General features: G+C 61.6%; 61 protein-coding genes (2 of these 61 cut by a window edge). 44 read left to right on the top strand and 17 right to left on the bottom strand.

The genetic code is table 11. The annotated features are described in order from the left end of the window. The 4 genes in view from NKJ64_RS15640 to NKJ64_RS15625 are tightly spaced (at most 52 nt apart) and all read left to right on the top strand, a layout consistent with a single transcriptional unit that may run on beyond the window. Positions 1–651, top strand: partial view of a GNAT family N-acetyltransferase gene (locus NKJ64_RS15640; protein ID WP_352462889.1) — the 3' portion only. 483 nt of this gene lie to the left of the window's left edge; only the last 651 of its 1134 coding nucleotides appear in the window; the start codon falls outside the window, past its left edge; the stop codon is at positions 649–651. 44 nt (positions 652–695) lie between these two features. Continuing rightward, positions 696–1652, top strand: coding sequence for a Rieske 2Fe-2S domain-containing protein (locus tag NKJ64_RS15635; protein WP_352462888.1), 957 nt, complete (start codon positions 696–698; stop codon positions 1650–1652). Between the two features lie 52 nt (positions 1653–1704). Next, the gene (locus NKJ64_RS15630; protein ID WP_023672746.1) at positions 1705–1992 is read left to right on the top strand and encodes a type II toxin-antitoxin system RelE/ParE family toxin; all 288 of its coding nucleotides are present in this window, start codon (positions 1705–1707) and stop codon (positions 1990–1992) included. A gap of 1 nt (position 1993) precedes the next feature. Continuing rightward, positions 1994–2287: an addiction module antidote protein gene (locus NKJ64_RS15625; protein WP_023672747.1), complete on the top strand. Its 294-nt coding sequence runs from the start codon at positions 1994–1996 to the stop codon at positions 2285–2287. Between the two features lie 58 nt (positions 2288–2345). Here the strand turns inward: NKJ64_RS15625 and NKJ64_RS15620 are convergent, their stop codons facing one another. Beyond that, positions 2346–3503 (bottom strand): ATP-grasp domain-containing protein, encoded by a 1158-nt coding sequence (locus tag NKJ64_RS15620; protein ID WP_031204521.1) that lies wholly within the window; start codon positions 3501–3503, stop codon positions 2346–2348. 182 nt (positions 3504–3685) lie between these two features. Here NKJ64_RS15620 and NKJ64_RS15615 point away from each other — a divergent pair, with 182 nt between their 5' ends. From NKJ64_RS15615 to NKJ64_RS15590, 6 genes are all read left to right on the top strand, one after another. Next, positions 3686–4300, top strand: a complete 615-nt coding sequence (locus NKJ64_RS15615; RefSeq protein ID WP_023834764.1) for a hypothetical protein — start codon at positions 3686–3688, stop codon at positions 4298–4300. A 7-nt stretch (positions 4301–4307) separates the two neighbouring features. Further along, positions 4308–5156, top strand: coding sequence for a 23S rRNA (adenine(2030)-N(6))-methyltransferase RlmJ (locus tag NKJ64_RS15610; RefSeq protein WP_023701908.1), 849 nt, complete (start codon positions 4308–4310; stop codon positions 5154–5156). Positions 5157–5348: 192 nt separating this feature from the next. Beyond that, positions 5349–5525 carry a hypothetical protein gene (locus NKJ64_RS15605; protein WP_023829025.1) on the top strand — a complete coding sequence of 59 codons (177 nt, stop codon included), beginning with the start codon at positions 5349–5351 and terminating at the stop codon, positions 5523–5525. After that, on the top strand, positions 5477–5824 hold the full coding sequence (locus tag NKJ64_RS15600; protein WP_196815014.1) for a MarR family transcriptional regulator: 348 nt from the start codon (positions 5477–5479) through the stop codon (positions 5822–5824). Before NKJ64_RS15605 ends, NKJ64_RS15600 begins: the two co-directional genes overlap by 49 nt. Before the next feature lie 70 nt (positions 5825–5894). Then, positions 5895–6317, top strand: coding sequence for a VOC family protein (locus tag NKJ64_RS15595; protein WP_023834762.1), 423 nt, complete (start codon positions 5895–5897; stop codon positions 6315–6317). A 203-nt stretch (positions 6318–6520) separates the two neighbouring features. Next, positions 6521–6967 (top strand): hypothetical protein, encoded by a 447-nt coding sequence (locus NKJ64_RS15590; RefSeq protein WP_023834761.1) that lies wholly within the window; start codon positions 6521–6523, stop codon positions 6965–6967. Positions 6968–7063: 96 nt separating this feature from the next. Here the strand turns inward: NKJ64_RS15590 and NKJ64_RS15585 are convergent, their stop codons facing one another. Beyond that, on the bottom strand, positions 7064–7687 hold the full coding sequence (locus NKJ64_RS15585; protein WP_031193538.1) for a TetR family transcriptional regulator: 624 nt from the start codon (positions 7685–7687) through the stop codon (positions 7064–7066). 62 nt (positions 7688–7749) lie between these two features. Here NKJ64_RS15585 and NKJ64_RS15580 point away from each other — a divergent pair, with 62 nt between their 5' ends. From NKJ64_RS15580 to NKJ64_RS15570, 3 genes are all read left to right on the top strand, one after another. Next, complete coding sequence (locus tag NKJ64_RS15580; RefSeq protein ID WP_023711920.1) at positions 7750–8277, top strand: DinB family protein; 528 nt, start codon at positions 7750–7752, stop codon at positions 8275–8277. Positions 8278–8858: 581 nt separating this feature from the next. Continuing rightward, positions 8859–9248, top strand: coding sequence for a hypothetical protein (locus NKJ64_RS15575; protein WP_023834760.1), 390 nt, complete (start codon positions 8859–8861; stop codon positions 9246–9248). Positions 9249–9588: 340 nt separating this feature from the next. Then, positions 9589–10185, top strand: coding sequence for a glutathione S-transferase family protein (locus NKJ64_RS15570; protein WP_023834759.1), 597 nt, complete (start codon positions 9589–9591; stop codon positions 10183–10185). A 63-nt stretch (positions 10186–10248) separates the two neighbouring features. On the opposite strand, the gene NKJ64_RS15565 is transcribed toward NKJ64_RS15570, so the two are convergent. Continuing rightward, positions 10249–10899, bottom strand: coding sequence for an outer membrane protein (locus NKJ64_RS15565; RefSeq protein ID WP_023834758.1), 651 nt, complete (start codon positions 10897–10899; stop codon positions 10249–10251). A gap of 411 nt (positions 10900–11310) precedes the next feature. Between NKJ64_RS15565 and NKJ64_RS15560 the strand changes: the two genes are divergently transcribed. The 6 genes from NKJ64_RS15560 to NKJ64_RS15535 all read left to right on the top strand — a co-directional run bounded on the left by NKJ64_RS15560 (position 11311) and on the right by NKJ64_RS15535 (position 16486). Beyond that, complete coding sequence (locus NKJ64_RS15560) at positions 11311–12075, top strand: SDR family oxidoreductase (protein WP_352462887.1); 765 nt, start codon at positions 11311–11313, stop codon at positions 12073–12075. Then, positions 12072–14147, top strand: a complete 2076-nt coding sequence (gene uvrC / locus NKJ64_RS15555; protein ID WP_352462886.1) for an excinuclease ABC subunit UvrC — start codon at positions 12072–12074, stop codon at positions 14145–14147. Before NKJ64_RS15560 ends, uvrC begins: the two co-directional genes overlap by 4 nt. Positions 14148–14317: 170 nt before the next feature. Beyond that, entirely contained in the window at positions 14318–14914 is a 597-nt protein-coding gene (pgsA, locus tag NKJ64_RS15550) for a CDP-diacylglycerol--glycerol-3-phosphate 3-phosphatidyltransferase (RefSeq protein WP_023673449.1), read from the top strand. 1 nt (position 14915) lies between these two features. Then, a complete protein-coding gene (gene moaD / locus NKJ64_RS15545; RefSeq protein ID WP_023673448.1) occupies positions 14916–15173 on the top strand; it encodes a molybdopterin converting factor subunit 1 in 258 nt (85 codons plus the stop codon). 4 nt (positions 15174–15177) lie between these two features. Then, complete coding sequence (locus NKJ64_RS15540; protein WP_023733882.1) at positions 15178–15651, top strand: molybdenum cofactor biosynthesis protein MoaE; 474 nt, start codon at positions 15178–15180, stop codon at positions 15649–15651. Positions 15652–15718: 67 nt separating this feature from the next. Beyond that, entirely contained in the window at positions 15719–16486 is a 768-nt protein-coding gene (locus NKJ64_RS15535; protein ID WP_352462885.1) for a YbaY family lipoprotein, read from the top strand. A 3-nt stretch (positions 16487–16489) separates the two neighbouring features. Here NKJ64_RS15535 and NKJ64_RS15530 read toward each other — a convergent pair whose 3' ends face one another. After that, complete coding sequence (locus NKJ64_RS15530) at positions 16490–16966, bottom strand: cupin domain-containing protein (protein WP_352462884.1); 477 nt, start codon at positions 16964–16966, stop codon at positions 16490–16492. 64 nt (positions 16967–17030) lie between these two features. Here NKJ64_RS15530 and NKJ64_RS15525 point away from each other — a divergent pair, with 64 nt between their 5' ends. Then, the gene (locus tag NKJ64_RS15525; protein WP_023701901.1) at positions 17031–17486 is read left to right on the top strand and encodes a MarR family winged helix-turn-helix transcriptional regulator; all 456 of its coding nucleotides are present in this window, start codon (positions 17031–17033) and stop codon (positions 17484–17486) included. Between the two features lie 86 nt (positions 17487–17572). Here the strand turns inward: NKJ64_RS15525 and ndk are convergent, their stop codons facing one another. Both ndk and bluB read right to left on the bottom strand, forming a co-directional pair. Then, on the bottom strand, positions 17573–17995 hold the full coding sequence (gene ndk / locus NKJ64_RS15520; protein WP_023684731.1) for a nucleoside-diphosphate kinase: 423 nt from the start codon (positions 17993–17995) through the stop codon (positions 17573–17575). Positions 17996–18466: 471 nt separating this feature from the next. Beyond that, positions 18467–19102: a 5,6-dimethylbenzimidazole synthase gene (gene bluB / locus NKJ64_RS15515; RefSeq protein ID WP_352462883.1), complete on the bottom strand. Its 636-nt coding sequence runs from the start codon at positions 19100–19102 to the stop codon at positions 18467–18469. Positions 19103–19406: 304 nt separating this feature from the next. Between bluB and NKJ64_RS15510 the strand changes: the two genes are divergently transcribed. From NKJ64_RS15510 to NKJ64_RS15480, 7 genes are all read left to right on the top strand, one after another. Further along, on the top strand, positions 19407–19919 hold the full coding sequence (locus NKJ64_RS15510) for a DinB family protein (protein WP_352462882.1): 513 nt from the start codon (positions 19407–19409) through the stop codon (positions 19917–19919). Between the two features lie 447 nt (positions 19920–20366). Further along, positions 20367–21026 carry a hypothetical protein gene (locus NKJ64_RS15505; RefSeq protein WP_352462881.1) on the top strand — a complete coding sequence of 220 codons (660 nt, stop codon included), beginning with the start codon at positions 20367–20369 and terminating at the stop codon, positions 21024–21026. A gap of 393 nt (positions 21027–21419) precedes the next feature. Next, complete coding sequence (locus NKJ64_RS15500) at positions 21420–22205, top strand: GGDEF domain-containing protein (protein ID WP_352462880.1); 786 nt, start codon at positions 21420–21422, stop codon at positions 22203–22205. 423 nt (positions 22206–22628) lie between these two features. Next, entirely contained in the window at positions 22629–24050 is a 1422-nt protein-coding gene (locus tag NKJ64_RS15495) for an MBOAT family O-acyltransferase (RefSeq protein ID WP_023829022.1), read from the top strand. Further along, complete coding sequence (locus NKJ64_RS15490) at positions 24050–25561, top strand: alginate O-acetyltransferase AlgX-related protein (protein WP_023829021.1); 1512 nt, start codon at positions 24050–24052, stop codon at positions 25559–25561. The genes NKJ64_RS15495 and NKJ64_RS15490 overlap by 1 nt, the downstream gene beginning before the upstream one ends. Before the next feature lie 42 nt (positions 25562–25603). Then, entirely contained in the window at positions 25604–26353 is a 750-nt protein-coding gene (locus tag NKJ64_RS15485) for a class I SAM-dependent methyltransferase (RefSeq protein ID WP_031203073.1), read from the top strand. A gap of 59 nt (positions 26354–26412) precedes the next feature. Further along, a complete protein-coding gene (locus tag NKJ64_RS15480) occupies positions 26413–27084 on the top strand; it encodes a class I SAM-dependent methyltransferase (RefSeq protein WP_023754709.1) in 672 nt (223 codons plus the stop codon). Positions 27085–27128: 44 nt separating this feature from the next. Here the strand turns inward: NKJ64_RS15480 and NKJ64_RS15475 are convergent, their stop codons facing one another. After that, the gene (locus NKJ64_RS15475; RefSeq protein WP_352462879.1) at positions 27129–30218 is read right to left on the bottom strand and encodes a rhamnosyltransferase WsaF family glycosyltransferase; all 3090 of its coding nucleotides are present in this window, start codon (positions 30216–30218) and stop codon (positions 27129–27131) included. A gap of 483 nt (positions 30219–30701) precedes the next feature. Here NKJ64_RS15475 and NKJ64_RS15470 point away from each other — a divergent pair, with 483 nt between their 5' ends. Next, entirely contained in the window at positions 30702–31823 is a 1122-nt protein-coding gene (locus tag NKJ64_RS15470) for an acyltransferase family protein (protein WP_352462878.1), read from the top strand. Positions 31824–32076: 253 nt separating this feature from the next. Then, the gene (locus tag NKJ64_RS15465; protein WP_023715090.1) at positions 32077–32241 is read left to right on the top strand and encodes a hypothetical protein; all 165 of its coding nucleotides are present in this window, start codon (positions 32077–32079) and stop codon (positions 32239–32241) included. A gap of 33 nt (positions 32242–32274) precedes the next feature. On the opposite strand, the gene NKJ64_RS15460 is transcribed toward NKJ64_RS15465, so the two are convergent. The 3 genes from NKJ64_RS15460 to NKJ64_RS15450 form a co-directional block, all read right to left on the bottom strand. After that, positions 32275–32577: a DUF982 domain-containing protein gene (locus tag NKJ64_RS15460; RefSeq protein WP_023684743.1), complete on the bottom strand. Its 303-nt coding sequence runs from the start codon at positions 32575–32577 to the stop codon at positions 32275–32277. A gap of 165 nt (positions 32578–32742) precedes the next feature. Further along, positions 32743–34824, bottom strand: coding sequence for an ATP-dependent helicase (locus NKJ64_RS15455; protein WP_023727326.1), 2082 nt, complete (start codon positions 34822–34824; stop codon positions 32743–32745). Positions 34825–34874: 50 nt separating this feature from the next. After that, a complete protein-coding gene (locus NKJ64_RS15450; RefSeq protein WP_023684745.1) occupies positions 34875–35042 on the bottom strand; it encodes a hypothetical protein in 168 nt (55 codons plus the stop codon). A gap of 136 nt (positions 35043–35178) precedes the next feature. Between NKJ64_RS15450 and NKJ64_RS15445 the strand changes: the two genes are divergently transcribed. Continuing rightward, positions 35179–35331 (top strand): hypothetical protein, encoded by a 153-nt coding sequence (locus NKJ64_RS15445; protein WP_023693936.1) that lies wholly within the window; start codon positions 35179–35181, stop codon positions 35329–35331. Positions 35332–35568: 237 nt separating this feature from the next. On the opposite strand, the gene NKJ64_RS15440 is transcribed toward NKJ64_RS15445, so the two are convergent. Next, positions 35569–36537 (bottom strand): LysR substrate-binding domain-containing protein, encoded by a 969-nt coding sequence (locus tag NKJ64_RS15440; protein ID WP_023733891.1) that lies wholly within the window; start codon positions 36535–36537, stop codon positions 35569–35571. Positions 36538–36648: 111 nt separating this feature from the next. Between NKJ64_RS15440 and NKJ64_RS15435 the strand changes: the two genes are divergently transcribed. The 5 genes from NKJ64_RS15435 (at position 36649) to NKJ64_RS15415 (ending at position 41316) form a co-directional block, all read left to right on the top strand. Then, complete coding sequence (locus NKJ64_RS15435) at positions 36649–37482, top strand: hypothetical protein (RefSeq protein ID WP_023684748.1); 834 nt, start codon at positions 36649–36651, stop codon at positions 37480–37482. Between the two features lie 43 nt (positions 37483–37525). Then, complete coding sequence (locus tag NKJ64_RS15430; protein WP_023733892.1) at positions 37526–38464, top strand: DMT family transporter; 939 nt, start codon at positions 37526–37528, stop codon at positions 38462–38464. Next, positions 38457–38690: a hypothetical protein gene (locus NKJ64_RS15425; RefSeq protein ID WP_023733893.1), complete on the top strand. Its 234-nt coding sequence runs from the start codon at positions 38457–38459 to the stop codon at positions 38688–38690. Before NKJ64_RS15430 ends, NKJ64_RS15425 begins: the two co-directional genes overlap by 8 nt. Before the next feature lie 166 nt (positions 38691–38856). Then, positions 38857–39303 carry a Ros/MucR family transcriptional regulator gene (locus NKJ64_RS15420; RefSeq protein WP_023670270.1) on the top strand — a complete coding sequence of 149 codons (447 nt, stop codon included), beginning with the start codon at positions 38857–38859 and terminating at the stop codon, positions 39301–39303. Positions 39304–39438: 135 nt separating this feature from the next. After that, on the top strand, positions 39439–41316 hold the full coding sequence (locus NKJ64_RS15415; RefSeq protein ID WP_023705325.1) for an ABC-F family ATP-binding cassette domain-containing protein: 1878 nt from the start codon (positions 39439–39441) through the stop codon (positions 41314–41316). Between the two features lie 224 nt (positions 41317–41540). Here the strand turns inward: NKJ64_RS15415 and NKJ64_RS15410 are convergent, their stop codons facing one another. Continuing rightward, positions 41541–41879, bottom strand: a complete 339-nt coding sequence (locus tag NKJ64_RS15410; protein WP_023689072.1) for a winged helix-turn-helix transcriptional regulator — start codon at positions 41877–41879, stop codon at positions 41541–41543. Between the two features lie 125 nt (positions 41880–42004). Here NKJ64_RS15410 and NKJ64_RS15405 point away from each other — a divergent pair, with 125 nt between their 5' ends. The 3 genes from NKJ64_RS15405 to NKJ64_RS15395 all read left to right on the top strand — a co-directional run bounded on the left by NKJ64_RS15405 (position 42005) and on the right by NKJ64_RS15395 (position 45593). Beyond that, complete coding sequence (locus tag NKJ64_RS15405) at positions 42005–42919, top strand: NAD(P)-dependent oxidoreductase (protein WP_081730967.1); 915 nt, start codon at positions 42005–42007, stop codon at positions 42917–42919. Beyond that, positions 42912–43325, top strand: a complete 414-nt coding sequence (locus NKJ64_RS15400) for a GFA family protein (RefSeq protein ID WP_023689070.1) — start codon at positions 42912–42914, stop codon at positions 43323–43325. Before NKJ64_RS15405 ends, NKJ64_RS15400 begins: the two co-directional genes overlap by 8 nt. A gap of 159 nt (positions 43326–43484) precedes the next feature. Further along, positions 43485–45593 (top strand): molybdopterin-containing oxidoreductase family protein, encoded by a 2109-nt coding sequence (locus tag NKJ64_RS15395; protein ID WP_352462877.1) that lies wholly within the window; start codon positions 43485–43487, stop codon positions 45591–45593. Positions 45594–45650: 57 nt separating this feature from the next. Here NKJ64_RS15395 and NKJ64_RS15390 read toward each other — a convergent pair whose 3' ends face one another. Next, positions 45651–46127: an Lrp/AsnC family transcriptional regulator gene (locus NKJ64_RS15390; protein WP_023689068.1), complete on the bottom strand. Its 477-nt coding sequence runs from the start codon at positions 46125–46127 to the stop codon at positions 45651–45653. Between the two features lie 103 nt (positions 46128–46230). Between NKJ64_RS15390 and NKJ64_RS15385 the strand changes: the two genes are divergently transcribed. The 6 genes from NKJ64_RS15385 to NKJ64_RS15360 all read left to right on the top strand — a co-directional run bounded on the left by NKJ64_RS15385 (position 46231) and on the right by NKJ64_RS15360 (position 52055). Further along, a complete protein-coding gene (locus NKJ64_RS15385; RefSeq protein WP_023752542.1) occupies positions 46231–47433 on the top strand; it encodes a diaminopropionate ammonia-lyase in 1203 nt (400 codons plus the stop codon). Positions 47434–47435: 2 nt separating this feature from the next. Next, positions 47436–48683, top strand: a complete 1248-nt coding sequence (locus tag NKJ64_RS15380; RefSeq protein WP_031196559.1) for a Zn-dependent hydrolase — start codon at positions 47436–47438, stop codon at positions 48681–48683. After that, positions 48676–49848: an amidohydrolase gene (locus NKJ64_RS15375; protein WP_023743827.1), complete on the top strand. Its 1173-nt coding sequence runs from the start codon at positions 48676–48678 to the stop codon at positions 49846–49848. Before NKJ64_RS15380 ends, NKJ64_RS15375 begins: the two co-directional genes overlap by 8 nt. Positions 49849–49944: 96 nt before the next feature. Next, positions 49945–50748: an agmatinase gene (gene speB, locus NKJ64_RS15370; RefSeq protein ID WP_352462876.1), complete on the top strand. Its 804-nt coding sequence runs from the start codon at positions 49945–49947 to the stop codon at positions 50746–50748. A 63-nt stretch (positions 50749–50811) separates the two neighbouring features. After that, complete coding sequence (gene dapB / locus NKJ64_RS15365) at positions 50812–51585, top strand: 4-hydroxy-tetrahydrodipicolinate reductase (protein WP_352462875.1); 774 nt, start codon at positions 50812–50814, stop codon at positions 51583–51585. Between the two features lie 236 nt (positions 51586–51821). Beyond that, positions 51822–52055 (top strand): DUF680 domain-containing protein, encoded by a 234-nt coding sequence (locus tag NKJ64_RS15360; protein ID WP_352462874.1) that lies wholly within the window; start codon positions 51822–51824, stop codon positions 52053–52055. A 192-nt stretch (positions 52056–52247) separates the two neighbouring features. On the opposite strand, the gene NKJ64_RS15355 is transcribed toward NKJ64_RS15360, so the two are convergent. The 4 genes in view from NKJ64_RS15355 to purM are tightly spaced (at most 22 nt apart) and all read right to left on the bottom strand, a layout consistent with a single transcriptional unit that may run on beyond the window. Beyond that, complete coding sequence (locus NKJ64_RS15355; protein WP_352462873.1) at positions 52248–52763, bottom strand: SixA phosphatase family protein; 516 nt, start codon at positions 52761–52763, stop codon at positions 52248–52250. A 10-nt stretch (positions 52764–52773) separates the two neighbouring features. Continuing rightward, positions 52774–53106, bottom strand: coding sequence for a hypothetical protein (locus NKJ64_RS15350; RefSeq protein WP_023731097.1), 333 nt, complete (start codon positions 53104–53106; stop codon positions 52774–52776). A 22-nt stretch (positions 53107–53128) separates the two neighbouring features. Continuing rightward, positions 53129–53836 (bottom strand): phosphoribosylglycinamide formyltransferase, encoded by a 708-nt coding sequence (gene purN, locus NKJ64_RS15345; protein WP_023670282.1) that lies wholly within the window; start codon positions 53834–53836, stop codon positions 53129–53131. Next, positions 53833–54216: the 3' end of a phosphoribosylformylglycinamidine cyclo-ligase gene (gene purM, locus NKJ64_RS15340; protein WP_023670283.1), read on the bottom strand. The gene runs 696 nt beyond the window's last position; the window shows 384 of its 1080 coding nt (coding positions 697–1080); its start codon lies beyond the right edge, outside the window; its stop codon occupies positions 53833–53835. Before purM ends, purN begins: the two co-directional genes overlap by 4 nt.

The following is a 54216-nucleotide window of genomic DNA, read 5'->3' as shown; positions in this document are numbered from 1 at the left end:
ATCGCCGATCCGTCGACAATCGCAGCGCTGAAGGCGGAGGGTTTTCGAATGCTGGCGGCGCGGCAGATCTACATCTTCGCAGGCGACGGTTCGGCCATGACCAACGACATGAAGCGCGACCGCAAGCGGCTGCGCACGACGCCGTTCGAGCGGGTCGGCAATGGCGACTTCACCGAGGCCGACTATGCGCGCGCCGAAGCGCTCTACCGGATGCTCTATCTCGACAAATACACGCCGCTCAACCCGCACTACACCGCCCGCTATATCGGCGAGACGCACCGTCGCGGCATCCTGCAACTGGCAGGCCTGCGTCGTCCCGGCGGTGAACTGGTCGCCGTCGCCGCTTTGTCTCAGAACGGCAGGACACTGACGCAGCCCATCGTCGGCTACGACACCGGCCTCCCGGTGAGCGAAGGCCTTTACCGCATGATGATGGCGCTGGCTCAGGATCATGCGATGGTGCACGGCCTGTTCTTCAACATGAGCGCCGGTGCCGCCGCCTTCAAACGCTTGCGCGGCGCCGTGGCAACGGAGGAGTACAACGCCGTCTATGCCGGCCATCTTCGGCGCCGCCAGCGCGCTGCAGTGCGTATCATGGAATCTGTGCTCGCGAAGATCGGCATCCCTCTGCTCAGGAGATTTGAACTTTGAGCGAAGCCCGGCAGCAAAAAGACAAAGACTATTGGCAGGCGGTAGTGCGGTCAGTCGATATCAAAGGCAAGCCGAAGCGCATCCTGTTCGATGGCACGCCGCTGGTGCTGTTCCGCTCGGCGCAGGGGATTGCAGCCCTCTTCGACCGCTGCGCTCACCGCCTGGTCGAACTCTCGACCGGCAAGGTCGTCGGTGGCGAGATCGAATGTCCCTATCATGGCTGGCGCTACAATGGGGAAGGGCGCTGCACCGCCATTCCCGGCCATGTCGGCGACGTCCCGCATTACCGTGTCCGCCGCTACAGCGCGATCGAGCGCGACGGCGTCGTCTTCGTCTCGGCAGGCACGCCTGAGGGCGAGCCCTATCTCCATTGCATGCAAGGCAAGGATGTCGTCGTGAAGCGGGTGCGAAGCTCGGCGCGATCGACGGTGCTCGACGCCGCCGAGAACATTCTCGACGCCACTCACACCCACTTCACCCACAAGGGTGTGCTGCGCGGCCTGACCGCAAAGCGCCATCTCGTGCGCGTCGAGGTGACCGGCGGCAAGGGCTGGGTCGAAAGCTGCTACACCGGCGAGGACCGCCAACAGGGGCTGGTCAGCCGGCTGCTGGAAGGCGAGCGCGCCAGGACCATCGGCCGCTACCGCCATCCCGGCATCGTCGAACTCGAATATTGGGGCAGGGGCGGCTTGGCGCTGGCGACCACTTTCCATTTGCGTCAGGCGGACGAACGGACCGTCGAAGGCGTCGGCTGGCTGATCGGCCCGCGACAGGGCCTGTTCGGCGAACTCAAGGCGCTTGCTTTCCGGCCGCTCTTTGCCTTTGCCCTGCAGCAGGATCGCCGTGTGCTGAAATCGGCCAGCGACAACGCCCGTATATCGCCGCAGGTTCAGCCGGCGATCGGCCCGCTGGATTTCCTGCGCCGCGACATAGCGGCGATCATCGACGGCAAGATGCCACCGGCGGCGGCAGAGCCGCGGGTGCACCAAATCGAGCTGTAATCTAAAGTTCACGGCACTTGATTCCAGTTATGCTGTAAATTATAGTTCACGGATGATCGAAGTTCGATCCACTGACGAATTCCGAAAATGGCTCAGAGGGCTCACGGACATTCGCGCCGTAAAGAAGATCACCCAACGGATTGTCCGCGTTCAGGCTGGGCTGTTGGGAGACGCCAAGTTCTTCGATGGCATAGGAGAATTGCGCGTAGATTACGGTCCGGGATACCGCGTGTACTTCGTCCGGCGCGGCAACACGGTCATTATCCTGCTCTGCGGCGGTGACAAAGGCTCGCAGGACAGGGACATCGGAAAAGCCAGGAAAATGGCAAAGGAAGTTTGATATGACCCTCAGAACCACACCATTCGACGCCGCCGAATATCTTGATGATGCTGAGTCTCAAGCCGAACTGCTCGCTGATGCGTTCGAGACCGGGGACGCGACTTATATTGCGCACGCCCTCGGCATTGTCGCGCGCGCCCGCGGCATGACAAGTATAGCGAAGGACGCCGGCGTGACCCGAGAGGCACTCTACAAGGCGCTGAGCGAAAAGGGCGATCCGCGCCTCAGTACATTGCTGGGCGTAACCAAGGCGCTTGGCCTGCAATTGTCCGCAAAGCCAGTTAATCCCGTTTAGGCAACCTTAGCAGGACTTACGCACTCAGCTGAAAACCGGAAGTTCCGTTTCAACTCGACTAGTCCTGCTCCGGCCCATTCCACTCGATATCGCGCGTCGACGCAGCCTGCAGGCTGATGCGCTGGCGCAGTGCTGTGCCGGCGATCTCGGCCAGTGTGCGCCACTGCGCCCGCTTCGGCGCGGGGTCGCCCGGCCAGTCGAGCAACTCGCTGGCATTGTGCATCGCCTGACGGAAGCGGCCGAGACCACCGGAGCGCAGTGCCGCCGGCATCCCGTAGATCCACATCGCAAGCCTCACCGTCTGCGGCGCCGTCACGTCGGGCTTCACCTCGGCGCCATCCTCCAGGACCGCGTCGGCGAAGCGCCGCGGATCGCGAAAGAAGTGCAGGCCGCTCACGGCGCGCGGATTGCACTCCAGTGGCAGCACCCTGCCGTTGTTCTCGCGCATCAGGTCGAAGGATATCTGGCCGGTCCAGCCGGCGCCGGCGACGAAGGTTTCGACGAAGCGCCGCGCCGCGATATCCTCGACCGGCTCGAAACAGATGCCGGCGCCCTTGCCGGCGCGATAGAGCGAACGGTAGAGCGCCAGCGCTTTGAGTTCACCCTCGATCGCCACCGCATAGGCGCTGATCTCTTCACCGGCGACGTAGCGCTGCGCCACCCAAGGAGCGGCGGGCGAGGGGCGGACGGCGTCGAGTTCGTCCGGCGATGGCCGCAGCAGTACGTCACGGGCAAAACGTGACCACACAGGTTTGAACACCAATTCGCGCGATTGGCCACGAACGCCGTCGAGATCGGCCTCGCTTTGCAGCAGTATCGTTTCCGGCACGTCGAGCCCAAGGCTCTGCGCCAGCCGGATGAAGGCATGCTTGTCGTGAACGCGGGCGAGCATCGCCATCTCGGGTGCGAAGAGGCGGGCCGGCATGGCGCGGTGCTGCCAGAGACGACCGAGATAAAAGACTTCCTCGCAGGTCGGGATAACGAGTTCGATGCCTTCCGCGCCGACAAGCGCTTCCACCGCCTTGGCATAGGCGTCGGCGGCAAAGCGCGGCGGCGGCAGGCGATGGTAGGCGGCGCAGGCCGTGCTCGCTGCGGCGATCGGCCGGGCCGGGCTGTCGGCCAGGATCACCCGGCAACCGGCGCCATGCAGCAGCCGCGCCAGGTGCAGCGCCACCGGCGCGCGGGCACCGGTGATCAGCACGGTGCTATTGGGCATGAGCCACCGGCATCGGTTGGAAAAGACGAGTCAATGCTTCTGCGGAAGGCTTCATTCGCCATAAGTGCCACATGGCTTGCGTGCCGCCAACGGACTCCACAAAGGTGGCTCCGCTGCGTCAGCCATCGCTTTTTGGCCTTCAGGGCGTTATTGGCAATCTGTCGAACACCCGGATCTCCTCAATGCGCTTTCTGTTTGTCCTGATACTGCTTGCCGGCGCCGCCATTGGCTTCGTGTATCCCTGGGCCATGAGCAATTTCTCCGGCCACGAGATCGGCACCTGGCGCGTCTACGACCAGGGACGGTTTAGGCCTGTGACGGTGACGCTGAAAGCTGGCGACGCGCCGGTCAGAGTGCTGGTCGACCTGAAGGCAAAGGCCGAGCGCATTGTCTCGCAGCAGCGCACCGTGCTGACGCTGACTGCCGCCACAGCCGGGCGCACGGTGCTTGCCTCGACGCTGCAATTCAACCACGCCGACAATCCGCGCCAGGTCAGCCCGCAACTGCCCGACAAGATCTTTCGCGACGAGGCCGGCGTGATCGAAACCGTCAGTCCCGGCGCCTATCTCTTCACCGCCGGCCCGGGCGACGCCGACGATATCCCGATACGCGCAGTGGATCTGATACTGCGCTCCGGCGCCGGTGAGATCGATCAACGCGCACGGCCGGTTGGCTATGGGCTGATGGCCGTCGGCCTGATCGGCTTCCTGCTTACTCTGGCTTTCGGCGGTCGCCGGCCGGAGAACCCGAACTCGAAGCCGCCACCGCCGCGTTGGGGCAGAGGCTCCTCGACATGAGCGCGGCATGAACTACCGTCACGCCTATCACGCCGGCAATTTCGCCGACGTCGTCAAGCATGTCGTGCTCAGCCTTCTGCTCGACTATCTGAAGCAGAAGGACAAGGCGTTCCGTGTCGTCGACACTCATGCCGGCATTGGCCGCTACGATCTTTCGTCGGCGGAAGCGCAAAAGACCGGCGAATGGCAAGGCGGCATCGGCCGCCTCATCGACGCCCCGATCGAAAAATCGGCGGCTGCGCTGCTTGCCCCCTATCTTGAAGCGGTGCGTTCGCTCAATCCCGATGGCGGGGTGAAGAAATATCCGGGCTCGCCATTGATCGCCAGGCACCTCATGCGAAAGCAGGACCGGTTGTCGGCGATCGAACTGCACGGCGCAGATGTCGCCAGGCTGAAGACGCTGTTTGCCGGCGATTTCCAGACAAGGGTGATCGAACTCGACGGCTGGCTGGCGCTTGGCGCGCATCTGCCGCCAAAGGAAAAGCGCGGCCTGGTGCTGATCGATCCGCCGTTCGAGGAAGCCGGCGAATTCGACCGCCTGGTCGACGGCATGCAGAAAGCGCACAGGCGCTGGCCGGGTGGCATCTACGCGCTGTGGTATCCGATCAAGGATCGCAAAGCGATCATCGCCTTCCGCAAGGCGCTCAAGCAATCCGGCGTCCCAAAATTGCTCGACATCGAGTTCGAGATCCGGCCGGCTTCGCGTGAACCAAGCCTCGACGGCAGCGGCATGGTGGTGGTCAACCCGCCCTTCACGCTGGAGCGCGAACTGCGCATCGTGCTGCCGGTCCTGCACAGATTGCTGGCGGTCGAAAAGCCGGCGCACTGGTCGCTGGAATGGCTGGCCGGGGAGTAGCGACGCTTCGCAGCGGGCGACGCCCGCGGCAAAGACACAAAGTCGCTAGAGGTTTTGACGGTGGCGCCATCCGCGAATGCTCAGCTGTGTTCAACGAACCGAAACCATGGAGATGCACATCTAATCGGCTCGGCGTTGACGCTAATCCCAGAATCAGATAGATAGATATCTAATTATTAGATTTCGAATCGAATGCCAAGATCGACAGAAGAGGAACTGGTCAACGCGATAGGCTTCGCGATGTCGCGCTGGCAGGATGCCGTCGAAACGTTCGATGGGACCGTCGCCGAAATCTATGTGCTGAGCGCTGCCGAGCGCCGCTGTCTCGGTGCGATCAATCACGGTCGGCGGGGCCGGCAAACCTCGTAGCGAGGGAGACAAATCTCACGCCGGCGGCGGTCACGACGTTGATCGACCGGCTGGAAAAGCGCGGCTTCGTCAGCCGTCAGCCGGATCCCGATGACAGGCGCAAGGTCATGGTCGCGGCGGGCAAGAAGACCGAGGAACTCGTCCGGCGCTGCTACCATCCGATCCTGGAGGCGGGCGCCGCATTGCTGGAGATTATTCGGCGGCCGAGATGCAGTTTTTGCTCGGCTTATCAAGAGGTCGAAGCGATGCAGAAGGCGCAGACCGAGAGGGTGCGCGGCAAAGCAAAACCGGTGCGTTGAGAGAAGGCATCGGAGGATGGTCCGGCGAAACGCCGGTCCGGTTTCAAGTGTGTACTGTCAAGGAGACCCTATGCCCCGCATGATCTTCGTCAACCTGCCCGTCGCCGACCTCGCTGCGTCGATGGCCTTCTACAAAGCTCTCGATTTCGACAACAACCCGCACTTCACCGACGACACCGCAGCCTGCATGGTGCTGAGCGAAACGATCAACGTCATGCTGCTCACCCATGCCAAATGGCGTCAGTTCACCGATCGCCCCATCCCACCGGCCACCTCGAGCGAGGTCATGCTTGCCGTGTCCTGCGACAGCCGCGCGGCGGTCGATGCGATGAATGAGGCGGCGGCTAAAAATGGCGGCGCCGCCGACATTAACGCCCAACAGGATTATGGCTTCATGTACAATCGCAGCCTGGCCGATCCTGACGGCCACGTCTGGGAAGCGATGTGGATGGACCCGGCCGCGATACCGCAGGGCGACGCCAAGCAAGGCTGAACCGGGTTTCGGCACCCCGCCGGCCATGGCAGGCCGCTTTTCCTAAATGGGCGAGGCGAGCTTTTTCAAAGGCTCAGGACGTGGTTTCGCAGCTTCGCACCGGAAAAACCGGTTGCGGAGCGGGAAACCATCGGCAGCGCGACCGCTTGACCGCGCGCCGCCGAATCCGCAAAGTGGGCGCAGTCGACCTTTGAGAGGCTGCCATGACTCGCTTTGCCAAATCCGCTCTTGCTGCCCTGATTTCGCTTTGCACGCCGCTGGCTGCACCCTTTGGCCAGCCAGCGCAGGCCGCCGATCTTTCCGTCTATTCCGACGAGGACAGCGGCGTTTGCGGCGAGGCCTGGGTGCTAAGCAAAATCTCCAGCCGCTTCTCCTACCAGGTGCATCACGTGCCGCATCTGCCGGATGTTTCGATCACCGATTTCCAACGCATCCACCAGCATCGCTATCTCCCGGCCAGCGAAGAATGGCCGATCGGCCGCCGCTATTGCGGCGCCACTGTCAGCCTTTCCGATGGCCGCGCCCGCACCATCTGGTACTTGATCGAGGAAGGCCAGGGTTTTGCCTCGATCGGCGACAATGTCGAATTCTGCGTCTCGGGCTTCGACCGCTGGATGGTCTACAACGGCCGCTGCCGCGTCCTGCGCTAAGGTCGGATAAGAACCGCCGTTGCACCTGCCATCTCCTGCAAGGGGGAGATCTGATGTCGCTCCGGTTTCGCCAATCTCCGAACTGCTGCCGCTGCCTCACATCGCCTTCCCACCAGATACGTAAGCGCAGATCAGCTCGACCAACTGCTTCTGCAGTTCCGGCGCGTCGAGCATGTCTCGCCGCGCGGCATTGTGGATGACGCCCTCGACCGCTGAGGACAGCACCCGGGCCACGGTCTCATTGTCCTTTCTGCGCCTGCGATATTGCGCCACCGCCGCCGTGTAGTGATCCAGATAGCGCGACTGGAACGAGGCATGGGCGGCGCGTGAGCCGCGATCGCCCGGCGCCTCGTCGAGCAGCACCTGATGCAGCGTCGGATGGATGCTGTGCGCATCGATCATGCCGCGCACCAGCTCCTGCGCGAATCGCTTGAGCGGCTTGTCGCCTTCTGCTGATTCGGCGATCACCGACAGCACCTGATCGAAATGTCGCCGGCGAATTGCTTCGACCAGCGACAGCTTGTCGGGAAAATATTGATAGAGCGAGCCGATGCTGACGCCGGCCGCATCGGCCACCTTGTTGGTGGTGAAGCCGGCCCAGCCGAGCGCGCTCAGAACATGAGCACCGGCTTCGATGAGCGCCTCGACCGTCGCTCTCGAACGCGCCTGGCGCGGCTGCTTGCGCATGCGTGAGCGCGGCTTTGCAATGCGAGTAGACATGTCTGCTCCAGCAGCCAAGAATATAGATAACATACTCACATTTTTTGCAAAGGATATAGACCATGGACGCGCTGGATTTGCTCCGCAACCTCTTCGTTTATCAAGCCTGGGCGAATGGTGAATTGCTGGAGAAGCTTGCGGGCCTCGACCAGCAGGAGCATATCGATCAGCGCCACACGGCGACCCGTCTCATCAACCACAACCTTGTCGTATCGAAGATATTCGCCGCGCATCTTTCCGGCACGCGTCATGGCTATGCGTCCGACAACACCGAGGACACACCGGCACTCGATGAATTGAGCGCTGATGTCGCTGCGATGGATCGTTGGTATCTCGACTATATCGAAGCCGTCTCGCCAAAGCTCATGTCAGAGTCTGTGCCTTTCACCTTCACCGACGGCGACAGGGCGATGATGTCACGCCAGGAAATGCTGACACATGTCGTCACGCATGGCGGCTATCACCGCGGCGAGATCGGGCGGATCCTGATGCAGATCGGAATTGCGCCGCCGTGGGATACGTTTGCCGTCCACCTCCACCACGCCGAGCCTTCGCGCCGGCTGCAGGTGCGCGAGCGGGTTGGCGCTTAGGGGCCTGCACCCCTTGGCTTCCAAGGGATCGCGGCTTCCTGGGAGGAGGATTCCCCGATCTTCGTTTCCCATTTCCGTTAGGCATCTCTTGCGCCGAAGCTGGCGATCCCCCTTCTCGTCTGGGAGACGTCCGACACACAACAGGCTGTCCTTCAAGTGCTGTCTTTCCTGGCTTTCATCCAACCACTTTCGATATACGAGTAAAAAGCTCGCGTCTAGTTTAGTGCTGTTCCTGCAACCGTTGGGATGAAGCAAGATCAGCCTCTGCTGTGCGATGATTGTTGCCATCTGATAGGCCGCCGATGACCGCGTGAGATCGACGGCGTTGCAAGAGAATGTGAGCTTGACGAGAAGATCGTGTGAGTCGCGATATCAGAGATTTCTCTCGCAATAGTTCGCTGCGAAGCGGGAAGATTCTTTGCCGATTTCTGTGCCGATCATTGCGATCATGCTCTCAGCGTAACCGAAACTTAATCTGCGAAATTCTATGTAATGCTTCGCTGGCTAGATACGCACGAGTCAGATATGCATTAGCTCGCCGGGTCACTCACGGCCATCGGCACAAACGCAAGGGGCATCGCATGGCAAAGATCACGATGAAGGCGCCGGCGGCGAAAGCGCCGGCAAAGAAAGCGGCACCGAAAGCTGCCGCGAAACCTGCAGCAGTAAAGAAGGCAGCACCGAAGGCAGCGGCAAAGCCGGCTGCCAAGGCAGCGGCAAAGCCGGCAGCTAAGGCAGTAGCAAAACCCGCCGCCAAGGCAGCAGCGAAACCCGCCGCCAAGAAGCCGGCCGCCAAGGCTGTGGCGAAGCCTGCTGCGAAGGCAGCAGCCAAGCCCGCCGCCAAGAAGCCGGCAGCCAAGGCAGCGGCAAAACCCGCCGCCAAGGCTCCGATGAAGGCCGCCGCCGCCAAGTCGACGGCAGCTGTGAAGAAGGCTGCACCGGCCAAGAAGCCAGCCGCCAAGAAGAAGTAACAGCGGACCATCTCAAAGCTCCCGGGAACTTTGCCGACTGGCAGATTCCCGGGAGCTTTTTTGTTGTGATTTAGGTCTCGTTTTGATCCACGTCGTTCTCTCGCAATCGACGCCAATTCTATGCGACATGCATTGGCGACTTCATTGTCGGCGGATTGGCCGCCTGGTTTTGCCCTTCTGGCAGTTGCCCCTCAGGGAAGATCGGCCAACACTAAGGCGGTCGCATCCGATGGGGTTCAGGCGACGCGCTCTAGACCTTTGTTTTACGCGCGTCGTTCTCAAGACCGGAACCGCATTTTTGAGCGACATGCACTGGCCGTCCGAAAACAGGAAACCGATCATGCCGAAGCTGCTCTACGCGTCCTCATCCCCCTACAGTTCCAAGGTGCGCATGGCAGCACTCCATGCCGGCATTGCCGTCGAGCTGGTGCCGGTCAAGACCGAGGACAAGCCTGCTGAACTGATGTCAGCCAATCCTCTCGGCAAGATTCCGGTGCTGGTGCTCGACGACGGCCGCTCGATCCATGACAGCCGCGCGATCACTCGGCATCTCAACCGCGCTTCGAAGAGCCTGTTGTTGCCGCGCAATGCCGACAAGCGCCTCGAGGCCGAAGTGCTGGAGGCGCTGGCCGACGGCATATGCGACTGCGCGCTGTCGATGGTCTATGAGCGGCGCACGCGTCCGGAGGAGATGGTCTATCAACCCTGGCTCGATCGCCAGTGGACCAAGATCACCGCCGCACTCGATTTCCTCAACGCCAATCCGCCGAAGCTGCCGAAGAAGATCACGCTTGGCCAGCTGGCGTTGCGTGCCTGCCTCGGCTACCTCTCTCTGCGCTTCGCCGGCAAATGGGAAAAGGGCCGCGGCCGCCTGACCCGCTGGGCAGCGCGTTTCGATGAGAAGTTTCCGGGGCTGAAGGTGGCTGTGCCGGCCTGACGGGCGAAACAAAAAAAGCCGGGCGCGAGGCCCGGCTTTCTTGTGTCGTGGCTTGAACGACAGTTAGAACTTCATACCGACGCCGAAGGTGACGCGGTTGTCGCTCTCTTTGACCTTGGTGCCGACACTGTCGAAGCTCTTGGAACCGAAGTCGGTGTAGCGGTACTCGACACGGCCGAACACATTGTCGGTGATCTTGATGTCGGTGCCGACGCCGGCCGTCCAACCGAGCATGGTGTTGCTGTCGCTGTCGCCGGGGACCGAGATCTTCTGGTTCTTCAGGGCGCCGCCGCCGGTGCCGTAGAGCAGGATTTCCGGGGTCACGGCGTAACCCAGACGGGCGCGCAGCGAGCCTTCGAAGCCGCCCTTGGAATTGACGCCGCCGCTGTCACCCTTGACGCCGTTGTAGCCGAGATCGGCTTCAGCACCGTACACGAAGTTTTCCTGCTGCCACTGGTAGCCGCCGAAAACGCCGCCGACAAAGCCCTTGGTCTTGATGTCGGGGCCGCCGTCCTGGACTTTGGCATGACCGCTGAAGCCGTAGCCGGCGCTGAGACCGGCATACGGGCCGGCCCAGGAAGCGACGGGGAGCTCGGCGATCGGGGCTGGCGCCGGGGGCTCTTCCGAGACGACATCGGCAGCAAAAGCGGTACCGCTGAGGGCGAAGAGCCCGAGCGCAACCGCGAGCGGCGCGAATTTGAGATTGGTTTGCATTGTTGTTTACTCCTTAAGCCACAAGACACGTAGGCTTGTTTGTCCTGAGCGCCATCAACCCGTCCGGGGGGTGAAACGGATCTGGCACTCAACGGTTCCGAATGTCGTGTCAAAATGCGGCGGCAGCGAACCTGAAAATGGGTCATTCCCCGGCACGAATGAGGCCGAAGCTTGACGTTGCATCTTCGCAACAGCGAAATGTCAGTACGCAGGCGATGCTGCACTGCACTCGGCTTGGTGCAACGGGTTCAGCGTCCTATATTGCGGTCCTGCCGACCCGAATCCGGGGCGGTGCCGGCGGCGAAAAAGCCGTTTCGCCACATTCCTGCCCCAGGTGGAAACGGCATTTAACCCCTGGACGCGTCACAATGTGCCGCTAGCCGAATTGAGGCGCAGATTGAGGATTGACAGATGATCGAAGCCGCCGGAACGGCGCTGGTGACGGGCGGGGCGAAGCGGATCGGCAAGGCGATCGTCGAGGATCTGGCCGCGCACGGTTTTGCCGTCGCCATCCACGCCAACCGCTCGACCGCCGAGGCCGACGCGCTGGCTGCGAGCATCAGGGACGGAGGCGGCCGCGCCGGCGTGGTAGCCGCCGATCTGACCGACATGGATGCGGTTGGCGATCTCGTCGGCCGCGCCGCGGCAGCGCTCGGCCCGGTCACGCTTCTTGTCAACAATGCGTCGCTGTTCGTCGACGATAGCGTCGAGGACTTCGACTGGGCGGCATGGGACCTTCACTTCGCCATCCATGTGAAGACGCCGGCGCTGTTGGCGCAAAACTTCGCCCGCGCCTTGCCGCTAGGGCAGGAGGGGCTGATCGTCAACATCATCGACCAGCGCGTCTGGCGGCCGACGCCGCGCTATTTCTCTTATGCGCTGTCGAAGTCGGCCTTGTGGACGCAGACCGAAATGCTGGCACAGGCGCTCGGTCCGCGCATCCGCGTCAACGCCATCGGTCCCGGTCCGACGCTGAAGAATACGCGCCAGGACGATGATGATTTCCAGAAGCAGGTCGATGGCCTGATTCTGGAGCGCGGCCCGCAATTGGCCGAATTCGGCGCCACCATCCGCTATCTCTGGGATGCGCGCTCGGTGACCGGCCAGATGATCGCGCTTGACGGCGGCCAGCATCTTGCATGGCAGACGCCGGATGTGACAGGCATGGTGGAATGAGTCCCGCAGACCAGAAACACAAGACGAGCGCCGGCGCCGCTGACGATATGCCGCCCGACATCGACCTTGAGGAGGAGGCGGTCGAGGAGATCGTCGAGCCCGAGGCCACCGGGCCCGATGTCGCCTTCACCGCGATAGACTGGGCGCCGCATGCCGGCGACGCCGACGGCATGGTCGGCGCCGAGGTCATCCAGACACTGGTCAAGCGGCTGCCCAATGCGCCCGGCGTCTACCGCATGATGAACGCCGCCGGCGACGTGCTTTATGTCGGCAAGGCGCGCAGCCTGAAGAAGCGGGTGACCAACTACGCGCAAGGCCGGTTCCACACCGCCCGCATCGGCCGCATGGTGCGCGAGACATCGACGATGGAGTTCGTCGTCACCCGCACCGAAATCGAAGCGCTGCTGCTCGAGGCCAATCTCATCAAGCGCTTGCGGCCGCGTTTCAATGTGCTGATGCGGGACGACAAGTCGTTCCCTTACATCCTGTTGACCGGCGATCACGTCTCGCCCGGCATCTACAAGCATCGCGGTGCGCGCTCGCGCAAGGGCGACTATTTCGGACCTTTTGCGTCGGCCGGCGCGGTCGGGCGCACCATCAATTCGCTACAGCGCGCGTTCCTGCTCAGGAGCTGCACCAACTCCTTTTACGAAAACCGCACCCGGCCGTGCCTGCTCTACCAGATCAAGCGCTGTGCCGGTCCCTGCACCGGCGAAATCTCGCATGGCGACTATGCCGAGCTGGTCAGCGAGGCGAAGGATTTTCTGTCCGGCCGCAGCCAGAAGGTGAAGACCGAAATCTCTGCCGCCATGCAGCAGGCCTCGCAGGAGCTCGATTTCGAGCGCGCCGCCATTTATCGCGACCGGTTGGCTGCACTGTCCCATGTGCAGAGCCATCAGGGCATCAACCCGGCCACGGTCGACGAGGCCGATGTCTTTGCCATCCATCAGGAGGGCGGCCAGGTCTGTATCCAGGTGTTTTTCTTCCGCACCGGCCAGAACTGGGGCAACCGCGCCTATTTCCCCAAGGCCGATCCGGCACTGGAGGGGGCGGAAGTGCTGGGCTCGTTCCTGGCGCAGTTCTATGACGACAAGCCGACGCCACGGAACATCCTTCTGTCGCGAGGCGTCCAGGATCAGGAACTGTTGGCCGAAGCGCTGTCCACCCGCGCCGGCCGTAAAGTGTCGATCTCGGTGCCGCAGCGCGGCGAGAAGAAGGATTTGACCGACAACGCGCTGCAGAATGCCCGCGAGGCGCTCGGCCGCCGCCTGGCCGAAACCTCCACGCAAGGCCGGCTGCTCGCCGGCTTTGCCGAGACCTTCGGCCTGCCGAAGCCGCCGGTGCGCATCGAGGTCTACGACAATTCGCACATTATGGGCACCAACGCCGTTGGGGCCATGGTCGTCGCGGGGCCGGAAGGGTTTGTGAAGAACCAGTACCGCAAATTCAACATCCGCTCGACCGAGATCACGCCCGGTGACGATTTCGGCATGATGCGCGAGGTGATGGAACGGCGCTTTTCGCGGCTGCTGAAGGAACATGGCGATGTCGTTCCCGACGACGCGGCAGCCGGTGGAGCAGGCGACGATATCGAAGAAGACATCTCCGGCAGCTTCCCGGCCTGGCCCGACGTCATCCTGATCGATGGCGGCCAGGGCCAGATGAGCGCGGTGCGCAAGATCCTCGCCGACCTCGGCATCGAGGATCGCGTGGCGGCCATCGGCATCGCCAAGGGCCAGGACCGCGATGCCGGCCGCGAGCGTTTCTTCGTCAGAGGCAGGGACTCGTTTTCGCTGCCCGTCCGCGATCCCGTGCTCTATTTCGTCCAGCGGCTGCGCGACGAGGTGCATCGCTTCGCCATCGGTTCGCACCGCGCGCGGCGCAAGAAGGAATTGGTCAAGAGCCCGCTCGACGAGATCGCCGGCATCGGTCCCGGCCGCAAGCGCGCGCTGCTGCTGGCCTTCGGCACTGCGAAGGCGGTCAGCCGCGCGGCAGTCGAGGATCTGGTCAAGGTCGACGGTATTTCAGAGCAGGTCGCCAAGCTCGTCTACAATCATTTCCATGAGAGCTGAGCGCCGGTGACGCCGCTGTCCCGATCAAATGGCAGCAGCCGTTCTTTTCTCGCAGGCCACTCGAATCCCGGCAATCGCGCGCTATTTTCGTCTGGCCAATCGAATCTCGCCTGTTGACCCCCTACATCCGGTTCTGATTTGAGTACGCAGGCAGAAAGAGTCCCTGAGATATGGCCAAGCGCGCGTTCAACCTGCCTAACATGCTTACCTATGCCCGCATCGTCGCGGTGCCGCTGGTGGTGCTGTGCTTTTTTCTCGAGGGGCATCTGAAATCGAGCGACTTCGCCCGCTGGTCGGCGTTGATCATCTTCCTGCTGGCTTCGATCACCGACTATCTCGACGGCTATCTGGCGCGCGCCTGGCAGCAGACGTCCAACATCGGCAAGATGCTGGATCCGATCGCCGATAAACTGCTGGTCGCCACCTGCCTGCTGCTGCTCGCCGCCGACACCGACCGCCATGCCGGCATCGCAGGCTGGTCGTTGTGGGCGGCAATCATCATCCTGTGCCGCGAAATCCTGGTTTCGGGGCTGCGCGAATATTTGGCGGCATTGAAAGTCTCGGTGCCGGTGACGCAGCTCGCCAAATGGAAGACCGCCATCCAGATGGTCGCCATCGCCTTCCTGCTGGCTGGGCCTGCCGGCGACAAGATCTTCCCGCTGACCACGCAGACCGGACTGGTGCTGCTGTGGATCGCAGCCCTCGTCACGCTCTACACCGGCTACGACTATTTCCGCGCCGGCCTCAAGCACATCATGGACGAGTGAGATGATCACCCGGCTCATTTATTTCGCCTGGGTGCGCGAACGGATCGGCAAGCCGGAAGAGGATGTCGAACTGCCCGCCGGTATCGAGACGGTGGCCGACCTCCTGCGCTGGCTGAAATCGCGTGGCGAGGAATATGAGCACGCGCTGCAATATCCTGATGTGATCCGCGTCGCCATCAACCAGGAACATGTCGAGCATCGCGAGAAGATAGCCGGCGCGCGCGAGATCGCGCTGTTTCCGCCGATGACCGGGGGCTGACACCATGTCCGGCGCGCCGACGGTGCGCATCCAGCGCGACGATTTCGACGTTGCCGCCGAGATCGCGAAACTGACCGAGGGTCGCGCCGACATCGGCGCCGTGGTGTCCTTCTCAGGACTTTGCCGCGACGAGCAGGGCCAGCTGTCGGCCCTGGAACTCGAGCACTATCCCGGCATGGCCGAGGCCGAAATCACCCGCATCGCCCGCGAGGCACTTCAGCGCTGGCCGCTGCAAGGGCTGACCGTCATCCATCGCCACGGCAAGATCGCACCGGGCGAAAACATCGTGCTGGTGGTGGCGGCGTCCTCGCACCGGCAGGCGGCGTTCGAAGCGGCCAATTTCCTGATGGATTTCCTGAAATCGCGTGCACCCTTCTGGAAGAAGGAGCACCGCGTGGACGGCACCGATGGCGGCTGGGTCGAGGCCAAGGACGCCGACGACCAGGCTGCGGCGCGCTGGAAGGCGCGGCCCGAATAAATCTCGGCAGCCATGTATTGACCGCATTCCCTTGGCCAAATCGCATCGGCAAAAAGGGAGCAAGGGCATGCTGGACAGGATCGCCGAATTCTTCGTCTTCGGTTTTGTGCCGCTGGTTATCGGCGTTCTGGCCGTTCCCGAGCCTTCCGTCGCCGCCGAGAAAACCCTGAAGGGCGAGGTGATGTATCGCGAGCGCATCGCGCTGCCGCCCAACGCCGTGCTGTCGGTTCAACTTGCCGATGTATCGCTGGCCGATGCGCCGGCCGCCATTGTCGGCGAGCGCAAGGTAGCGCCGGCCGGCCAGGTGCCGATCAAGTTCGAGATCAGCTTCGATCCAACGGTGATCCGGCCCAACATGACCTATGCGCTGCAGGCGCGCATCACCGCCGACGACAAGCTGCTGTTCGTCACGGACTCGCGCTATCAGGTCGATCCGCTCAGCGAGGCGCCGCAGGCCATTGTGCTGAAAATGGTGGCGTCGAGCGACAAGCCGACCTCGGCCTCGCTGTTCGGCCAGAGCTGGCTAGTCGAATATATCGACGGTATCGGCGTGATTTCGGAGCCGCAGGCGACGTTCCGGGTCAGCGAAGCCGGCAAGGCGGGCGGCAGCGGCCCGTGCAACGCCTATTTCGCCACCGCCAAGGTCGATGGCGAGACCATCGTCATCAGCGACATCGGCTCGACCTACAAGGCCTGCGCGCCGGAGATCATGGCCGAGGAAAAGGCGCTGTTCGAGGCGCTCGCCAAGGCGGCGTCATACCGTGTCGATGGCGGCAAGCTGATCATCGCCGACAAGGACGGCCACGATATCTTGCGCTTCAACGCAGCGAGCTAAGAATCAAGACTGCGGCGGCGGGGGCGCCGGCGTCAGGCCGAACCGGCGCATCAGGTCCATAAGCCTGGCGCGGTCGGGCGGGCCGCCGGTGCTGAAGATGGCGAAGGCCTCGCGAAAATAGTCCGGACCGATCGCCGCCGGCGTCACCACGCACAGCACCTTGGCGGTCTCGGCGGTGTCGTTGTCGAAGCGGTGGACCGCGCCGCGCGGTATGCACAGTGCTTGGCCGGGTCCGATATCGTGCCGTTGTCCGTCGACGGTCAGCGTCAGTACGCCTTCGATCCCGTACATCGTCTCCTCATAGTGATCGTGGCTGTGTGCCGGGGCGAGCAGGCGCTGCGAGCCGGCGACCGTCAGTTCGAAGGCGGCGATGCTGCCGTTCGACTGGTCGCCGGTCAGCAGGAAGCGCACGGCAAGGCCGCCATGGCTGATTGTCTCGTCGGCCGGATTGACGCTGATCTGGCTAGCTCTGTCTAGCATTTCATCCTCCCATGTGGTAAATTGAATTTACCGAAATGAGTAAACTCAATTTACCAGAGTGTCAATGCCATTATCCGCGGAAGAACCGCCAAAGAAGCCACCGCTGATCGGTGCACTGCTGCGCGTTCCGGCCATGGCCATTCACCGCAAGCTGATCAGGGATCTCAGGGCGTCGGGTTTCGAGGACCTCAGCCCGCCGCATATGGCGGTGATCCAATATCCCGGCCCGGATGGCCTTCGGCCGAGCGCGCTCGCCGAGCGCGCCGCGATGAGCAAGCAGGCCATGAATCAACTGCTGAAGACGCTGGAAGCGATGGGTTATATCACTCGCTCGGCGGCACCCGATGAGAGCGGCGGGACCGTCGTCCACTTCACCGACCGCGGGCGCGCCGCATACCAGAAGATGGCCGACATCCTGCTCGACGTCGAACGGGAATGGGCCGAGGAACTGGGCGAGAAGCGTTTCACGGAGCTGAAAACGCTGCTCGGCGACCTCTGGGATACGCCGCTCATCCGTTGAAAGCGGCATGAAGCCGAAGCCGGGACCTGACCAAAGAAAAAGGCCGGCGAAGTGCCGGCCTCTTGCATACATTGGTTCGCGTCGGCTCAGCCGACGATCTCGGTGTCCGAGAACCAGTACTTGATCTCTTCAGCAGCGGTTTCCGGCGCGTCGGAGCCGTGCACGGAATTCTCGCCGATCGACAGCGCGTGGACCTTGCGGATGGTGCCTTCGGCGGCGTTGGCGGGGTTGGTCGCGCCCATAACTTCGCGGTTCCTGGCAATGGCGTTTTCGCCTTCCAGAACTTGCACGATGGTCGGCGCCGACGACATGAATTCCACCAGTTCGCCGAAGAACGGACGATCCTTGTGGACGGCGTAAAAGCCTTCGGCCTCGCGGCGGCTCATCCACACGCGACGTGAGGCGACGACGCGCAGGCCGGCCTCTTCCAGCATCCTGGTGATGGCGCCGGTAAGATTGCGCCGGGTCGCGTCCGGCTTGATCATGGAAAAGGTGCGTTCGAGCGCCATGGGGTCGTCCTTGTCTTGAGATGGAAAGTCTTGAGATCGGAATGTGGAGTGGCGGGCTCTATACAAGCCGCCCGGCCCATTGCCAAGGGGACGCGCCCCGGCAGCGTTATTCGGCCGCGACCGCCCGCATGGCTGTTCGCAACGCTCTGGTCAAAGGCAAGGCTTGCGGGAAAATGGTGATTGCGCAGGCACGCACGGTTTCGAACGGAAATCAGCGGAACGGAAAGACATCGGACCATGTTTGACGGGACGCGCTGGCCCCACCTCCACCTCAGACCGGGCGACATAAAAGGGAGCCTTTGGATTATCGGCATCTTGGCTGCCGTGGGCCTTGTTCTGCTGCTCTTTTCGGGTCGCCGCACAGATACGAATTTCGGTTTCGGGCCTGGATGGCAGTGCACTCCGATGCCGAAGGGCGACCCGATCTGCGTCAAGCTCATCGCCAAGGAAGAGACGAAGTGATGGGCAGCTTTACCGCCTGATCACCACCGGCTGCCGCCGCCGCTCCCAGCCTTCGCGTTCCAGTGTCGGCAGATCATGCTCCTCGCTGGCATAGCCGAGGCAGAAATAGCCGATCAGCGTCCACTCAGGCGGGGTGTCCAGGATTGCGGCCATCTCGGCGGCGTCGAGGATCGACACCCAGCCCATGCCGATGCCTTCCGCCCGCGCCGCCAGCCACAGCGTGTGCACCGCCATGACGGCCGAATAGTCGATGGTTGCCGGCATCGTCATGCGGCCGAGCCCATGGCCCTGTTGCGTCGTGCGGTCGGCGAAAACCGCGAACTGGCAGGGCGCTTCATTGAGACCGGCGAGCTTCAGCCGGGCATAGAGAGCGGCGCGCTCGCCTGAAAAGCATTCAAGAGCTTCGGCATTGCACCGCTCGAAACAGTCTCTCACCGCGCCCCGCCGCTCGGCGCTCTCGACCACCACGAAGCGCCACGGCTGGCTGAGACCGACGGACGGCGCGATGCTGGCAAGCTCCAGCAGCCGCTCCAGCGTACCCTCGGGCAAAGCCGTCCGCTCGAAGCGCCGCACATCCCGGCGCCAGCGCAGCAGCGTGACCAGCCCGGCGCGAAAATCATCGGTGAAATCGGGGGGTGGTGGCATGGCGATCAGGAGACTTGTGTGGGCAGTAGGCAGTAGGCAGTAGGCAGTAGGCAGTAGGCAGTAGGCAGTAGGCAGTAGGCAGTAGGCAGTAGGCAGTAGGCAGTAGGCAGTACAGCCCTCAGACCCTATTGCCTACTGCCTATTCGCTAAGCTGCGGCCGCCGCCTCCTTCCAGCAAGGCGGGCTGAACGGACGGGTCGCGTCGTGTCCGGCGAGTTCATAGAACAGAATGGTCATTGGCGGCTGCGTCCTCGCGGTCTAATTAGGCGCCTGCGGCTGAAGCGGAACTCGTCGGCGGGAAAAAGATGAAACAGCATTTCATGATGTTCGCGGCATACAATCAATGGGCCAATGGCCGCATCTACGATGCCGTCGCCGCACTTGACGAAGAAGAGTTCAACCGCGATGTCGGCGCATTTTTCGGCTCGATGATGGGCACGCTCAACCATCTGCTGGCCACCGACCGCATCTGGATGAAACGCTTCACCGGCGAGGGCGACGCGCCGGTAAAACTCGACGCCATCCTGCACCGCGCATTGCCTGGCCTAAAGCTGGCGCGTGAGGCCGAGGACAGGCGGATCGTCGACTGGGTCGGCGGTTTGACCGAAAAGGCTTTGTCCGGCCGCTTCTCCTACATGACCGTTTCCGACATGCGCACCGTCTCGCAGCGGCTGGCGCCGGCGCTGGGACACGTCTTCAACCACCAGACCCATCACCGCGGCCAGGCGCATACCATCCTGACCATTCTCGGCCGGCCTTCGGTGCAGCTCGACCTGGCGTTTTTCCAACGCACCGACGAAGGCCGCGCCTACGCCTGATCTCCTGACCGCGCTTCCCGTTTAAACGCACGGGAGCGTTAACCGGTGCATTTGCGCGGCCGTCGATGCCCGGCACCAGCTCTGGATCCAAGCCGGGTTTTGAGGACCCTGTCGGCACAACGCTGCCCGGTGACTGGGCCAGATGGCTGGGCTGTCAGTGGCCCGCCTTTTGTGGGCCTTCGGCTCCAGGCCGCCGCAGCCACAACCCGCTCCAACTCCGGTGGAATTTCTGTCGAGAGAATTAAACAGAGTTTAAATATTGAAGCAAAAACATATTTTTTTTTAGCAGACCAGTGCACGCCTTGAGAACTACAATCCTTATTCTTGGAAAAAATAAAGAAACTATAAGGAAGACTCGTGCGTAGCTGTGAGTGCATAAGCATATGTCTGCTTTGGTTTGCTGGCATGTTGCAATGCACAAAGCAGAACGGCAACAAGGAGAGTGTCATGGTTAATATCACTCAAAAAATCGCTAGAACACTGGCGGCGGGTGCAATTATCGTCATTTTTGCCGCTCCCGCGAATGCAGGCGGCGGAATTGGCGTCGGTGTCGGCGCATCTATCGGCGGTGCTGGCGGCATCAATGCCGGTGTTGGCGCTTCGATCGGCGGCAGCGGCGGGGTCAAGGCCGGTGCCGGCGCCTCGGTTGGCGGCAGCGGCGGTATCAAGGCGGGTGCTGGCGCAACGGTCGGCGGCAATAGCGGCGTTACTGCGGGCCTCGGCGCCTCAGTCGGCGGTAGCAGCGGCATCAAGGCCGGCGCTGGCGCGACGGTCGGCGGAGCCGGTGGCATCAAGGCCGGTGTTGGGGCCACGGTCGGCGGCAGCGGAGGTATCAATGCCGGTGTCGGCGTCAACGTCGGCAGCGGCATCAACGTCGGTGTCGGCGTCGGCATTGGCGGAACGCCGGGCACGCCCGGTACGCCCGGTACCCCCGGCACGCCAGGAACTCCTGGAACACCAGGCACCCCTGGGATACCCGGTGTCGTCGCCAGCATGTCGAACAGCCAGCTGACACGTATGAAGAAGCGCTGCGTCGATGTGCTCGCCAGCGAGGGCACCTACGACAGCGATCTGCGGCAGCTATGCCTTATGATCTCGCGTCGCTGAGACAGGTTTCGCCGGGAGTGTCGAGCCAGCCGTGAGGCTTTACGGCACTCTCCTACCGCATGGCCCAGACTTCCCGAGGGACATGCGCTGACGAGAAGCCTCCGGCCAGTCGGAAAGCCCGCCGCGCAAGTGGCGGGCTTTTTGTCGCCACTCACAAGGCAACCGATCGCGCCTTTCGACTGCCGGAGCGTTTTATCGTTTAACGGAAACGGTGAAACGCGCTATCCCTTTGTCTTGGTAATTCTCAGGGAAAGCGCCCACGCGCTTCTCCCGGGAAAGCTGCTCACACTTTCCTGGAATTGTTCTGGTTAACCACATTCGAATTGCAGGTAAGATTTTAGGGTTTCATTTGTGTTCCCGCTGCAAAATGGCGAACACAGTGGGAGAAATGGCATGCGGGTCGATCTTTCGCCCACGAGCTTGGGCAGGGTCATAGCAGTCACGGTTGTCGGCACGGCGATCTGTATCGCGGCGGCCTTCCTTGTCGATTCCTACAATTTTCCGTCGCTGTCGCCCGAAGCGTTGCGCTGGGCGCAGCTCACCGACTTGTTGCTGCCGCTCGTGCTGGGTGGATCGTTCTTCTCTTTCCTGATGTACAAGATGCGCCAGCTGGCGATCGCCCAGAAGAATCTGAGCATCGTCGCGGCGACCGACAGCCTGACCGCGGTGTTCAACCGCGGCGCGTTTTCGATGCTGGTAGAGGCCTATCTCGAACAGGCGCGCAGCCAGGCCGTCGTCGATGCCGGCGCCCTGCTGATCGTCGACGCCGATCATTTCAAGACCATCAACGATCGATTGGGCCACGATTGCGGCGATCAGGCGCTCAAGCTTATTGCGCAGACGATCAAGGCCCAGCTGCGCGGCGCCGACATCGTCGGACGCATCGGCGGCGAGGAGTTCGCCATCTTCCTGCCCGGCGCCGACCCGTCGCAGTCCTGGCTGGTTGCCGAGGGGATCCGGCGGCGCATCCGCGAGGTCGAGTTTGCCCCGGATGGGCGGCCCTGTCCGCTCTCGGTAAGCATAGGCGGCGTCGCCTTCAGCGGACCCACCACCTATGCCGACATGTTCCTGACGGCCGACCGGCACCTCTACAAGGCCAAGTCCAACGGCCGCGACCAGGTCAGTTTCGAAACGACCGGGCCGCGCGGCCTGCTGTCCGGTGATCCGACCTTGCATTGAGGGCTGGGACCGGTGCGCCGACAGCTCGGCGTAGCGCCTTAGGGCAATTCCAAGAAAAATGTGTGTTCCCAGGAAAGCGCTTAGCGCTTTCTTTCGGAATTGCGTCAGAACAAGAGATAGAGTGTTTCGCCGTTTCCCTAAACGATGAAACGCTCTAGCGGCTTGGGCGCGTTATCAACAACCTGTGCATAGAGATAAGCATTTACAGATCAGGCGAGGCGTCTACTATCTGAAGCGGGGGATGATTCAGAGAGAATTACCGAACGCTTATACCTTTTTGTCGATATTTTCGCTGTTGGGACTTGTTTTTGTGTTTTGGCCATCCATGCGCGTTATATTCGATATAGATGGTGAGCTCTCAGGTGGCAAATTTGGCTCTTATAGCTGAGGTGGTCACCGAGCGTGGGCGTGGTTGGAGGCAGGATGGTATTTTCGGCAAGTAATTTTCTTTTCTTCTTCCTGCCTATCGCACTTGCCATAGCTCTTTTTGCCAAGCCCTCTGCCTTTCGGCCAAGCCTGCTCGTTCTGAGCCTGGCATTCTACTACTGGTCGTCAGGGTCCTATGTAATCATACTCATCGCGGATGTAGTCTTCGCCTATTTCGGCGCGCTGGCTGTCGACCTTTGCAAAAGCGCGAGATTGAGAAATGCAGTTGTCGGGGCGGCAATCGTGCTGCTGGTCGGCATTCTCGTGTTCTTCAAATATCTCGATTTCATAGCGGTGAACCTTGACCTCACTTCAGGCAGCAATCTGTCGGCGACATTCGCCGGCATAATCCTCCCGATCGGCATATCCTTTTTTACCTTTCAGGCATTGTCTTACCTGATCGACGTCTACCGTCGTGAAATTCCTGCAGAGCGCAATGTCGTGCTCTTCAGTACGTACTTCACATTTTTTCCGCACCTGATTGCCGGCCCGATTGTGCGGTTCCGGGACGTCGTGGATGATTTTCGAGCGCCGAGAATATCTCTCGAGAACTTCTCCACTGGGGCCACCCGCTTCGCTCACGGCCTCATGAAAAAGGTGATCATAGCCGATGGTATTGCGCCGATCCCCGATGCCATTTTCGCCGCACCCCACGACACCATAGGTTTTGCCACGGCATGGCTGGCGGCCGCGACCTACGGCATCCAGTTGTATTTCGACTTCTCCGGCTATTCCGACATGGCCATCGGGCTTGCCCGCATGTTCGGCATCCGCTTTGCGGAAAATTTTGAGAGACCCTACGCCAGCCGTTCGATCACCGAATTCTGGCGACGCTGGCACATCTCGCTTTCAAGCTGGTTTCGCGACTATCTCTACATCCCGCTGGGGGGAAGCCGGCATGGCAGGATCGCGACCTATCGAAACCTGTTGATCGTCTTCGCGGTAACCGGCCTCTGGCATGGCGCCTCCTGGACGTTTTTCTGCTGGGGTATGTTCCACGGGCTTTTCATCCTGGTCGAGCGCGTGGCCACCGGCACCTGGCCGAAAGTGCTGGAGAAGGGGTGGCTGCGATATGCCTATTTCCTGCCGGTCGTGACGCTGAGCTGGCCGCTGTTCCGCGCGACGTCGCTTGAACAGGCAATGTCTTTGTGGAAGGCGATGGCTTCGCCCGTCGCCGCTGGTGCATTCAGCCTCGATGCGGCTGCGCCGATAGCCACGACCAGCCTGATCGCCCTTGTGGCCGGTGCGGCAATTTACGTTTTGCCCGGCCGGCTTTCGTTCGGCCAGTTGCTGACAAGCGAGACCAGAGGCGATAAGCTGTATGTCGCCGGCGCCTGCTACACGGTTGTTGCCCTGATGGTATGTCAGGTGTTGGCGCTGAGCGGTGGCTACACTCCGTTCCTGTATTTCCAATTCTGATGAAAACAGCCAAAAAAATATGCAGCGCAATAGTCACCGCAGCCTTCGTGGTCATCATCGCGTCGCCGCTGTTGGTGCTGGCTGTTCGCGGCGCCGTTGAACCTTATGGCCGAATACCGTTCACCGCATTTCCGCCGGTAGAAGCTCTGTCCACCAGTTCGAGCGGTGCGTTCGATCAACTGGCTTCAGCTCTTCTTGAACGCTCGCAACTGAAGAAAACGGCCATTACCGTTCGAAACACCGCCTTGCTGAGAATTGTGCGCCAGTATGACCATAACAATGTAGCCAGCGGAAAGGACGGCTGGCTGTTCTGGAAGGACGACTGGTTCGGGGGGGAATGTCAAAAGCAATATGATGTGGAAATGGCCGTGTCCCGCATTGGCGCCATGCTTGATGTCGCCAAGGCCTCGGGAATTGATATGTATTTTGCAATAGCGCCCGATAAATCCACACTTTATCCGGAATTTCTGGACCCTCATTTCAAAAAGATCTGGGGCTGCAAACAGCAAAGTGCCGAACTTTTGCGATCGGCGATTAGGGTCGAGGCGCCCCAGATCGTCGATCACCTTACCGCGCTGCGGAGCGAAAAGGGCAATCCCGCCGGCAACATTCTGTATGGCAAGGCGGACACCCACTGGACCAACTTTGGTGCGGCCATAGCCTTCCGCCAATTGCTCGCGGCGATGTTTCGGGACACCAGGGCGATGTCGCCACCTGCACTAACCGGAAAATTGGCCCAGCCTCCAGCCGATATGGAAACGACAATGCTGCTGGTTGGCAATGGCTACCCGGAAAGCGAGATCGACATTCCTGCGGAAAAAAAGGCACTGGCTTCAGTCGCAGAATTCGACCAGGCGAAGTCCACCCTCGTTTTGCACGATTCGTTCTACAATAAAGTAATCGGGTTGACGGACCCGTTCCGGCACGGCGCCGAATTGAATTTCGATGCCGATCCCCAAGAGATCACCAAAGCGGTGCAGGCCAGCGACCGCTTGGTGGTAAGCCGCGTCGAGCGAGCGGTCGTCAATTCTGTGTTGAACTTTCCTCTTTCTTGGCCGAACACGCTGGGCAAGGCCCTCGTCGCACGTGATGAACTGGCGGCCAGGGAATGCAGGGATTTTGCACCCGCATCCGGTTCGCCGAGGCTCCAAGCTATGGCTGCGGACGCAAACGGTTATCTCACCACCGCCCCCGATCCCCAAATGGTCGCCACCGTGCCCGTCTCTGGCGGCGTTGGAAAGATCCCCTGCATACGACTGCGGTTGACATTGAAAGTCCCCGATACATTCGAAATCTTTTTTTCACCCCACTCCGGCCAGGACGGAGCTTTTGTGGCTGGTCGCTCGATTCAAGTGCCGCTCGACGTTGGCGACCACACGATTGCGCTGGTTCTTCCCGACTATCTGGCTGGGCGTTCCATTCGTATCGACCCAGGCGATTCCGGCCAGCAAACGACCCTCAGGGATGTAGAGTTTGGCTGGCGCGCCGCTCATGATGAGGCGGCCAAATGAAGCCAGCAAACACTCGTGAAACAGAATAGCGGAAAGGGTGACATGGCAACCTTAGCTGTTGGAGAATTCGAAGCGACGGCGAAGCGATTTGCGGAGGCCTATGGGGTAAGCCCAGCGCTTCACTCCGAAGATCTGATGTTGGCGCATTTCCTGAAATTGAACGCCGAAACCGGTCTGCAATTCTACTTCAAGGGCGGCCTGGCTGACGCGGAACAACTGATGCGGACAATCGGGAGCCTCGGCGCCGATTCGAGCAATCCGAGGGTTCTCGAATTCGCCGCCGGCTATGGGCGGGTCACCCGCCATCTACGGAAATTATGCGACCTGACGGTCAGTGATATCCATCCTGAAGCGGTGGAGTTCGTGAGAAAACATTTCGGATGCCCGGCCTTCCTGTCGTCGAAAGATCCTGAGCACCTCGATATCCCCGGACAGTTCGATGTCATCGCCGTAATTTCGCTTTTTTCCCATCTTCCGGATCGCACTTTTGGCAGATGGCTTTCGGCGCTCTACTCGCTGCTGGCGCCAGGCGGTTATCTGATCTTCACGACCATCGGCGAATCCGCCCGCGCCATCAATCCGCATATCCCGACACCTGGCCCTGATGGCATCGCATTCGAGGCTGAATCGGAACAAATTGACCTTGACAAGCAGGATTACGGCAGTTCGACCGTTCATCCGCAATATGTCGGCTTTCAGATCGGCCGGCTGCCGGGATCGCGGTTGATATCCTACGAAGCCGGCGCATGGTGGAAATACCAGGACCAATACATCGTGCAAAAATCCGCCTAGAGGCAACGACGACTGGAAGTTGCTTTTGTCGCTCAATCCAAAAACAAAGACGAAGAGCCATGGCTGAATATCATTTTGTTGAGAACTATGAGCGCCACGTTGCCGATCTTCTGGCGAAATACCCGCTTGACGAGGCGATGAGCCTCGCTGTTGGAGGCAACTACGAAGGCATCGGCAAGATTGCCGCGGATGTTCTGGCCTATGCCGGCATTCGAGATGGAGATGCCGTGTTCGACTTTGGCTGTGGCAGCGGAAGAGTGGCTCACGCCCTGGCCAAGAGGGTTAATATCAGCCGCTATCTGGGAACCGATATCGTCCAATCCATGCTCGACTACGCGAAAACCAAAACACCCAAGCACTTCGAATATAGACTGCACCGGCAATTGAGCTTTCCGTGCGGCGATGGTGAATTTGACGTGGTGTACGCCTTCAGCGTTTTCACGCATCTATTGCAGACAGAATGCTATACGTATCTTTTGGAAGTATCCCGCGCGCTGAAGCCGGGTGGCACGGCGGTCATATCGTTTCTTGAACTGGCTGAGCCCACTCAATGGCCGGTCTTTGAAGGATCGCTGGGGGTGTACTACCTCAACACATTCATCGAGCGTAACCAGTGGGAAGTGTGGGCCGGACACGCCAACCTGTCGATCAAGGAGTTCGTCGATGGCCCGAAAGCGCCATGGGGTGGAGCTTCTCTTGGGCAATCGGTCATGATCATGAAAAAACCTTGACGGGCCGGTCGCGCCCTAACAAGATTTTGTTCTTCAAACCCTTACTACCCGCGGGCCGAGCCCGCGGCTAGGCGACGCGCTTTAAACGCCGGCGCCCGAATGCTGTGCGTCCCTTTTCGAGGCGAATGGATCGCGACGGGAAGGATCGGCGCATCAGACAGAAAGTCGACGATCTTTTTCATCGTCGCCTGGGAGAAGGCGTCGTTCCAGTCGGTCGGCCAATCGAAGCGCGAGCCTTGCAGCCGCTTATCGTATTGATCGACGCGCGAGATGGCGTCCTTGAGCCCGGCGACAACGCCCTCCAGCGTCGGCTCCACAGCGATCAGGTTGGTCGAGATATCCCGCAGGCTCTTAGCCGTCTTGTTCTCGAACGTGTTGGTCACGGTCCACATACCGGCCGAAGCCATTTCCAGCGGCACCAGGCTGGGATGCGGCGTCAGCATCAGCGAGAGGCCGACATCATGGTGCGGTAGCCGTTCGGTATAGGTCTGCAAATCGGTCTTCGGCAGCATCTCCATGACCACATTTTTCGCCAGCCTGATCTTGCTGGCGCCGCCGATCGAGCCCATCCCGTAGCACTTCCACTTGTCTGCGTCGAAACCCGGGGAACGGGCCAGCTCGGCAAGCGCCATTATGCCGAGTTCGAACATATTGCGCGCGGCATGTGCTTCCGGGCGGGCGTAGAAAAGAATCCGCCGCTCGCGATCGCGCATGTCGTCTATCGACGGTTTGAATTTTTGGATGGCGTTGCGGAACACAGCGTGGTTTTCCTTCGCACCCGGTTGCGAGAACACGCCGATCTTGTTCAGCTTGAAAAAGTCGCGCAGCAAGGGTGTCGAGAAAAGCTGGAACTGCGGGAAGCGGTAGGATTGCTGGAACAGTGCGGCAATCGTGTTCATGGGTAGGAAATAGGGTTCATATTCCTGGACCATGAACATGAAACGGTCCTGTCCCAGTTTCCGGCTGGCGTGGTGCGCGACATGGGCCGCCCAGCCATTGGTGGCAATGAAGCGATCATTGGGATTAACGAACAATTCGTCATCGCGATCATACCGATGTTCGATTTCGATCTCGTCAAACAATTGTTCGACGCCGGGATAACCTTTGATGCGCTCGCGAGCGAGCGCCATGTCCAGTTCCGTATGTTCCAACGTCACGATCCGGACGAGAAAACCTTCCCGACGCAGGCGCAGCGCCAGGCTGAACATGCCGATATAGCCTCCGAAAATATATTTGAAATCGATCGTTGCCAGGAGGATGTTGACGCGCTTTGGCTCGCGCTTCGACACCCGCAGCGTCAACGGCTGGATATTGTGAATAATCCAGCTGGCATTTGTATCCGCGACGCTCGGTATCCCTCCGGAGGCCGCAGCTTTTGGCAGAGCGTCGGATCCCGTGGCGATCTTGCGGACATACTGCAAATATTTGGCTTTCTTCAACCGATAGGCAAGATTTCTTGCCCTGACACCTAAGGCCGCGTTCATCATCTGTCCTTCGACGTTCAATGTCGAACGGCGCCGTAGCGCGGCTGAAAACCTCAGAAGGATCACTTCGGCCAAGCTGGTGGTCAGGCGCGACATGCGGTTGACTATCTTGCCCAGCCTTCCCGGCATCCCGGGGTTTCGCAACCGAAGCGTCTCGGCGAATATGGCCTTTTCCAGCGTCCCCACAAAATCTCTGCGTGCCTGGTGCAGCAAAGCTCGACCTGCCTCAACCAAGGCACGCTTGTTTCCGACGCCTTTCAGGAGAAACCCTATTGAATGGGAAACGCCGGCGTAGGGCACGACGACTTGCCCCACCACGTTGGCTCCATGCTGATGATAATCGTACAGAGGCTCGTGGGTGTAGGAAATCCCGCCCGCAACCTGGGCAGTAAGTGCAATCCACTGATCGTGGTAGGCATCCACCAGCCTTTGCGGAAACGGCAGTATCCGGTCGAGAATGTCGCTGCGAAATAGGCTGGCGGCGCCACTCACGCTATTGCCGAGGAATAGCGAAAGAAAATCCGTATATTCGTTTTTGCGATGGCTCCAATACGTGTCGGAGACGACCTCATCGGCGGCCACGATACGACAGTCGCTGAATGCGAGTTTCTTGTTCTCCGGCAAAGCCTGGACGAGCTTGGTTAGTTTGTCCGCACGCCAACGATCATCCTGATCTGCCAGCGCGACGAACTCTGCACCGACCGGTACCAGCGAAAGGCAATCTTCGAAATTCTTGTAGAAACCCTTCCGTTCCCTGTTTCTAACGTAAATAAATCGTTTATCATTCTCTACCAAATCAAGAATATCGCGACGGGAAGAGGAATTTGAGCTGTCATCAGTGATGATGCAGATCCAGTTCTTGTGGTCTTGACCGATGATTGACGCGATCTGTTGCTCCAGAAGTTCCTGTGGCGGATTGTATGCCGCCATGCAGATGGCAATCTTGGGACCAGTGGCCGGCCATTTCACCTTCACCGGTCGCCGGTTGGTCCCAGGTTGGAGCCTGAAGGCGGCAAGAGACTGCTCGATCATGTCTCCGGATTTAAGCTCGGCAAGAAGTCGCAGTTCGCGGGTCTCCGGTTCCGCAATCTCCTCGATCGGCAATATGGTGGTGAATTCGGAGAACAGGCTGCCGCCAGTTGAATCCTGCGCGGGATAGAAGCAGTGCACGACATCGGGCCGAGCCCAGGAATGGTTCTTGATTTCATGCTGCCTGGTTCCGTCCAGGACATAGAGCCGTCTGATCGCGTTGCCGGGACAGAAAGCCCAGCCCTGCAGGTACAGCGCAAGCCCCTTGCCGACGTGAAATGAGCGGCTCGAAGGAACGTCGAGTGCGCACATAAGCTTGGGAAGCTGGCTTGCTTTCTCTTTTGTGAGCGTTTCGTCAATCAGCGCTTTGGAAGATGGTGCATTGACCTTCTCGACGGCGGGATTTTTGCGGAAGTCAAAAAACTGCTGGATACCGAATTGTCCAACCGTCGCGAACAGAGCGCCAATGTTGGGTTTATTCCACCGGTGACTCGGCCTGTTCGACAATACATCTCGTGTATTCACCAAGATTTCACCCATCTGTATGCCGTTATTATTTCTTAACTTAGCCCCGTGACATGCTTTTTGCAAAAAATAGCGCATCACTTCCCACTCTGCCAAGTAGGTTAGCCGTCAGAGCTTCATTCCACAATATGCATTCAAAGTTATCGGCATGTTTTGTTTCCTACTTTTAGTAGAACCGCGATATCATCTTAGAAATATAAGAATCTTACAGATATCGTGTCATGCTTATAGAAAAATCATATTTTACGATTGCAGGGCGAGATGTCGAATCTGCTCATTAATTCCAATTCATCACGAAATTTCGCCTGCTAACCTAAAAATATCGTTTTTTGCGGAAGTAGCCGTGCGGAGCAGCTAAGTGCCACGGCACCTTGCTTTGCCGGTCGGCCGGCCCGAATGCCAGGAACAGTTCGTGGCTCTCGCACTGTCTAAACTCGCGGAAACAGTTAGCTTCCGGGCTTTTGACATCAGCCTGTGGAGCGATGAAAGGAGTGAATCGACAATCTTAAGAGAGATGATAGGTTAATCAAGAAATGCCCGCAATATGCCAAAGAAAATATCGTTTTTTCTGGGTGAGATATGAATCTTCGCTCGAAATCACTTTCAATACAAGCGTTAAGAGGGATCGCTGCAACTTTAGTTGTTTTTTTGCATATTTGTACGGTCTCATCATTTGGCAAGAACCAATGGGGAGCTACGGCCTACAACTTTTTCTTGCATTTCGGAGCGTTCGGGGTCGACATTTTTTTCGTCGTCAGTGGCGTAATCATCGCAGGTCTCCTGCAGCAGCAGAACGCGGGTCACCCTTTTTATTCCCTGCAATTCCTTATGCGGCGCTTTGTCAGGATCTATCCGATCTATTGGCTTTCCCTCGGCGCGACAATCGTCGTGCTGCTCAGCAGCGGGGGTCTCTATCCCGTCGATTTTTCACAATTGACGCCGAAAACCCTCGGCTTGGTGACGACGAATTTTCTGCATCCGGTCAGTTGGACGCTTTGCTTCGAAATTCAATTTTACCTTGTCGCGGGTTTGGCCATGCTGTTCGGTCGAAGGTCGGGAGCGGTGATCGCTGTCTGGGGCGTAGCCCATATTGTGGCTGTGACTGCAGCAGAGCGCGGCTGGGGTCATGGATTGTATTTTGCCGCCCCTATCACAGTGGAGTTCCTGCCGGGATTGCTGATCGGTTATGTCGCGAGCCGCCGATCGCTGCCATTTCCGAGAGTCTGCATAGTTCTGGGCTGTGTCATTGTGGCTGTAGCCGGTTATTACGCTGGGCCGATGCTCGGGACCACGACCGGCCTGCTTCGCCTCGCCATCTATGGAACGGCTGCGTCGCTGATCGTATGGGGCGCGCTGTCATTGGAGGGCGCCGGCTCGCGCCCAGCCAAGTGGGTCACATTTCTGGGCGATATTCCATACTCGACCTATATGTGGCATTGGCCGACCATGATCGCAGTGTCGCTGTTGTTCGGTGCCTGGTTGAGCCATTCAGCGGGTGTCCTCTCCTACATCGTTACCACAGGCGTTTGTGTCCTGATGGTAAGCTGGGCAAGCTATCGATGGATCGAGCGCCCGTCCACGCGGTGGGCAGGCGGGCTGTTCAAAAGGCCGCCGCGATCCGGGCAGATGGCGGCAAGCTCTCCAGTCGCCGCAGTGCCGCTGCCTGCGCTGTCGGAACGGTTGGCGATTCGCCAAACCTGAGACTTGGTTTGGCCAGGCATGCGGCCCCTGCCGGCAAATGGCAGCAATCCGTGGCCAGCCGCGATTCGTTCATCCCTTGGCATTAATCTCTGGCGAGCCGATCTTCGGCCGCAACGGCCTTTGAAATGGCTGCTGGCGTCACCGCGATTTCATCACTGGCATCGTGCCAATGAGCGCGAAGCCTGGGACAAGAATTTCGCCGGGCAGCTGCCTTTGCTCGACATGCTGGGAGGCACATTGTTCATGCCCGAGGATGCCGCAGAAATACGGCACCGATGACCCGGTTCCCTCGCTCTATCATCGGCAGCTTGCCTATCCCTTTGTTGGCGATCAACTCTTTGTCGGCAACACCGAACAGACCGCCCCGTCGGCAAGGCTGGCACAGGCCTCGCCGACGTCTGCCGGCAAGTCCGAGTGATCTTTTTGCTGGGCAGGCCCGGTCCCGGCCGTCTCAGACGGCGTAGCCGCCATAACCGTGTGCGACCGGCTTGACCGAGACGGCCGGCTGGACCGCGGGCCAGAGGATGCCTGCCGTGACTGCAAAGGTGATCAGGGCATCGCGTGCGGCCTCAGTCGAGATTTCGCCGGCGCGCGCCGCCTCGCAGGCCCTCACGGCCGCGCCATAGCTCAGGCGCCGGCGTGATGGCGGAAATTCGGTCAGGAAATCATGCATGTCGAACAGCGAGGCGAGCATGCGTTTGTGGCCGGCGCCAACGCTAACGGCAACCGGGGTGAAGAACATCGCGTCGTGCATTCTGGCCTCTCTGGATGGGCGGAAGGGCGACGGTCGCCGCTCTCCGATCGCGGGTTGGACGCCAGAAAACGCGGCCGGCGGCCCGAGGTTCCCTGAGAGATGCCATGACAGGACGATTTGCTTCTTGAGGTCGCTCCCCGGCCGGCATCCGCGTTGCGGCGGCTTCTATTTCCACATGCCGCGCATGCGGGCGCCGAGGTCGACGCGGACTTCAGGTCTGTGGCGCGGATCGTCCTTTGCGTGGACGCTCGCCCAAGAGGTCTGCTCGAAAGCGCCGAGGATCGAGGCCGGGATGAAACGGGTTCGCGAGGCGTAGACGTGGCGGTCGCCGCGCGCTGCCTGGCCGTGGGTGAAGAAGCGCTGCGGCGTCACCAGATGCAGGCCGTCCTTGGCCCGCGTCATAGCGACGTAAAGCAGCCGGCGCTCCTCCTCGATGTCTTCCTTGGTGCCGACGCCGAGATCGGCCGGGATGCAGCCATCGACGGTGTTGAGCACGAAGACGTTCTTCCATTCCTGGCCCTTGGCCGAATGAATGGTCGACAGGATCAGATAGTCCTCGTCGCGGTGCGGCGGCCCGGCCTGGTCGCTGGTCGCATCCGGTGGATCCAGCGTCAGCTCGGTCAGGAAGCGCTCGCGCGAAGCATAGCCTGAACCGATCTGCTCGAGCTGCATGAGGTCGGCCCGCCGCGTCGTCGCATCCTCGTGCATGCGCTCGAGATGCGGCTCGTACCACAGCCTGACCTGTTCGAGATCGGCCGGCCATTTCCCCGACCGGGCGCGCAGGCCGGAATAAAGCGCAACGAAGGCTGGCCAGTCCTCAGCCGCGCGTTGCGGCGGCCGGTAGCGGGCCAGCCCCATTTCCTCATCGAGCGATGTCGCCATGGTCTCGACGATGGTGCTCGCCGCCGAAGGGCCGATGCCGGGCAGGAGCTGCAGCACGCGGAAGCCGGCGACGCGGTCGCGCGGGTTCTCGGCAAAACGCAGCACCGAAAGCACATCCTTGACATGGGCGGCGTCGAGGAATTTCAGCCCGCCGAACTTGACGAAGGGGATGTTGCGGCGCGTCAATTCGATCTCCAGCGGGCCGCTGTGGTGCGAGGCGCGAAACAGCACCGCCTGCGATTTCAGCACCGTGCCGGCCTCGCGCTCGGCAAGGATGGCCTGGCAGACATAGTTCGCCTGCTCCGCCTCGTCGCGCACGCTGACCAGTTTCGGCCTTTGCGAGGATTTGCGCTCCGACCAGAGCTTCTTGGTGAAGCGCTCCGATGCCTCCGAGATGACCGCATTGGCTGCCGCCAAAATGGTCTCGGTCGAGCGGTAGTTGCGCTCCAGCATGATGACATCGGCGGCTCGCGCGAATTGTTGCGGGAAATCGAGGATGTTGCGCACGTCCGCGGCGCGAAACGAATAGATCGACTGCGCGTCGTCGCCCACCACCGTCAGTCCGGCGCCGTCCGGCTTCAGCGCCGAAAGGATCGAGGCCTGCAGCCGGTTGGTGTCCTGGTATTCGTCGACCAGCACATAGTCGAAACGCGAGCCGAGATGCGCCGCGATCTCCGGCTCGGCGGCCATCTGCGCCCAGTAGAGCAGGAGGTCGTCGTAATCGAGCACGTTCTGCGCCTGCTTGGCTTCGACATATCGGGCGAACAGCGCCTTCAGTTGTTCGGTCCAGCCGGCACACCAGGGAAAGGCCGAACCCAGCACCTCGCCGAGCGGCGCTTGCGCGTTTACTGCGCGCGAATAAATCGCCAGGCAGGTGCCCTTGGTCGGAAACCGGCTTTCGGTCTTCGAGAATCCAAGCTCATGCCGGGCAAGATTCATCAGGTCGGCGGAATCCTCGCGGTCATGGATGGTAAAGGCGGGGTCGAGGCCGATCGTCAGCGCATAGTCACGCAGCAGCCTGGCGCCGATGCCGTGAAACGTGCCGGCCCAGGCCAGCGCATCGGCGATGACGGACGCGTCTCGGCCCAGCACCTCGCCGGCGATGCGTTCGACCCGCCTAGCCATTTCGGTGGCGGCGCGGCGCGAGAATGTCATAAGCAGAATGCGTCTGGGATCAGCCCCCTTGACGATCAGATGCGCAACCCTGTGGGCGAGCGTGTTGGTCTTGCCGGAGCCGGCGCCGGCGATCACCAGCAGCGGCCCGGCGATCTGGCCGTCGCCATGTTCGACGGCGAGCCGCTGCTCGGCGTTGAGCTTCGCCAGATAGGCGGGCTGCAAGGACGAATCATTGATGGCGATGGTCATCGCCTATCAAGCATCGTTTCCGCTTTGTTCGCAACGGGCGGAAGTCGCCCTTACCGCCGTGGCGCGACACCCGTTGCCGCCGACTGGCGCCGCAAGGCGGCGCGTTCGTCGCCAGGCACCGGCAACGGATCGAAATTGTCGGGCACGTCCTTGATGATCTCCTTGGCGATGCGATAGGTCGCGTAAGCGAAAAGGCCGGTAATGAGCAGACGGATCATGGCGCGATCTCCTTTGGGCAACCAACCTCAGAGCCGCCGTTTGGTTCCAGCCGACGCGGCGTCGTTTGCGAGCGTGCAACCAAAGCCGAACCACCTCGTTGCCTTACGAAGGAGAGGGCAGACCTAGGAGGTCGCCATGAAGAGGCTTCTGATTCTGCTAGCCGCCAGCTTGGCGCTCGCCGCCTGCGACGGCGACATCCAGCCAACCAAAGCCCCGGTGCTCGATCAAACTCCGCAGACGGATTCGGCGCCAAAGCCGGCGGCCAGCGGCGATCAGCCGGCGCAATGATCGTTTTCCGGCGGGAGACGAGAAATGGCTTTCAGGAGAAGAAGGCCGGCGCCGCTTGGGAGGTGAGCTGATAGCGCCGGCCAGGCGGATATCAGGTCCGCCGCAACAACCGAAGATAGCTGAGTCTCTCGCCTGCGTCATGAGGTGGCAGTTTTCGTGCCGGTTCTGCTCGTGCCGTCTGCGCAAAACCAGCTGAAACGGCCGCAAATCCCGCAAGGCCGCGGAAAGAATCCGACCTCAGGCCATCGCCTGCCGCAGCACCGGGCCGCCGGCAATCCCGGCGTCCAACTGGCACTGCGTCAGCGCCGCCTCGGCCATTATCCACTGCTTGAACAGTTCCACCTTGCGCGTGTAGGGCGCGGTGACCGGGCAGACGAAATACCAGCCGGCGGTGTTGGGGTGATGCACGGCAAACGGCGCCACCAGCCTATCTGCGCGGATCTCGCTCGCCATATAGGCGCGGTTGGCGACTGCAAAGCCCATGCCGGCATTGGCCGCCTCATAGGACATCATGCAGGAATCGAAATAGATGCTCTTGGTCTCGCCGAGCACGGAACTCGCGCCGGCAAAACCCAGCCACGACTGCCAGTTCTGCGTGCAGGTGTCGGAATGCAGCAGCGTGAAATGCCTGAGGTCGTCGGGCGTCACCTTTGACGGCGGCCTGTCGCCGAGAACCTCGTGGAACAGCTTCCTGCTGCACACCGGCGTCAAATCCTCCTTGAACAGCAGGTCTGCCTTGAGGTCGGGAAAGCTGCCGTCGCCATAGCGGATCTCGAGGTCGAACTCGGAGGTGGCGAACTCATTGGTGGCGTAGGAGGTCGAGACCCGCATTTCGATTTCGGGATATTGCCGCTGGAACAGCGGCAGGCGGGCAAACAGCCAGCGCGCCGCGAACGTCGGCAGCACCGAAATCTTCAGCACATGTGCCTGCGACTGTCCGGTCGCCTCCATGCTGGCCGCCACGATGCGCTCCAGCGCCTCGCGAACGCGCGACACATAGGTCTCGCCCTCGGGCGTCAGCGACACCGCATTGCCGCCGCGCTGGAAGATCTTGAAGCGCAGCTGTTCCTCGAGGCTTTTGACGCGCTGGCTGACGGCGGAAGCAGTAATAAACTGCTCTTCGCCGGCGCGCGTGAAGTTACGGTGCCGGGCGGCACTTTCGACAATCTTCAGCGAATTGAGGTTGACCTGACTGAGCAGACGCACGCGTTTCGACCTTAAGCTGGGCTTACACTAGCACCAGCATTCCTAATTTTACAGGGGTGGGGAAATTAATCGACAGTTTACCAAGTGATGCCCCCATCCTGGAGAAGTAGAATGAACGCCCATACCATACCTGAACTGCGCTACGCGATGAGCCGAGAAGCCATTATCGGTCATGAGACGGCCTGGAAAGTGTCGGGTTTCGGCGTTGCGCAGTATCTGCATGGCTACGACCCGGCGCTGCTGGCGGCGATCGAAGAGGCGGCGTTGAAGCTCAAGGCCAGCCACGCCGTGCACAAGCACCTCGATCTGACCTTCATCACCGGCGCCGACCGTTTCATCCCGGAGATCAAGGAACTGCTGCATGACAAGCTGCGCCTGGAACGTCTGTCCGACATGATGGGCACCAAGCTCGAGCCCTATCCGCTGTCGATCGTCGGCTCGACCGTCACTTTCATGAATCCCAAGGACGGCGCCGTCGATTGGCATTGCGACGGTGTCCCGGTCACCGAACTCATTCCGCTGTCGATCAGCAATCCGCTGGTCGGCGGCCATCTCGAAATCTACTGCGACGATTCCGAGACCGGCCGCGCCATCCTTGAATCCGGCCGCGAGATTCCGCGCAACCAGGTCATGCGCATCGACCACAAGATGAACTACGCCACACTCGGTCAGTTTCTCGGTGTGCTGCACCGCACCGCGCCGATCCAGCTCGGCTCACGCGTCACGCTGGTCCTCAACCAGCGCTCTGTGGCCAAGCCCTACGTCGACGACAATCGCATGTTCTATCTCGCAGCCGACAATGATCACGATCGCGAATGGGTCAACGAACTGGCCGAAGACGTCTGGACGAACCAGCTGCCGGCCTATCGCCGCTTCGAGGAAGAGCGTCCGGTTGCGGCGGCGACCGATGCGCCGGTCCCGGGCGGATCAAGGGAATCATGGTAGCCAGAGCATAGAAGTGGACGCCTGTTTGGCCGTCGGTAACATCATGGTCGGCGATAAGGACAAGGCACCGTCTCGGCGATTCCGGGGTGGATCGGGCTCGCCGTCGGCCCTGGTCTTCGCCGCCGGCGCGGTCGCCCTGTGGTCGACCAACGCGCTGGTCGGCAAATCCCTGCTGGCCAGCCATCCGGTGTCGCTCGTGCAGTTGCTGCAGTTTTGTGGAGCGGCTCTGGTGTTCGCCGTCATCCATCTGGCGAGCCGGAAGGGGGACACGCAAGACGCAGCCTTTGCCAAGGGTGCTGACGGCACCCTGGCGCCGGTCGCGGTCGGCTTTATTGGCCTGGTCGGCACCATGGTGCTGCAATACATCGCCTTTGCCTCCATGCCGGTGATCGAGGCCAATCTCGTCGCCTACACCTGGCCGCTGATGGTCGCGGCGGCGGTCATCGTGCTGGGCAAGCGGCAACGCCCCGTGCTGCTGGGTTTGACTGCCGTGTTCGGCTTTGTCGGCGTGGCGCTGGTGATCTCGGGTGGTCGCGGCCAGCCTTTTCTCCAGGGCAGCATCGTCGGCTATCTCGCTGCCTTCGGCTCGGCGCTGTGCATGGCCTTCTATTCGATTGCGGTCGCCCGCCTGGCCACACCGTCGGAGCGTTTGCTTTTGCCTTCGGCATTGGTCGGCGTCGGCCTGACCTTGCTATGGTGTATTCACGACGGCGCAGCCTGGCCATCCAGCGAGCACCTCCTGCTTGGCCTCTATCTCGGCGCCGGCCCGATGGGGCTGGGATATTATTTCTGGTCGCGCGCCTTGAAGCTTGAAGGCGGCGGCAAGGTTGCGGTCATCGCCTATCTGACGCCGATCGCATCGACGCTGCTGCTGACGCTGTCGGGCGAAAGGCTGACGCTGACCGCGATAGCCGGTGCGGTCCTCGTCATCGGCAGCTGTATTGCGGTGGGCATAGAACGCTCGGAGGCTGAACATGCTTGACGACGATGAACGCCTCGCCAGACAGGAAGCATTCTGGCTGCTCAAGGAGTTCGGCGCCGAGGCGCCGCTCTACGCCGCCATGAAGGCCGAAAAGGCGATAGAGCAAAAAGATTTCGGCCGGTGCGCCCGCTGGAAGCGCATTCTGGAGATACTGGCCGACTCCAAACCTGCCGGGTCCGTGCAGTTGAAATCTGCTGGCGCGAAGTCGGCCGTTTCCAAGTATTAGATTTTCTAATTTGCAACGTTGCAACCTGTTGTGGAAACATCCTCCTGTTCCGATTCTTGATCGTTTATTGAGACTTAGCGACCCGTTGGGGGGTGCAGCTAGGTCGATACATCAAGAGAAGTCTTAAAAAAAGCCGGCAACTTCATGACCGGCGGGAGAAACAGAATTGCACACCATCGACAGCAAGACCGCTATTGAACTGACTGCTGACATCGTCTCGGCCTATGTCGGCAACAATCCTCTCCCTGCGTCCGGCCTGCCGGATCTGATCGCCAGCGTCAGCGCATCGGTGCGCAAGCTGGGCAGCATTGCCGCCGTGGAAAGCCCCGCGCTGAACCCCGCTGTCAATCCGAAGCGGTCGGTGTTTCCCGACCACATCGTCTGTCTGGAAGATGGCAAGAAATTCAAGTCGCTGAAACGCCACCTGATGACCGACCATGGTCTCAGCCCGGAGGAATATCGTGGCAAATGGGGCTTGCCGTCGGACTATCCGATGGTGGCGCCGAACTACTCCGCGACCCGTTCGGCACTGGCCAAGTCCTCGGGCCTCGGCCGCAAGCCGGCCGTTCCGGCCGCCGCGGCCAAGGTGACGAAGCGCAAACCCAAAGCCTGAACCAGGCAGCCTCTGAAAAGTCAGTCTGCTGTTTGCAATGGACGGCGCGCTAAAGGCGCGCCGTCTTCATGCCTTATGCCCCCGCCAGCGCCCAGGCCCTTGCGAAGCGCCGCCCTCCCGTGCAAAAGCCCCGGCATGCTTATCATCAACGATCTTTCGCTCCGCATGGCCGGACGCTTGCTTCTCGATCATGCCTCGCTGACCTTGCCGGCCGGCACCAAGGCCGGCCTCGTCGGCCGCAACGGCACCGGCAAGACGACGCTGTTCAAGGCCATCACCGGCGACTTTCCCTCCGAGACCGGCTCGATAAGCCTGCCCAAGAACACCCGCATCGGCCAGGTGGCGCAGGAAGCGCCCGGCACCGAGGAGCCGCTGATCGAAATCGTGCTCAAGGCCGACCTCGAGCGCACCGCATTGCTCGAGGAGGAAAAGACCGCCACCGACGCGCACCGCATTGCCGACATCCATATGCGGCTGGCGGATATCGATGCGCATTCGGCGGAATCCCGCGCGGCCACCATCCTCGCCGGCCTTGGCTTCGACGACGCCGCGCAGCGCCGCCCGGCCTCGTCCTTCTCCGGCGGCTGGCGCATGCGCGTCGCGCTTGCCGCCGTGCTGTTTGCCGAGCCCGACCTTCTGCTGCTTGACGAGCCGACCAACTATCTCGATCTCGAAGGCACGCTGTGGCTGGAAAACTACGTGTCGAAATATCCGCACACGGTGCTTCTGATCTCGCACGATCGCGACCTGCTCAACCGCGCCGTCAATTCCATCGTTCATCTCGACCAGAAGAAGCTGACCTTCTGGCGCGGCGGCTACGACCAGTTCGAGCGCCAGTACACCGAGCAGAAGGAATTGCAGGAGAAGGGCCGCGTCAAGCAGGAAGCCGCGCGCAAACACATGGAGTCCTTCGTCGAACGCTTCCGCGCCAAGGCTTCGAAGGCGAGACAGGCGCAGTCGCGCATCAAGGCGCTGGAGAAGATGAAGCCGATTGCCGCGATCGTGAACGACACGGTGCGGCCGTTCTCTTTCCCCGAACCGGTGAAAACGGTGGCGTCGCCGATCATTGCCTTGAACAACGTCAATGTCGGCTACACCGAGGGCCAGCCGATCCTGAAGAAGATGACGCTGCGCATCGATGCCGACGACCGCATCGCGCTGCTCGGCGCCAACGGCAACGGCAAGTCGACCTTCGCAAAGCTTCTGTCGGGCCGGTTGAAGCAGGAGAGCGGCACCATGACGGTGGCGCCGGGCCTGAAAGTGGCTATCTTCGCGCAGCATCAGCTCGACGATCTCAGGCCTGATGAAAACGCCTACGAGCATGTCCGCCGGCTGATGCCGGAGGCGCCGGAATCCAAGGTACGTGGCCGCGTCGCCCAGTTCGGTCTCACCACCGAGAAGATGAACACCGCCGCCAAGGACCTGTCCGGCGGCGAGAAGGCGCGCCTGCTGATGGGCCTGTCGGCCTTTGAAGGGCCGAACCTGTTCATCCTCGACGAGCCGACCAACCATCTCGACATCGACAGCCGCGAGTCGCTGATCCATGCGCTGAACGAATTTCCCGGCGCCGTCATCCTGATCTCGCATGACCGCCATCTGCTGGAAGCGACGGCCGACCGGCTGTGGCTGGTCAAGGATGGTGCGGTCAACCCGTATGACGGCGACCTGGAGGACTACAAGACGCTGGTCACCGGCGTGTCGGGTGACCGCCGCGGCAAGCGCGAGGCCGAGAAGGCATCCAAGGCCGATCGCCGCCGCGATGCCGCGGCGCGCCGCGCCGCCTTCGAGCCGCTGGCAAAGGAAATCCGCGCCACCGAAGCGCTGATGGACCGCATCCGCAAGCGCATCGACCTGATCGAGGATGAACTCGCCAATCCGGCGGTATACGAGAAGGATCCATCGACGGCGACCCGGCTGGCCAAGGAGCGCTCGCAACTGGCACAGCAGCTTGCCGGTCACGAGGAAAAGTGGCTGACCATGTCGGCGGAGTATGAAGAGGGCACGGCGGAGTAAAGCGGCCGGTTGCGCCCAGTCGCATGATGAAAGGCCAGCGAACGCCGGGACGCTGCAAAGCAGCGGGGGATCCAACAGGGGGCTGAAAAGCCTTCGGCACCGAGGCTCTTGCTACGGCTTCTCTTACGCACCCGGGCGACGCGGCCCGGTGTTTATTGCCGTCTTCGGCGTCGAGAAGCGGACCGTAATTTGGCTCGCGCGGATCACCAAACGAGCTCCTGCTTTCAGGCGGCTTTCCGCTGAACTTTCCACGTCTCGTGCCGCTTCCCCCATGCCGACATTGCGGTCACGGCATCGTTCAGGCTGAAGCCCAGTGGCGTCACCGAATATTCCACGCGCGGCGGTACCTGGTCATAGGCGCGTCGGCTGACAAGCCCGTCGGCCTCCATCTGTCGCAATTGTTGCGCGAGCATCTTCTCACTGATCCCCGACAACCGCCGGTGCAATTCGGCGAAGCGGTGAGGCCGCAGGTGCAATTCCCACAACAACGAGGTTTTCCACTTTCCGCCGATTGCCTGCATCGCGGCAGCAAAGCCGCAGCTGTCTGTTTCCTTGCTCCTCATGTGACTACTCCTGACATGATTCCAATAACTTACCTCAAGGTGCGTACTTCTCAACGCAGGAAGAATATATATCTTCAGATTAGCGCGCCAAAGACAAACCAGCTATCGCTATCGGAGAAATCGTCATGAAATCCAATGTCTGCGTGCTCGGCGCGGGCCGCATGGGCTCGTCCATTGTTCGAACGTTGCTCGACCGAAATTATCCAACATCGGTGTGGAATCGTACTGCGGCCAGGTGCCAGCCCCTAGGTATTCTTGGTGCGAGGGTAGCCTCTTCAGTCGAGGATGGAATCCGGTCGGCCGATGTCGTGATCATAAATGTTCTGGATTATGCCGCTAGCGATGCGCTGCTCAAGCAGCGCAGTGTTGCTTCGGCACTGGCCGGCAAAGCCATCGTGCAACTCACCTCCGGCTCAGCGCGCTTGGCACGGGAGGAAGCGCGCTGGATAGAAGCGCATGGCGCCAGCTATCTGGACGGGGCGATCCTGGCGACCCCGGATTTTATCGGCAAACCCGACACAGCATTGCTTTATTCAGGCTCCCGCGCCGTCTACGAAACGAACAAGACCCTGCTCTTTGCGCTTGGCGGCGGCACAAGTTATGTCGGCGAGGTGCCGGGCCAGGCCTCCGCGCTTGATACCGCGCTGCTCACGCAGATGTGGGGCGGGCTCTTTGGCGCGCTCCAGGGCATGGCTGTCGCCGAGGCCGAAGGTCTCGATCTGGAGACGTTCAGGAGCCATCTGACTGCATTCAAGCCGGTTGTCGATGCCGCCTTGTTCGATGTGGTTGACCGGACGAAGGCGCGCCGTTTTGCCGGCGACGACGCAACGCTCGCGTCATTGGGCGCCCACTACAGCGCCTTCCGGCATCTGCTCGAAGCATGCCAGGAACGAGGTCTCGACGCTGCCATGCCGCGCGCCATGGACGCAATTTTCCAGCAGGCGCTTTCTGGCGGGCGCGCAGATGATGATTTTGCATCTCTCTCGCCCCTGTTCGGAAATAGTTCGCCGCATCATGGCAGGGAGCCTGCGAATGCGTGATGGCAAGACCAGGCGACGGGCGACCTGCTCGTGTCGCGGGGTGGAACTGGTGCTCGCCGGGGAGCCTCGGCGCGTCTATGCCTGCAGCTGCCTGGAATGCCAGAGATGCACGGGCGCAGCGTTCTCATACCGAGCCATTTATGACGACTCCGCCATAGTCGACCGAAAAGGCGAGACGAAATCCTGGCGACGAAACGGCTCGTCAGGGCAATGGCTGGAGCAGACATTTTGCACCACATGCGGATCGATCGTCTTCATGCGTGCCGAAGGCCTGACGGAAGCGCTGTCGGTATCTGTCGGCTGTCTGGAGGACCTGGAATTTCTGCCTCCGGCAATTCTTCATTGGCCCAACAGGAAGCACAAATGGCTCTGCCTGGAAGGCGTGCCCCAGGCAGAAGCCTCCTGAGGCAGATAGCTGACCGGCCCAGTCTTGGGTGGCGATCGGCTTGGCAGTGTCCTTGCCTTCTTCCCCAGGGGAGAAGGCAAGGGGCATTGCTCGCAGAGGCAAAGCGGTGCGCCACTTCTGGCCCTACACGCCGCCCGCGAAACCCGCTAAAAACCCCGCATGAACCAGCACGCCAAGCTCAGAATCGGCCACTCCGCCTGTCCGCATGATTGCCCTTCGACCTGCGCGCTCGAGGTCGAGCTGCTCGATGGCAACCGCATCGGCCGTGTCCATGGCGCCAAGTCCAATACGTATACGGCTGGTGTGGTCTGCGCCAAGGTCGCGCGCTATGCCGACCGTGTCCACCATCCCGACCGGCTGCTGAAGCCGCTTGTTCGCGCCGGGGCCAAGGGCGCCGGCGTCTGGAAGGAATCCAGCTGGGAAGCGGCACTCGACCTCGTCGCCGAGAAATTCATCGCGGCCGAGAAAAAATACGGCTCCGAGACCGTCTGGCCTTATTTCTATGCCGGCACGATGGGGCTAGTGCAGCGCGACGGCATCGACCGGCTGCGCCATGCGAAAAAATACTCCGGCTTCTTCGGCTCGATCTGCACCAATCTGGCCTGGACCGGCTGGATGATGGGAGCGGGCGCCTTGCGCGGTCCCGATCCGCGCGAGATGGCGAAGTCCGACTGCGTGGTGATCTGGGGCACCAATGCCGTGGTCACGCAGGTCAATGTCATGACCCACGCCATCAAGGCGCGGAAGGAGCGTGGCGCCAGGGTCGTCGTTATCGACGTCTACGAGAACGCGACGATCAAGCAGGCCGATATGGGCCTTGTGCTGAAGCCCGGCACCGATGGCGCGCTGGCTTGCGCGGTCATGCATGTGCTGTTCAGGGAAGGCATGGCCGACCGCGCCTATCTCGAAAGATACACCGACGATCCGAAGGGGCTGGAAGCGCATCTGGAGACGCGCACGCCGGAATGGGCGTCCGCCATCACCGGTCTTGCCGTCACCGAGATCGAGGCTTTCGCACGCCTCGTCGGCACGACGAGGAAAACCTATTTCCGCCTCGGCTATGGCTTTGCCCGCCAGCGCAACGGCGCGGTCAACATGCACGCGGCATCCTGCATCGCCGCCGTCACCGGCGCCTGGCAATATGAGGGTGGCGGCGCCTTCCATTCCAATTCCGGCATCTTCAAGCTCAACCAGGATGTGCTGGAAGGCACCGCGATGCGCGATCCCAATATTCGCCATCTCGACCAGTCGCGCATCGGTCCGGTGCTGACCGGCGCAGCGGACGCGCTTTACGGTGGCCCGCCGGTGACGGCGATGCTGATCCAGAACACCAACCCGGTGAATGTCGCACCCGAGCAGCGGCTGGTGAAACATGGTTTTCTCCGTGATGACCTGTTCACCTGCGTGCACGAACAGTTCATGACCGACACGGCAAAGCTTGCCGATGTCGTGCTACCGGCAACGATGTTCCTCGAGCATGATGACGTCTACAAGGGCGGTGGCAACCAGCACATCACGCTCGGTCCCAAGCTGATCGAACCGCCGGAAGGGCCGCGCACCAACCACTTCGTCATCGAGCAATTGGCGCAGCGTCTCGGCGTCTCCGACCGGCCGGGCTTTGGCCTGACCGAGCAGCAGCATATCGACATCATCCTCGGCAAGCGCGGGCTGGGCTCCTTCGCCAGCCTCAAGGAAGACAAATGGGTCGACCTGCAGCCGGATTTCGAGGCGGCGCATTTCATCGATGGTTTCGGCCATGCCGACAAGAAATTTCACTTCCGCGCCAACTGGAGCGGGCAGGCGGCGCCCAACCGGCCGCCGAAAAGCATGGGCCTGTTCGGGCCGGTGGCGGAACTCCCCGAATTCCCCGACCATGTCGACCTGATCGAGGTCGCGAATGCCGAGCATCCGTTCCGGCTGACGACATCACCGGCGCGCAATTTTCTCAATTCGACATTCGCCGAGACACCGGTGTCGAGAGCCAAGGAAGGCCGGCCGGAACTCCTGTTGCATCCGGACGACGCTGCCGCGCTTGGCTTGGACGACGGCGACCGTATCGAGGTCGGCAACCGGCGCGGCGAGGTGGTGCTGCACGCAAAGCTGTTCGATGGCATCAAGCGCGGCGTGGTGATCGCCGAGGGCATCTGGCCAAACAGCGCCCATGAGCGTGGCGAAGGCATCAATGTGCTCACCGGCGCCGACGCACCAGCGCCCTATGGCGGTGCGGCCTTCCACGACAACAAGGTCTGGCTGCGGCCGGCGGGCTGAAGCAATTCCAGGAAAAGTGTGAGCGGTTTCCGTCCGGAATTGCATAGAAGTGACTGGCTATCCCGGCAGAGGCACCGTCAGCCCCACCTTGACACGGTCCATGGCAACGAAGGTGCGGAATTTTCGGACATTCTTGCTGTCGAAGAACAGTCTGCGCGTCAGCGCTTCATAGGCGCCCATGTCGGCCGCGGTGATGACTAGGATGAAGTCGGCCTCGCCGGTGACGTAGTAGCATTGCTGCACTTCGGGCTCTGCCGAGAATTGCCGCTTGGCCGCGTCGATCAGGTCCGAGCGTTCGCTCTCCAGTTCCACTTCGACGAAGATGGTGATGGGATGGCCGACCGCCGCCGGGTCGACCACGGCGACATTGCCCGCAATGACGCCGGACTGTTCCATGCGCTTGATGCGCCGCTGCACCGCCGGCGCCGACAGGTTGACGGCTTCGCCGATCAGCCGCTGCGGCGTCGTGTTGTCCCGCTGCAGGATGGCAAGGATGGCGAGGTCGAAACTGTCGAGCGAAGGCGATCGAGGCAAAGCGCTATCCTGGCGAAACAAACTTGCATTTCGAAGCGCCAATAACAGCGCTATTTGCGCCTCGGCTGCAATATGATTTCGTCACACCCAAAGGAGGCCACCCGTGTTCCTGCTCAACAGCAATGCCTTGCACCGCCGGCCGCTCGATCCGGTCGATGCCGAAACGCTGGGGAATGCCGGTGCCGATACGGTCGAGCGCTTTCTTGCCCATCGCGACAATCACCTCGCAACTCCGTTGCATGCATTGCCGACGCTGGCCGGCGAACTCGGCCTCGGCGCCGTCCACATCAAGGATGAAGGCTTTCGCCTCGGTCTCGGCAGTTTCAAGGCGCTCGGCGGCGCCTATGCCGTTTTTCGACTGGTGCTGGAGGAGGCGAGCCGATCGCTTCATCGGCCCGTTGACGTGGCCGATCTCAACCGGTTCGACGTCCGGGCGGTCGCTGCCGGCATGACGGTTGCCTGCGCCACCGACGGCAATCATGGCCGCTCGGTCGCGCAAGGTGCACAGTTGGTTGGCGCGAAAGCGGCAATCTTCGTTCACGCCGGCGTCAGCGAGGCGCGCATTGCAGCAATAGCCCGCTATGGCGCCGAGATGATCCGCGTCGACGGCAATTATGACGACTCGGTCAGGCAGGCCGCCGAGGTTTCAGCGGAGCAAGGCTGGACCGTGGTGTCCGACACCTCCTGGCCGGGCTACGAGCGCATCCCCGGTCTGGTCATGCAGGGCTATACGGCGATCGTGCGCGAAGCGTTGGGCCAGTTGCCGCAGCCGCCGACCCATGTCTTCGTGCAGGCCGGTGTCGGCGGTATTGCCGCCGCCCTGGCCGGCCATCTCGCCATCGTGCTCGGTGACGCCAGGCCGACCTTCATCGTCGTCGAGCCGGCCCGCGCCGCCTGCGTTGTCGCAGCCGCCCGGGCGGGCCACGTGGTCAAGGTCGCACACGATCAGCCGACGGTGATGGCGATGCTCGAATGCTACGAGGCCTCGCAAGTTGCCTGGCGCGTTCTGGCGCGGGTTGCCGATGCCTTCATGACAGTGGATGAGGAGGAGGCGGTCGCGGTGATGCGGCGGCTGGCACGGCCGGCTGGCAATGATCCAGTGATCGTCGCCGGCGAAAGCGGCGGCGTCGGTCTGGCCGGGCTGATCCGGGCGGTGGCCGACCACAAGGCCGCGCTCGGGCTCGACGACAAATCCCGCGTGCTGCTGATCAACACCGAAGGCGCCACAGACCCGCATCGCTATACCGAGCTGGTCGGGCAGAGCCCCGCCGATGTGCTGGCCGGCAAGCTGAAGGCCGAGGCATAGCCATGATCGGGATCGATGCACAGCGTCTGCTTGGCCGCATCCGGGAACTCGGCGCCGTTGGCCGCGACAGTGAGGATAGGCTGATCCGGCTCGCCGCCTCCGACACAGACAGACAGGGCCGTGACCTCTTTGTCGGCTGGCTCAGGCAGGCCGGGCTGGAAGTCGCCATCGACCGGGTCGGTAATATCTTCGGCATCTGGCAAAGCCCCGACAATGCCGGGCAGGCGCCGCTGCTCATCGGTTCGCATATCGACACCGTTATCGATGCCGGCATCTATGATGGCTGCTACGGCGTGCTGGCCGGGCTGGAGGTGATCGAGACGCTGCAGGCTTCGGGCTTTTCGCCGTCGCGCCCGGTCGCGGTCGCCGCTTTCACCAATGAGGAAGGCGTGCGCTACACGCCTGACATGATGGGCTCGCTATGCCATGCCGGTGGCGTCAGCGCCGAGGCCGTGCTGGCCGCCATCGGCACGGATGGCAGCGTGCTCGGCCAGGAGCTCGCCCGCATCGGCTATGCCGGCGACCGCGAACCCGGCTTCCTCAAGCCGCATGCCTATCTCGAACTTCATATCGAGCAAGGGCCGGTGCTGGAGCGTGAAGGCGTGCCGATCGGCGCGGTCGAGAATTTGCAAGGCATTTCCTGGCAGCGCATCACCATCGACGGCGCCGCCAACCATGCCGGCACCACGCCGATGTCGATGCGCAGCGACGCCGGCCACGCCGCCGCCCGCATCATCACCTTCCTGCACGATCGGGCCAGGGCTTCAAATGGGCCAACCGTGGCCACGGTCGGCACGATGCGCTTCGAACCCAACGCCATCAACGTCATTCCCGCGCGCGCCGTCTTCACCATCGACCTGCGCGATCCCGACGAACAGCGCCTGCAGGCGCATGAGGCGGCCCTTGCTGCCTATCTCGAGGAGCTTGAGGTTTCGGAGAACGTATCGATCTCGGTCGAGCGGCTCGCCCGCTTCGAACCGGTGCTGTTCGACATCGGCATCGTCGAACTGATCGAGGCGGCCGCGAAGAACCGCGGTCTCGGCGTCAGGCGCATGACATCGGGCGCCGGCCATGACGCGCAGATGATGGCCCGCCTCGCGCCGGCGGCAATGATCTTCGTGCCGAGCGCCGGTGGCATCAGCCACAATTCGCGCGAACACACTGAAGATGCCGAGCTTGTCGCCGGCGCCAACATCCTGCTTGATGTCGCCAGTGAGCTTGCAAAAGAGGTCGGGGAGAAAAATGGCTGAACTCGATCGTGATGCGCTGAAGCGGGAGATGACGGGCTGGCGGCGCGATTTGCACGCGCACCCCGAGTTCGGTTTCGAGGAAAAGCGCACCGCTGGCTTTGTCGCCGCGAAGCTGCGCGAATTCGGGCTGGACGACGTTGCAGAGGGGGTCGGCGGCACCGGCATCGTCGGCACGTTGAAGCGCGGCAGCGGCAACCGGGCGATTGCGCTCAGGGCCGACATGGATGCGCTGCGGATCACCGAGCAGTCCGCGACAGCCTATGGCTCGCAGAACCCCGGCATCATGCATGCCTGCGGCCATGACGGCCACACCACCATGCTGCTCGGCGCGGCAAAGCTGCTCGCCGCCGAGGGCGGTTTCGACGGCACCGTGCGTTTCGTTTTCCAGCCGGCCGAGGAGTGGGGCAAGGGCGCGCTGGCAATGCTCGATGACGGGCTGCTGCAGCGCTTCCCCTTCGACGAGATCTTTGGCCTGCACAACATGCCGGGCCTGCCCATTGGACATTTCGAGACCCGTGCCGGCCCGTTCATGTCGGCGGAGGACAATTTCGAGATCGTGCTCAAGGGGATCGGCGGCCATGCGGCGCGGCCACATTCCGGGAACGAGACGCTGGTCGCCGCCTGCGCGCTGGTCACCAATCTGCAGACCATCGTCTCGCGCCGGCTGAGCCCGGCCGACATTTCGGTGGTTTCGGTGACCGAACTGATCACCGACGGCACCCGCAACGCATTGCCCGGCCTCGCCCGCATCCTCGGTGACGCCCGCAGTTTTCGTCCCGAGGTCAGCGCCGAGATCGAGCGCCAGATGCGGGTCATCACAGCGGGTACCGCCGCCGCCTACAATGTCACCGCCGACGTGACCTATAGCAGGGAATTCGTGCCGCTGCAGAACGATGCCGACCTGGTGGACGCGGCCTTTGTCGCCGCAAGGCGCGTGCTGGCCTATGGCGCCGCCAGCATCGCGGCGGAGCCGATGACCGCCTCGGAGGATTTCGCCCGCTTCCTCGATCACGTACCGGGCTGCTTCGTCTTTCTCGGCAATGGCGAGACCTCGCCGCCGCTGCACAATTCCAGCTACGACTTCAACGATGACGGGCTGTTGCACGGCACGGATTTCCATATCGCGATCGTCAGGCAAAGACTGGGCGGCGCGATCGGGAAGTGACGCCTGATCGCCTTCGCAACTGGCCCAAGCGGCACTGCTATCGCCAGCCAGATGCCGGGTTTAGGGAGATTGCCTGTTGCCGGAGATCGCACGCCGATGACCAGGGTTTCGCTTCTGGGAATACCACATGACGAGAACTCGTCCTATCTCAAGGGCGCGGCTGCAGCGCCGGCCCTGATCCGGCGCGAACTCAAAAGCGACGCGCACAGCTCGTGGAGCGAAACCGGCTTCGATGTGGCGGACAGTTTCGTCGACCACGGCGACATCGACTTTTCAGGCGCCGGCGATCCGTGGGAGCGAATCGAGGCCGAGGTCGGCCGCGCGCTGGATGCCGGCCACCCGTTGATCAGCCTCGGCGGCGATCATGCCATCGCCTGGCCGGTGCTGCGTGCCGTGCGCCGCCGCCATGCCAGGCTAACGATCGTCCAGATCGACGCCCATCCCGACATCTACGATGCCTATCAGGGCAACAGGCGGTCCCACACCTCGTCCTTCGCGCGCATCCTGGAGGAGGGGCTGGCTGACCGGCTGATCCAGATCGGCTTGCGCACCCTCAATGATGAGCTTCGTGACCAGCTCAAGCGCTTCGGCGTCGAAATGATCGAGGCGCGGCATTTCAGCGAGGATCTGCAGCTCGATCTCAAGACGCCGGTCTATCTCTCGATCGATCTCGACGGCCTCGACCCGGCTTGTGCGCCCGGCGTGTCGCACCGCGAACCCGGTGGTCTTACAACCCGGCAAGTGATCAACCTGATCCAGCGGATCGACCAGCCCATCGTCGGCGCCGATGTCGTCGAATACAATGCAAGCCAGGACGTCTCCAATCTCACCGCGCTGGTTGCCGCCAAGCTGGTCAAGGACATCGCCGGCATGATGCTCAAGACGCATGGCGCCGGCTGAATCAATCTGGCAGGGCGGCATGGTAGATCATTGTTGTGACTCGCATTTCCAGTGAAAGCCGCCATGCCGCATCCATTGAAAATAGCCATAGCCGGCGCGCTCGGTCGCATGGGCCGGCAGATGGTCGATGCCGTCGAGACCGATCCCAGGCTGGCGCTCGTCGCCCGCTTTCACAGGCCGGGCAGCGCCGGCGAGGGGCTGGTCGAACGCGACGAAGCACTGGCGCTTGCCGATGTCATCATCGATTTCACCACGCCTTCGGCCTCCGTCGATCTTGCACAAGCTTGCGCGGCCTGCGGCGGCCCGGCGCTGGTCATCGGCTCGACCGGCTTCGAGCCGGCCGATCTCGCCGCCATCGCTACTGCTTCGAAGTCCGTCGCCATCGTTCGCTCCGGCAGCTACTCGCTCGGGCTCAGCATGCTGACCGGGCTGGTCGAGCAGGCGGCGCGAGCACTTGGTCCCGACACCGACATCGAAATCCTGGAAGCGCATCACCGCATGAAGGTCGACGCACCGTCGGGCACGGCGCTGATGCTGGGCGAGGCGGCCGCTCGCGGACATGGCGTCAGGCTGGACGATGTGGCGAAACGCATCGGCGACGGCCTTACAGGTCCACGCCCTGCCGGCGAGATCGGCTTTGCCGTGCTGCGCGGCGGCAGCATCGTCGGCGAGCACAGCGTGAGCTTGCTGGCCGAGGGCGAGACGCTCACGCTTTCCCATTCGGCGGGCCACCGCTCGATGTTCGCGCGCGGCGCCATTGCGGCAGCACGCTGGGTCGCCGTCCGGCCGCCCCGCGAATACGACATGCGCGACGTACTGGGCTTCACGACCTTTTGAGATGCAAGGGTAACGCAACGAGGGGCGTTGGAAGTCGGAGCCGCCTAGAGAATAGAATATTGCAACAACTACGCCATTTCGCGCCTTCCTAGAACGAACCGAACGGTTCGGTTCGCACATTTTTGTGATTGGCAATGGCAGCAACGCACACCCATTTCGGGGTGGTCCGAGCGACGCGAATTCCTCCCAAGGCACGCCACTTGACGGACAGGACTGAAAAATCTGGATTACCTGAAATGACCAAGATCGCACTTACCGCTGCTGCCGTCCTCCTTGCCACCGGCACCGCTTTCGCAGGCAGCGACCACTACGGCTCCGACGGCGTCAACCAGCCTGCTGTGACAGCGCCCGCCGGCAACATCGATCACAGTTATACCGCCTCGATCAGCAAGCCGGCCAGCCTCGGCGATTTCACGATCAAGGGCGACTCGAACCAGCCGGAATCCGGCCAGGGCATATGGGGTCGTTGATTTTCTGAGAAATCGACGACCACAAAGAGCGGTGGGCCCGGCCCACCGCTCTTGTTTTTATGCAATCGACTCGGGCCGCAAAGATCTTGAATCAATCCGCCAGCAATTGGTCCTATCTCCTTGTTTGACCGTGGTCTTTTCAAAACACGGTTTGCGGCTGTCACCTGCGGCTAGCCCGTTAAGCAGCTTGGTCTAGCTTAGATCCTTCGGCTTGATGCAATGCGTCAACCGGGCCGCGCCGAAGCCGAGATCCGCCCAGTCGCCGTCGATGACAAAGCGGGCAAGGGCGCCGGTCGGGAGTTTCTCTTCAAGTTTCCTTAGAGCAGCCACACCCGATCGCGGACCGGCGAGCCGGCGGGCAAAGTCCTCCAGGCCGGGATTATGGCCGAGCACCAGGAGACAGCTAGCCGATGCGACTGCCTGCTGCACCTCGGCCAGAATGTCGCCAGCCGTGGCTTCGAAAAGCGCCTCGGCGAACTCCACCGTTACGCTCGCCGAAAGTTCCGCCGAGACCAGCCGCCATGTCTCGCGCGTGCGCAGCGCCGGCGACACCAGCGCCAGGTCAGGCTGCCAACTGCGCCGGGCCAGTTCGCGCCCCATCAGCGGCGCCGTCTTCAGCCCGCGCGGCCCGAGCGGCCGGTCGAAATCAGCAAGCGCCGGGTCGTCCCAGCTCGACTTGGCGTGGCGAAGAAGAAGCAGCTGTTTCATCTGTTAGATCTCAGGACCAGGGAATTTCGCGCTGGAAGTCCTTGCCGTATCCGCCACCGTATTTAGCGCCCGTAGCGGCATCAAAGGCTGCCGACAAAGTGCCGAAGACGAACAGGCCGACGCGCCTCTCATCTTTGTCCCATTGGACGGCAATATCCGCTTCGGTGATCGCCCAGGCACCCGATCGAATATGAATTGCGCCGATGATCCGCCCAACTACCTCGTCATGCGCTTCGTATAGGTAAAAATAAGCCGTGGCGTTTGCTGGCCCTTCAGTGTCGTCATATTCAAAGACGCCGGCGAGATCGCCTTTTCCCCGGATCGCGCTGTCAAAAATATCCAAGGGCTTTCAGGTCCTGAAGCGCCTACGGCGTGATCCGCGCCAGATGTTCGAGATCGCGCTCTTCGCGCAGCGGGTCGGGGGCCATCACCACGGAAGTTCCGTTTTCGGCATCGTCGGCGAAATGTGCCAGCACGGTGCGGCCGCCTTCCATGTGCGCCTTGCCGTCGGCGACCAGCCCGAGCGCCAGCGCATAAAGCCGGTGCTCGGCCTTCAGCACTCTGGCGGCCAGCGTGTCTTCGTTGTCGCCGACCATCACCGGCACCGCTGCCTGCGCGATGATCGGGCCGTCATCCATCTCTGATGTGACGAAATGCACCGTGCAGCCATGAATGCGAATTCCGGCGCGCAGGGCGCGCGCATGCGTATCGAGCCCTTTGAAGGCCGGCAGCAGGGCAGGGTGGATGTTGAGCATGCGCCCTTGCCACTTCTCGACCAGGCCGCGGGAGAGAATGCGCAGATAGCCGGCCAGCGCCACGATCTCGGCGTTGAACGCAATCAGAGCGGCGTCGATCGCCACATCATGCGCTTCCTTGCTGGCATGGTCGGCGCGCACGATGACTTTGGTCGGGATGCCGCGCGCGGCCGCGATGCCAAGGCCGGCGGCGTTGGCTCGGTCGGAGATGACGCCGACGATCTCGGCGGGATAGGCCGGGTCGCTCGCCGCCGCGATCAGCGCCGTCATGTTGGAGCCGCGTCCCGAGATCAGAACAACCGTGCGTTTCCTGCTCATAGGCCGATCGAGCCCCGATAGATGACGCCGGCGTCGCGGCGCGGCACGATGCGGCCGATCGGCGTCACCGTCTCGCCGGCCTCCTGCAGCACGGCTGCGACCTGTGCGGCCTGGCCGGAGGCGACGACGAGGATCATGCCGATGCCGCAGTTGAAGGTGCGCATCATCTCCTCCGGCGCCACGCCGCCAGTCTTCGCCAGCCAGGAAAATACCAGCGGCACATCGATGGCATTGAGATCGAGCTCTGCAGAAAAGTCCTTCGGCAGGACGCGCGGAATGTTTTCGGGAAAGCCGCCGCCGGTGATATGGGCCAGCGCCTTGATGCCATGCGTGTTGCGGATCGCCTTCAAGATCGATTTCACATAGATGCGGGTCGGCTC

Source organism: Mesorhizobium sp. M0062 (assembly GCF_040323125.1).
Classification (GTDB): Bacteria; Pseudomonadota; Alphaproteobacteria; order Rhizobiales; family Rhizobiaceae; genus Mesorhizobium.
This window is presented reverse-complemented; position numbering and strand designations above follow the sequence as displayed.

Coding starts and splice junctions, on each gene's coding strand:
- NKJ64_RS15490 (WP_023829021.1), top strand. CDS start 24,050: ATGAAAACAGCCAAAAAAATATGCAGCGCAATAGTCACCGCAGCCTTC.
- NKJ64_RS15565 (WP_023834758.1), bottom strand. CDS start 10,899: ATGCAAACCAATCTCAAATTCGCGCCGCTCGCGGTTGCGCTCGGGCTC.
- NKJ64_RS15495 (WP_023829022.1), top strand. CDS start 22,629: ATGGTATTTTCGGCAAGTAATTTTCTTTTCTTCTTCCTGCCTATCGCA.
- NKJ64_RS15455 (WP_023727326.1), bottom strand. CDS start 34,824: ATGACCATCGCCATCAATGATTCGTCCTTGCAGCCCGCCTATCTGGCG.
- NKJ64_RS15470 (WP_352462878.1), top strand. CDS start 30,702: ATGAATCTTCGCTCGAAATCACTTTCAATACAAGCGTTAAGAGGGATC.
- bluB (WP_352462883.1), bottom strand. CDS start 19,102: ATGCCACCACCCCCCGATTTCACCGATGATTTTCGCGCCGGGCTGGTC.
- NKJ64_RS15595 (WP_023834762.1), top strand. CDS start 5,895: ATGCCCCGCATGATCTTCGTCAACCTGCCCGTCGCCGACCTCGCTGCG.
- NKJ64_RS15415 (WP_023705325.1), top strand. CDS start 39,439: ATGCTTATCATCAACGATCTTTCGCTCCGCATGGCCGGACGCTTGCTT.
- purN (WP_023670282.1), bottom strand. CDS start 53,836: ATGAGCAGGAAACGCACGGTTGTTCTGATCTCGGGACGCGGCTCCAAC.
- NKJ64_RS15360 (WP_352462874.1), top strand. CDS start 51,822: ATGACCAAGATCGCACTTACCGCTGCTGCCGTCCTCCTTGCCACCGGC.
- pgsA (WP_023673449.1), top strand. CDS start 14,318: ATGGCCAAGCGCGCGTTCAACCTGCCTAACATGCTTACCTATGCCCGC.
- NKJ64_RS15400 (WP_023689070.1), top strand. CDS start 42,912: ATGCGTGATGGCAAGACCAGGCGACGGGCGACCTGCTCGTGTCGCGGG.
- NKJ64_RS15625 (WP_023672747.1), top strand. CDS start 1,994: ATGACCCTCAGAACCACACCATTCGACGCCGCCGAATATCTTGATGAT.
- NKJ64_RS15465 (WP_023715090.1), top strand. CDS start 32,077: ATGCCGCAGAAATACGGCACCGATGACCCGGTTCCCTCGCTCTATCAT.
- NKJ64_RS15530 (WP_352462884.1), bottom strand. CDS start 16,966: ATGCTAGACAGAGCTAGCCAGATCAGCGTCAATCCGGCCGACGAGACA.
- moaD (WP_023673448.1), top strand. CDS start 14,916: ATGATCACCCGGCTCATTTATTTCGCCTGGGTGCGCGAACGGATCGGC.
- dapB (WP_352462875.1), top strand. CDS start 50,812: ATGCCGCATCCATTGAAAATAGCCATAGCCGGCGCGCTCGGTCGCATG.
- NKJ64_RS15485 (WP_031203073.1), top strand. CDS start 25,604: ATGGCAACCTTAGCTGTTGGAGAATTCGAAGCGACGGCGAAGCGATTT.
- ndk (WP_023684731.1), bottom strand. CDS start 17,995: ATGGCGCTCGAACGCACCTTTTCCATGATCAAGCCGGACGCGACCCGG.
- NKJ64_RS15525 (WP_023701901.1), top strand. CDS start 17,031: ATGCCATTATCCGCGGAAGAACCGCCAAAGAAGCCACCGCTGATCGGT.
- NKJ64_RS15480 (WP_023754709.1), top strand. CDS start 26,413: ATGGCTGAATATCATTTTGTTGAGAACTATGAGCGCCACGTTGCCGAT.
- NKJ64_RS15435 (WP_023684748.1), top strand. CDS start 36,649: ATGAACGCCCATACCATACCTGAACTGCGCTACGCGATGAGCCGAGAA.
- NKJ64_RS15460 (WP_023684743.1), bottom strand. CDS start 32,577: ATGCACGACGCGATGTTCTTCACCCCGGTTGCCGTTAGCGTTGGCGCC.
- NKJ64_RS15505 (WP_352462881.1), top strand. CDS start 20,367: ATGGTTAATATCACTCAAAAAATCGCTAGAACACTGGCGGCGGGTGCA.
- NKJ64_RS15410 (WP_023689072.1), bottom strand. CDS start 41,879: ATGAGGAGCAAGGAAACAGACAGCTGCGGCTTTGCTGCCGCGATGCAG.
- NKJ64_RS15585 (WP_031193538.1), bottom strand. CDS start 7,687: ATGTCTACTCGCATTGCAAAGCCGCGCTCACGCATGCGCAAGCAGCCG.
- NKJ64_RS15380 (WP_031196559.1), top strand. CDS start 47,436: ATGATCGGGATCGATGCACAGCGTCTGCTTGGCCGCATCCGGGAACTC.
- NKJ64_RS15605 (WP_023829025.1), top strand. CDS start 5,349: ATGCCAAGATCGACAGAAGAGGAACTGGTCAACGCGATAGGCTTCGCG.
- uvrC (WP_352462886.1), top strand. CDS start 12,072: ATGAGTCCCGCAGACCAGAAACACAAGACGAGCGCCGGCGCCGCTGAC.
- NKJ64_RS15425 (WP_023733893.1), top strand. CDS start 38,457: ATGCTTGACGACGATGAACGCCTCGCCAGACAGGAAGCATTCTGGCTG.
- NKJ64_RS15590 (WP_023834761.1), top strand. CDS start 6,521: ATGACTCGCTTTGCCAAATCCGCTCTTGCTGCCCTGATTTCGCTTTGC.
- NKJ64_RS15615 (WP_023834764.1), top strand. CDS start 3,686: ATGCGCTTTCTGTTTGTCCTGATACTGCTTGCCGGCGCCGCCATTGGC.
- NKJ64_RS15405 (WP_081730967.1), top strand. CDS start 42,005: ATGAAATCCAATGTCTGCGTGCTCGGCGCGGGCCGCATGGGCTCGTCC.
- NKJ64_RS15355 (WP_352462873.1), bottom strand. CDS start 52,763: ATGAAACAGCTGCTTCTTCTTCGCCACGCCAAGTCGAGCTGGGACGAC.
- NKJ64_RS15560 (WP_352462887.1), top strand. CDS start 11,311: ATGATCGAAGCCGCCGGAACGGCGCTGGTGACGGGCGGGGCGAAGCGG.
- NKJ64_RS15535 (WP_352462885.1), top strand. CDS start 15,719: ATGCTGGACAGGATCGCCGAATTCTTCGTCTTCGGTTTTGTGCCGCTG.
- NKJ64_RS15450 (WP_023684745.1), bottom strand. CDS start 35,042: ATGATCCGTCTGCTCATTACCGGCCTTTTCGCTTACGCGACCTATCGC.
- NKJ64_RS15610 (WP_023701908.1), top strand. CDS start 4,308: ATGAACTACCGTCACGCCTATCACGCCGGCAATTTCGCCGACGTCGTC.
- NKJ64_RS15445 (WP_023693936.1), top strand. CDS start 35,179: ATGAAGAGGCTTCTGATTCTGCTAGCCGCCAGCTTGGCGCTCGCCGCC.
- NKJ64_RS15580 (WP_023711920.1), top strand. CDS start 7,750: ATGGACGCGCTGGATTTGCTCCGCAACCTCTTCGTTTATCAAGCCTGG.
- NKJ64_RS15620 (WP_031204521.1), bottom strand. CDS start 3,503: ATGCCCAATAGCACCGTGCTGATCACCGGTGCCCGCGCGCCGGTGGCG.
- NKJ64_RS15510 (WP_352462882.1), top strand. CDS start 19,407: ATGAAACAGCATTTCATGATGTTCGCGGCATACAATCAATGGGCCAAT.
- NKJ64_RS15395 (WP_352462877.1), top strand. CDS start 43,485: ATGAACCAGCACGCCAAGCTCAGAATCGGCCACTCCGCCTGTCCGCAT.
- NKJ64_RS15375 (WP_023743827.1), top strand. CDS start 48,676: ATGGCTGAACTCGATCGTGATGCGCTGAAGCGGGAGATGACGGGCTGG.
- NKJ64_RS15570 (WP_023834759.1), top strand. CDS start 9,589: ATGCCGAAGCTGCTCTACGCGTCCTCATCCCCCTACAGTTCCAAGGTG.
- NKJ64_RS15575 (WP_023834760.1), top strand. CDS start 8,859: ATGGCAAAGATCACGATGAAGGCGCCGGCGGCGAAAGCGCCGGCAAAG.
- speB (WP_352462876.1), top strand. CDS start 49,945: ATGACCAGGGTTTCGCTTCTGGGAATACCACATGACGAGAACTCGTCC.
- NKJ64_RS15500 (WP_352462880.1), top strand. CDS start 21,420: ATGCGGGTCGATCTTTCGCCCACGAGCTTGGGCAGGGTCATAGCAGTC.
- NKJ64_RS15630 (WP_023672746.1), top strand. CDS start 1,705: ATGATCGAAGTTCGATCCACTGACGAATTCCGAAAATGGCTCAGAGGG.
- NKJ64_RS15430 (WP_023733892.1), top strand. CDS start 37,526: ATGGTCGGCGATAAGGACAAGGCACCGTCTCGGCGATTCCGGGGTGGA.
- NKJ64_RS15540 (WP_023733882.1), top strand. CDS start 15,178: ATGTCCGGCGCGCCGACGGTGCGCATCCAGCGCGACGATTTCGACGTT.